We start from the raw sequence: 57,671 nt of genomic DNA on the forward strand, positions 1-57,671 counted from the left end.
CCGATTTGTACGCCTTCGTCCAATCCGTTGCCAACTTTCAGGTTGCCTGCTGCTTGTTGGAGTTTCTGTGAAAACTCCTCGACGATACTTTTCTGAACGTAGATCCGATTGCCGCAGACGCAAGTCTGTCCGGCATTACGGAATTTCGAAGCCATGACGCCTTCAACAGCGAGGTCCATGTCCGCATCTTCCAAAACGATGATAGGTGCATGGCCTCCAAGCTCAAGTGAAAGGTTCAACATAGTTTCTGAAGCCTGTTTCATCAATTCCTTGCCAATTTCTGTAGACCCTGTGAACGTCAGTTTGCGGACATCCGGATGGCTGGTGAACACTTTGCCGATCTTGCCGGCGCTGCCCGTCACTAGATTAATGACACCTTTAGGGAAGCCTGCCTCAATAGCCAGCTCGTACATTTTAACAGCAGTTAATGGTGTCATTTTCGCTGGCTTCGCTACAAAGGTGCATCCAGCAGCTAAAGCAGGTGCCATTTTTCTGGCCATCATCGCTGCAGGGAAATTCCATGGGGTAATGGATACAACAACGCCGACCGGCTGCTTGTTGATTTGAATCCGTTTGCCTTCTTTGCTTGCCGGAATAGTGCGTCCATACATGCGCTTGCCTTCTTCAGCAAACCAGGAAACGAAAGAAGCCGAGTACTCAATTTCACCGATAGCTTCAGCTAAAGGTTTGCCCATTTCCTTCGTTAAAATTTCACCGATTTCTTCTTTATGCTCAAGCAGCAAATCATGCCATTTCATCAGCAGTTCAGCACGATGGTAGGCTGTTGTCTTCGACCATTCCGGAAAAGCCGCTGCTGCAGCTTCAATTGCAGCTGTGGCTTCTTCTTCGCCTCCGTTGGGTACTGAGCCAACAATCTCGCCAGTTGCCGGATTCATGACCTCTATTTTTCCATCTCCTGTTTCAGTCCATTCACCATTGATATAATGTCTGCCATTCATTTGTTCGAATCCTCCTTTTGAATTTTGCCTATCCTAATAAATACCTCTAAACGCGAGGAGGTAAACGTTTGGAGTGAAGCAGCAAGAATGCCGTTCGCAAAATATACACATTTATAAAACTGGAAAGGGATATGCAATATATAGCTATTGGAATCGGTTACATTAAAAATGAATGGCCACTCAATTTAATATTATTTCAAAATAGTCGTTTTATTCTATTTATTCCCTGCTGTTTGTGTGCTACTATTGCATCATTATAAAAGTTATCTTTAGAAAGCTTTGAGTTCAATAGCTTATTAAGAGAAAGAGGAGGAAATGGATATGGCCCAGATGCTCGCATTACCGATTTTGATTTTTGTTTTATTTATTGGCGAAGTAATCTCAACTCGCACAAAAGCGTGGATCCCTTCAATATTTGTCAGTGGGGTATTGTTTCTGCTGGGATATTGGACGTTCTTTCCTCCTGAAATTGTTGCCATTGCAGGGATACCGCCTGCAGTAGCTGTCATGCTGATTTATTTATTGATCACCAATATGGGGACTTTACTGTCTCTGGAAGAATTAAAAAACCAATGGAAAACCATCCTGATCGCTATAGCCGGAATTTTAGGGATTATTGCGGCATTGTTCAGTATCGGAATTCTGCTGTTCGATTTTGAAACAGTGGTGGTGGCGATTCCGCCATTGGTGGGTGGACTGGTTTCCGCGTTGATCATGTCAGAAGGTGCAGCAGCTGCCGGACTTCCGACCCTGGCTGTATTCGCCATCGTCATTTATGTTGTCCAAGGATTTGCTGGCTATCCACTGACTTCGATCATGTTGAAAAAAGAAGGCCAAAACTTGTTGAACAAATACAGAAATAATGAATTGACCGCAAAGCAGCTGCCTGGTGAACAAACAGGGGCATCGGGCAAAGCGGTCAAGGAACCGCGTATGTTTGCCAATATGCCGGATAAATACAATACGGATTTCTTTAAATTTTTCAGGTTGGCATTGGTTGGTTACCTGGCGTATCTGACTTCAACTCTTGCAGCTCCAATCGTGGAAATAAGCCCGTTCGTCCTGTGTCTGCTGTTCGGAGTTATCGGACGCAGCATCGGTTTCCTTGAGCGCCACCCACTGCAAAAAGCAAATGGCTTCGGATTCGCTATCATGGGCTTATTGCTTTATATTTTCGACGGATTGAAAAATGCTACACCGAGCATGATGCTTGAAATCCTGTATCCGCTTATCGGTTGTATCGTTATCGGTGTAATTGGGATGTACATCTTTTCATTCATCATCGGGAAACTTCTTAAAGTCAGCAAGGAAATGGCATTTGCGGTTTCATTGACAGCCCTTTATGGATTCCCGGCGGATTATATCATCACGGTGGAAGTCATCAATTCACTGACGAAAGACGAAGAAGAACGGGAAGTATTGACCAGCCATATGCTGCCGCCGATGCTTGTGGCAGGATTCATCACCGTTACAATCGTTTCTGTAATATTGGCCGGTATATTTGTCGGCTTCCTATAAGAACTGGAGGAAATTCATCATGATCAATCAAACCATCAAAAATGCCATAAAAGAAAACAGCAACGAAATGATTCAAATACGGCGCAAGCTTCACAGCGAACCTGAACTGTCGTGGGAAGAGTACCAAACTTCCCAATTTGTCTTTGACTATCTAACGGAGCTCGGGATTGAAGCGCGAAAAACTGAGCCAACCGGTGTTGTTGGGGAGCTGAAAGGCGGAAAAGCAGGCAAAACTGTTGCCCTGCGTGCCGATATGGACGCTTTGTCTGTGGAAGAATTGAATGCGGATTTGTCTTATAAATCAAAAGAACTCGGGAAGATGCATGCATGTGGCCATGATGCCCATACTTCGATGCTGCTGGCTGCTGCAAAAGCATTGGCCAGCGTGAAAGATGACATTCCAGGGAATGTGCGGTTTATTTTCCAACCGGCAGAAGAAGTGGCGACCGGTGCAAAAGCAATGGTTGAGCAAGGTGCAGTAGCGGGTGTCGATGATGTGTTCGGCATTCATATTTGGTCCCAAAGCCCAACAAAGACTGTCGCTTGCAATCCTGGAGCCTCATTTGCATCGGCTGATATTTTCAAAGTTCATTTGAAAGGGCAAGGAGGACACGGAGCAATCCCGGAAGCCTGTATTGATGCGGCTGTCATCGCTTCTTCTTTTGTCATGAATTTGCAGTCCATAGTATCGAGGACCATTGATCCTCAACAGGCAGCAGTCGTAACTGTCGGGAAGATGGTTGTTGGAACGCGTTTCAACATCATTGCTGAAAATGCAGAAATCGAAGGAACAGTGAGGTGCTTCGATCCTGCGACACGGGACCACATCGAACAACAGCTTCAAGTCTACGCTGAAAACACAGCGGCTATCTACGGAGGAACTGCTGAAGTCGAGTATATCAGAGGAACACAAGCCGTCATCAATGGCAAAGAAAGTGCCGATTTGGTCCAGCAAGTGGCACGGGAAGCATTCGGTGAAGAGTCCATCTATGATGAAAAACCGACGATGGGCGGAGAAGATTTTTCATTCTATTTAGATGAAGTACCAGGCAGCTTCGCATTAGTAGGAAGCGGTAATCCAGAAAAAGATACCGAATGGGCTCACCATCACGGCAAGTTCAATATCGATGAAGAGGCAATGGCAACAGGCGCTGAGCTCTATGCACAATATGCCTGGGCGTTCTTAACTAAATGATCCAACGGATTTCACCAATCAAAAACAAGGAGGAAGTTATGGCAGCAAATAATGACAATCCTTTATATGAAGATCTGCTGAAAGACTACGATGATCGCCTTGACCATTCAGGCATCCGTGGCGAACGGATTGCGAGGCGGTTGTTTGAATTATCTCAGATTGGATTTGTGCAAGTGGGTGGCGTAAAGCGGCCCGGTTACTCGAATGAAGAAAAAGAAGCAAAAGAACTCGTCAAAAAGTGGCTGTCTGAAGCAGGACTAGCGATTCGAGAAGACGGTGCCGGCAATCTCATGGCACGGCTGGAAGGAAAAACGGAAGGGGCGGCAATTGCTTCAGGTTCCCATCTGGACAGCGTACCTAGCGGCGGGAATTTTGATGGGCCACTTGGCGTCCTGTCTGCATTGGAAGTGGCGGAGTCCTGGAAAGAAAGTGGCTATGTCCCCGATAAGCCATATGAAGTGATTATTTTTTCCGATGAAGAAGGATCCCGTTTCAACAGCGGATTAACAGGAAGCCGGGCAATGACGGGAGCCATCTCAAGACAGGAAATGGAACAGCTTCGGGATTACAATGGAGAAACTCTTGAACAAGTGCTGAAACAGTATGGCAGTACACTTGATGCTTATGAAGAAGCTAAAAGAGATCTATCAGACTTGGAATTGTTTGTAGAAGTGCATATAGAGCAAGGCAAGAAGCTTGAAAAAGCCGCACAGCCGGTAGGTATCGTCAATGGCATAGCTGGTCCTGCCTGGCTCGAAATGGAGTTTATCGGAGAAGCGGGCCATGCTGGAAACACTCCGATGATTGGCAGGAGAGATTCTCTCGTAACGGCGGCTGAATTTCTGCAGTCCATTCCGGATTTTCCGAAAACAGTTAGTGATACAGCAGTGGCCACAGTCGGAAAATTAGAGGTCTTTCCAAATGGGGCGAATGTTATCCCGGAAAAAGTGAAGTTGCTTGTCGACATTCGGGATATCATCGAAGAAACTAGAGACCGACTGATTGATTTGCTGATTGAACAGGCAGAAAAGGTTGCTGCAAAGAACGATATTCTGCTGAATATTAAGCTGAATACAAAAATCCAACCGGTACCGATTGCTGAAGACTTGCAGAAACAGCTGGCAGCCTCTTTAGAAAAATACGGAATTACGCCACAGTATATCCCCAGTGGAGCAGGACACGATGCCATGAATCTTGGACGTTACTTGCCGGTGGCAATGTTGTTTGTCAGAAGCAAAGATGGCATCAGCCATAATCCAAAAGAATGGTCATCCTTAAATGACTGCGTAATGGGAATTCATGTATTGAAAGACTTTATTGAAAACAAAATGAAACAATAATAGAGAAAAACCGTTCTAAGGAACGGTTTTTTTTATTTTTATTTATCCACATAATGGAAAATTAAAATTTTTTTTGGAATTATCAGTATTTATTAAAAATGTGTGTATAATTTTAACAAGACAGGGTATAGAAATAATAAGGACATGCCAAGTGGCTGATACTTTTTGGAGGTGGTTAGATGAAAGTAATGGAAAATCAGTATTCCAGTAGAACCAAGCTTTTTTCAGAAGACAAGCTTCTCAATGAATGCCGGTCGTATTTTTCATCAGAAACTGAAAAAACGGCAGAAATTGGAGAGAAATTTATTCACTACTTTCTGAAGAATGCTTCACCTGAAGGAGTTCTCTTTAAAACAATCAAAGACATTACAACAGACATTAATATTTCCCACCAAACATTGACTAAAGTTCTAAAAACACTTGAGTCAAAAGAAATTATATACCGAAGAAACGGCATCATCGGTCTATGGAAAGAATAATGAAAGCATCTCTCTGTTGAAGGAGAGGTGCTTTTTTTTTTTGCTGAATTCGGTTAGCTATAGTGGAACCGTTTTAACAGGGAAAAATAAAGTGAAGACAGGCTCCAACTTCACAGCTTTTTTTACCTTGATTGATAATAAGCATATGAAAAACCGGTGGTGGTTAATTATACCTAATATATAGGAATTAAATTTAAAATAAAATATTATGAAAGACTAAATACTTATATTATCCTTGAGAATTTAAAAAAATATCCTTATAGGTATAGATTGAGTCAATAAAATATGATATAAATGAACTATAATAATCTGAATTTTTAGAAATAAATTCAAATTAATTGTCTTCTTATATCAAAGAAAGGGGACTGCAAGGAGTTGTTTTAAGAGGTTGATTCATTTTATGGAGAAATTGAAAAATCATACTCAGATCCTATCCATTTTTGTCGCTCTCTTTCTGTTGCCGGTTTGGCTCTTTCTATCTTTTATTATGGATCCGAAGTACCAAGCATCAAGTCAATTGCTTATAGAAGAAAAAGGGAGAGCTTTACAAGAGGTGGCATCACATAGTAATCGCCTGGATCCTCAAGCCATCGAAGCATTTGCTGCTTTTGTTAAAAGCCCGGAAGTGTTGGAGGAACTAAGAGCGGATCTGAAATTGGAAATATCCCTTTCTGACCTTCAAAAGCAGATTACAGTAAATCATTCGAGTGATTCTCCGGTCCTTACAATCACTGCCTTTTCTGATAGCGGTCAGCAATCTGTAGAAATTGCAAATAGCTTATCTTCTATATTCCAAGATAACGTGAGCAAAAATTTGGACACCGCTGCTATTCGGATTATTTTACAGGCTGTGGAAGCCCGAAAAGCAAATATCGTAACCGAGAATTGGGTTCTGGGCTTAGTAGCAGCGACAATACTGGGTTTTATCTTTAAGTTGCTTGCCGGATACATAAGCATATCAGCGAAAGCATGGGCTGAAATAAGAAAAGATGCAAGAAAAAAAGAGAATCAATTGCAGACAGTGTTCAAGTGATTTTCTAGGTGAAGCAGGGGTGGAATTTATGTTTGAGCTAATATCGATACAACAGCACAGTCGCTGGCAAAAGATTCTCGACAGTCTGCAAATAACGGATATTTATTATACCAGCCAATATTTTTTTAGTGCATTGAAATTGGATCCAGGAGAAGCTTTGCTTTTTTATTATAAAGATGAAGAAGGAGAAGTAGCTTACCCTTACATTAAAAGGCATATAACCAATAGTCGCGGCAATACGTATTTTGACATCACAACCCCTTTTGGATATGGAGGGCCAGTGGTTAAAGCCGAAAATGACTATGCAAAGTTGATTGCGAATTTCAGGGGAACTTTTACGGAGTACTGCCATAAGGAAAAGATCGTTGCCGAGTACATCCGTTTTCATCCTTTGAAAGGAAATGCTCTTTTTTTCAAAGAACACTTGAAGTTATCTGCGCTGTACGAAACCTTTACAATCAGGCTGAGAGATTACTTCGCTTCTGGAGCAGCTACTCAGCTTTCCGACGGCAGTTTTGGGAAGAATTCTGACTTGGTAATCAAAAAGTTGGGAACTGTACGCCATATGTTCGAGTTTTTGGTATTGTATTATTCGGCTGCCAGAAGAAGAGAAGAGTCAGACAACTATTATTTTTTCACCAATGATTACTTTGAAACGCTTATCAGTTCTATGGGGCCGAACCTTCATTTATTCGGTGCCTATCACGACAATAAACTGGTTTCTGCCTGTTATGTCCTATCTATGGGGGATACAATCTACTTCCACTTGGAAGGCAGTTTGTCGAATGCAGATAACGAAATAACGATGCAGCAGCTGCTGCTGAAAGTTGCTGAATGGGGAGAAGAGAATTATTACGCTTATTTCCATTTGGGCGGAGACTTCCAAGGGGACGTATACAGTGGAAAGCCGATGAAAAAAGAAATGGCAAATTGCGAACCAGAGGTTTTCTACATTGGCCAGAAAGTATATGACCAGGAAGTTTATAACCAATTGGTGGCATTGGAAGATCATGATATCGTTCGCCGATACAGAAACGTCTAAACGACAGACGGAATAAAACGCATAAAGATCAACATTATACCGGGGAGGCATAATAATGAGATACATGCAATATAAGGGCGTCGTAGAAAGAGAATATAAGAAGTCGTTAAGAAAGATTATGTATGAAATATGTGTGGTGGAGGGGTTAAATGCTTCTCTTGGCGCAAAAAAATTAGGTGTTGCAAAGGAGATTTTTATCTTTTGGAGACATTTTTATCGTCTGGATAAGAATCAGCAAGTGTTTGATCAGGCAGTCAGTGACTTGGACCAGATGAAATTCCTGTATCTGAATGAAGCGAAAGAAATAGATGCGTCACGGCCACTGCAGCATGAGGCGGAAGAGTCGCTTCAGGGGCTTGAAGAATTGATTGATCGGATGGTAGAGTATTATAAATGTCTACATGCTGAGAGCGGGGGGCTGGCGACGGAAACAGGAAAACTTCCGTTGTACGAGTTTGCTAAGGAACTTCTGACAGATTATCGAAATGGAGATTTGCTGAAGGAAGTAAAGGCTCAATCAGACAAGGCATCTTCATAAAACAAACTGGAATGGATGGACGAAATGCATACTTTCACAGAAAAAGCTGTAGCTGTCATCAAAGAGATTCCTCCGGGAAAAATCATGACCTATGGACAAGTTGCTGCTGTTGCTGGAAGCCCGCGTGCTGCTCGGCAAGTAACGCGTATTCTCCATAGCATGAGTGCCAAGCATAACTTGCCTTGGCATAGAATTGTTAATGCACAGGGACGAATCATGTTGCGCGATGAAGAGTCGCGGTTTTTTCAACGGAAATCGCTGCAGGAAGAAGGGGTAGAAGTGGACCAGGATGATTGCATCGATTTAAGCCGTTACCGCTTTACTCCTTTCGCGGATGATAAAGAGTAGTGTCTGATCAGGCCCTGAAAAGGGTTTTTTTATTGAGCTGGATTAGGGTTTATACAAAGTATGCATAAGACAAAATATCCTTGGGTATAAAATAGCGAGTTCTTGCTAGAAAGCTAAATGTTTATCATTTTAATGAATAAGGGTATATAAAATAATGGACAATTTGAATAAGTGGAAAAGAGGAAGTTAAATGTCAAATGAAAACAAACCGGTTATCGGGATAACAGCACGAGTTGAAGAAGATCAAACCTACTCATTGGATCCAGTCTATGGAAGAGCGATTTTGCAGGCTGGGGGTTTGCCGCTGATAGTACCTATTGTGGATAAAGAAGACATCCCTTTGTTATGCGAGCGCTTGGACGGCTTGATTGTCACTGGAGGTGGGGATATCAATCCTACTTTGTACGGGGAAGAACCACATTTACGCTTGGGCGCCGTATACCCTGGCAGTGATGAGTATGAAAAAGAACTGATTTTGAAGTTTCTTGAACTCGATAAACCGTTTATCGGAATGTGCCGTGGGTTGCAGATGTTAAATATTTCATTAGGCGGCACAAATTATCAGGATTTAGAGGCTCAATTTGAAGGCAATTTGCATCAGCACAAACAAATGGCTATGCGGACACATCGTACCCATTCGGTAACTTTGGAAGACGAAAGCCTACTGTATGAGATTATGAAAGAGAAAAAATTCAATGTGAACTCTTTCCACCATCAAGGCGTCAAAGACGTTTCGGATCAATTGACGGTAGCCGCTTATGCTGCTGATGGTCTGGTGGAAGCATTGGAAAGCAAGCACCATCAATTCGCTATGGGCATCCAATGGCATCCAGAAGAATTCGCTCTTCAAGGCGATGATGCTTCCATGAACATATTTAAGCGTTTTGTTGACGAATGCCTGGTAGACAAAAAGCAAAATCAATAAATACAGAAAAAAGATTCAGGGATCTCTTATCCCTGAATCTTTTTTATTGCCTTCAGGAGTAAATAGAGCGGTTGCTTTTCCGTTGTCCTGAAATAGTGTGTCTGCCGGCGAGGTTAATGCGATATAAGCCTGTATATAATCTCCGGCAGAACCTGCAAAGTTTACGATCATTAAAATATAAACACTTAGAAACAAGGGGTTCGGAACGAGGGCCAATAGGGAAATCAATGCTGCTCCCCATATCGTTACAGGTGCCAAAGCGATGATGATAAAACTTCTTCGATTAAAATAAGCTTCACTGCCAACTGAAAGGAACGGAAACCGAATTCGATAGGCAGGGCGGCTGCGGGAAAAGATCTTTATGAAGACTGCGTGCATGGTTTCATGAAGAGCCATATAAACTAAAACCAAAACAACGGTAATAAAAAAAGACAAGAAAGGATTCAAAGTGCTAGATAAAGGCAAGCCTGTCCATAAAGCTAAGCCAATCAAAATGCCAGTGATCAAGACAAAGCAGGACTGGATCAAAACATTAAGATGCTTATCCTGAGCTAAATCGATTGTGCGCTCTATATTATAATGAGGTGGCAAACTAAGAGTATTTTCATTCATCTTCTTCCCCATGCATATTCCTCCTTGTAGATAGAAGTAGGAACGAACTTTAAAAGTAAAAAGACTGTCGCCAAGTGAATAAGCGACAGTCTGGGTAGGAGTAGAAAGAATACTAAGCCTGTTGATTTTTAACGGACCAGGGTTCAGGAACACGGGCTTGAGCAGCAACTTCTTTGCCGACGGACCAAGGTTCAGGAACGCGGGCTTGAGCAGCAACTTCTTTGCCGATAGACCAAGGTTCAGGGACGCGGGCCTGAGCAGCAACTTCTTTGCCGATAGACCAAGGTTCAGGGACGCGGGCCTGAGCAGCAACCTCTTTGCCGACAGACCAAGGTTCAGGGACGCGGGCTTGAGCAGCAACCTCTTTGCCGACGGACCAAGGTTCAGGGACGCGGGCTTGAGCAGCAACTTCAGTGCCGACGGACCAAGGTTCAGGCACACGAGCCTGAGCAGCAAAGTCAGTACTTGAGGCATTATCTAAAGAGAAAATATTTAACGCGAGAATTGAGAAAAATAATATTGTAACTCCTTTTTTCATTATGTCCACTCCCTAAAATAAGATAGTTGTACTTTTGTATGCTTTTCTTGCTTTATTCATAATTTCAGCTGCTTCTTTATATCTTTTTTGTTCATAAAAAACTTCACCCAAATGTCCGTAAAAGTATCCTATTTCAAAGAAATTCTCATTGCTTTCTAAACTTGGAACAAGTTGATTCAAAACATAGTTTTCAAAGCCTTCATGATTTCTATTCACTAAGTGATCGAGGCAAAGAAATTCAATGTAAGCTTCTTTAAAGGCTCGGTTTGTAGGGGAGTGGATACTTATTTTTTTGTTTTCTACTATATCAAAGCCTTTTTTTAACCAACTCTTAGCAATTTCATGATTACCAAGCTCATAATTACATTTAATTAAAACACAATAACTAATTAAAATATCGGCGGGGTATTCAGGATGAATATAGTCTAGAGAGCGTTCAGTATGTTTGATGGCTGGTTCATAATTTTGAAATAGAAAGTAAGCATATCCTATATTGTACTCAGTGGTAAAACGCAGAATATCAATTTCTAGCTTATTGCCAATAGTTAGTGCGTTCTTATAATGTTCCATTGACATTCTGAAGTTGCCAAAGTGCTGATGAGAGATGGCTATATTCAAATGGCATTCAACGATGCGTTTTGGAATGAATTCCTGTTGGTAAATCTTCAAGGCCATCTCCGTGTACTTATAAGCCATTTCGGTTTCTCTGCATTTGGTACTGGAAATCCCGATTGAATAATACAAATCACCGATCTCAGAAGCAGAAATCGTGTTGGGAGCAATTTTTTCAGCGACGAGATAAGTCTTCAAGGCTTTTTCAAAATCATTCAAGATGTAATTATAGTTTCCGTTGTACTTATGGAATAAATAAAACTGTTCTTGATTCATAAATTCCCTGAATCGATCGATTTCCTTGATTTTTTCTTCGGCGCTATCCAAATCCCCTGTAATGATGAAGTATCTAATTTGTTGAATGCTGTATTCCAGTTCCACATCTTCATCAGCATGCAATAAAGGATGATCTTGAATATCAGCATACTGTTCCATGATCTTTGCCTTGTTCTGCGGATGCAATAATGAGTTTTTAAAATTTTTTACAAGTACTTTTCCAATGGGATTGTCTTTAGGTGCCAAAGGGATGGCTAATTTTTTGCATAAAGCTTCAAGTTCCTTCAATGCTGGATCTTTGAGGCCGGTTTCAATTTTTTTCAGTTCTCTGGGAGTCAGTATGCCAGAGGCTAATTCTTCTAAACTAATTTTCTTTTTTAAACGATGGTATTTCAAACGCATTCCCGTGTCCATTACTGCTCTCCTTTCCTTTTGCAAGGGCAGTACTTCTGTCATCCATGTAGGAGAGTTGTTTTCCGCCTTTTTCGGATCGTCCGAGAAGTAAGAAGAAAATAGATCGCCAAGTACGATAATTGCCGCCTCCACATCCCATAGTTGCTTTGTTTTTACATCTTTTATACATGATATCATCAATTTTCGAAATAAACTGCTTTTTTATTTTAGATTTCGATAAAAAGAGAAAAAAGGGAATAAAAGCCTACTCCGGTAATTGTTGAGTAACTGAATGCTCATAAAAGTTATTTTTATGGGTATATTTATCCAATATTTATTAAAGCGCTAATAAATCTTATTTGAACTTTTCATTTTTGAAAAAACAGTTACATACGCAAAGTACGCTGATTTCCTGTGTTTTATACCCGATAATAGTATATTCATGAGGGATTTTTTTATTCTGCCACTAAAGAATGTTATGGATGTTTCCATCGAGGGTAAAGAAAGAATAGGAAATTTTATAATGTTATGGAGGTTTTTATATGGATACGGATAAAAAAGTATTGGCAGTGGTATTTTCGGAAAGTGATCTGCAAAGAAAAGTGGAAGATTTAAAGAATGCGGGGTATGAGGAACGCGATCTTCATATCATCGCCAAAGACGTAAAGCATTTTGATAACTACGCTTTCGATAAAAAAGAAGTTGATTCATTTGCTGATAAGTTTAAAGGATTTATTTCAGGTGAGAGTGGTGTCCGTGAAGGAGTGAAATCATTGGGCCTTTCGGATTCGGAAACAGAACGCTATACGGCTGATCTCGCAAAAGGTGGAATCTTAATATACAAAGATGAAGAAAATAAAACCATTATAGACGTGATTTCAAATAAAAATGTAGCTGCGGGACAGGAAAATCCGAATGATCTGCAAAGACAGCAGTATATCAAGTCGGTTGACAATAACTTTGATGAACAGGAAGATCGTTTTGCCCGTGGAGAAACATTCATGCAGGATCCGATCTTAGTGAAAGATGAAAAACATAATTCATTCACTACCCAAGAAAATCCGGACGTCGAGAAAGCTAGAGGCGGCTCCAGTGAAGCTGAAAAGCATAGCCAAAGCGATCGGAAGTACAAATAAGGGGACTGTCCCATAAAATAAAACAGCCGGAGAGAAAGAAAGCCTTTTTCTCCCGCTGTTTTTTGATAGGGGAATACGTTTTCTGAGAACAGCTGGCTGATGGGAATGGAGGCGGCGACTCCAGCGGCAGATGCCGTGCCCACGGAACGCGTCCACCGCAATGGACATCTGCCGGGTCTTTCGGGAACAACAAAAGGGCTGTCACCAAAAGTCATTTTTCATGACCTTTTGGGACGCCCCCTTTTTACAGGCATCAATATTGCCTGAACTCCCGGTTCCAGGTTTTAGGTATCCATCTGAATGGGTAAACAAAAGTAACACAGTACACAGGAGGTTTTATAATGAGATCGGGAAATCGTGAGTTTGAAATCGTCTACAGCAAAGCAGAAATGGAAACAGCCATACAGGCATTAAAAGCGAAAGGCTATCATGAAGGAGATATTCATTTGTTGGCGAATGATAGAGGAGTTGTTGAATCGGCCGAAAAAGAAGGCGTTCAGGCAGACCAAGCGAACTCCATCTCTAATCGCTTTAAATCTTTTCTTAGTGGAAAAGATATCGTCAGAAAAGAGCTTGACCGGTTTAACTTGAACAAGGACCGGGCAGACGACTACGAACGTGAAATCGAAAAAGGCGCCGTCCTTCTTTATACAGATGGGCAAGCGATATCCGGTGAAGATGAACATTTCTCATCATTAGATGATTCCAACGATCCGATGGATATGGAAGGCAGCAGCGGACAAAGATCTGGCGACAAAGTTATTCCTCGCTACGATGACAAACCCCATAACCCTGATGAAATCTATGCGCGCGAAGTTTCCAGAGAAGACCAGCATGCCCGCGCAGGGAAGAGTGATCGATTGCAGGACTCTCGCCTAAAAGGGGATGAAATCCATCCAACTGCTGGATTGAACAAAGATGAAGGTTCTGCTCGTGAGAAGGAATTGGACCATGAGCCCGGTTTACAGACTAAAGAAGGAGAAGACAATCTATTGCGTGAAGACGGTGTCAACCGCCGTCAAGATGAACCTTCTCCTGGAGTGGATCCGAATTTAGGACCTGCACCTTTTGGGCGTGATTCGGAAGAAGAGCATCTGCTGAATGACGAGCGCAGAGATGATTTGGATAAATCAAGAAACAAGCGCGAACACTACAATGAACACGAAGAAAAAAGCAAAAACAATGATACTCCGCCATCGCCAAGATTATTTTAAAGAAAAAAGGAGCCTCCCGATGCATCGGGAAGGCTCCTTTAATTCGTACGATGGGATAAGCGCGCAATGATGACACCGATCAAAACCCCGACAATAGCTGGGATTATCCAGCCGATGCCTTGCTCAAAAAACAACAGGTGGCTTAACAAAGCATCTATTGGTTCAAACATAATTCCAGTGGAACGAAGGGCATCGAAAATACTGACAATTGCGGTCGCTCCAAGTGCCAATATATACACATAAGGCTTCCGATAGAACATGCGATCAAAGAACGACAAAATGACTAAGACAATAGCTATCGGATAAATCGCTAATAACACCGGAAGCGAGATAGCGATTAATTGCGTTAAGCCCACATTGGCGATAATGGCGGAGAACCCTGCAAAAAATAATACATAAACGATATAAGAAATCTTCGGAAATATCTTATAAAAAAATTGTGCTGTTGCAGAAACCAGGCCGATTGAAGTCGTCAAACAGGCGAAGGTGATCGCGGCAGACAAAATGATTCCACCGATATCTCCGTACAAAACACGTGAAGCCATGGCGATAACGATGCCGCCATTGTCCTGTAGGCCAATGGAATCAACACTCGTCGCGCCAATATAACTTAACGATATGTAAACGGCAGACATGCCGATGGCTGCTATAAAACCGGCATACGCAGTCGATTTCAATATTGTTCGGGTATCCGTAACCCCTTTATGTTGTATAGATTGAATGATGACAATTCCAAAAACAAGCGCAGCAATGGCATCCATTGTCAGATAGCCTTGCAGAAAGCTTTCGAAAAACGCTTCCGTATCATAATTTCCAATCGGAGAATTGATGGAGCCCATTGGAGTCAAAAAGCTTTTTACAGCCAACAGTCCAATGACCAAGATCAGCAAAGGAGTTAAAATTTTGCCGATTCTGTCCACCAACTTTGTTGGATTCATTGCAAACAGCACCGTAATGATAAAGAAGACAAGAGTGAAGATAAATAAAGACCAGAATGATTCTGCAAAATCAGTTGGAAGAAAAGGGGCGGTCCCGATTTCAAAAGCTACTGTAGCTGTACGAGGGATTCCAAAGAAAGGCCCGATTGCCAGGTAAACAATCAAGGTGAAGACGATACCGAAAACTGGATTGACACGTCCCGCTATAGATTGAAGGTCTCCTCCGGCTTTGGCAATCGCTAAAATTCCAAGTAGAGGCAGACCTACCCCTGTCAACAAGAAACCAGTTACAGCGATCGCCAACTCATCCCCGGCAAGCTGTCCTAGATAAGGAGGGAATATAATATTTCCTGCTCCGAGGAACAAGGCGAAAAGCATAAGTCCCAATGTAAAAATCTCTGTATTTGTAAGCGCCTTCTTTTCCATAAAAAACTCCTTAATAAATAACATGGATGCACGAATTTTCATTATAACCGAATTCTTGCACTTTTGAAAACATTAATCTTGCCATAAGAAAAACCCGGTTAGAAAACCGGGTTTCGGATTACTTATTATCTTTTTTGAAATCGCCGATCTTATCTTGGACGTTTCCTTTGGCTTTATCGATTTTACCTTCAGCCTGTTTGTTGGGATCGTTTGTAGCATTTCCGATTTGATCCTTCACTTCGCCTTTGCCTTTGTTTACTGCACCTTTTAATTTATCAGAGAATCCGTTGTTGTCGCTCATCAATAACTCCTCCTTCAAATTTATAACTACTTATATAATATCCTTCTGAAGAAGAATCTAAACATTATCGGGTAGATTCGGATTTGGCAGAAAGATTCCATAAAGTTTTTGAGGCGGTTTCTTTAACCGTAATGCATAAATCTTCCTCGCTAAGCCTCGTTAATGTTTGAAGAGGCGTATGGTCGTTTTGTGCGACGCCGAACCTTACTTCAGCATGCTGGTCCATCGATAGGTCTACAAGCAATCCTTCACAATTAATGATGCTAGCCAGCTCTGCGCGGGACTGGTAGTCCATTTTCAAAACAGCGGCTTCATCCCAAGGCGTCCACACTGTCTTCAGTGAATAAAATTGTATTGCATCATCCATCTAGTTTGCACCCCTAAAAAATATTTGAAAATTCATGCTATTTTATTCAATATATCATATTATGATTGATATAGTAAGCAAAATTACTTATAAAGGAGCATTCATATGAAAATATTAGTTATTGGAGGCACATCTTTTGTAGGGCGTCATATAGTAGAGGCACTGTTGGAAAAAGAACATGAGGTAGTTTTGTTCAATCGGGGCAAAAGCAATCCGCACCTTTTTCCGCAACTGCAGAAAATACTGGGGGACCGAAGGAAAGATGCAGAAAAACTGGCAATAGAAAAATGGGATGCCGTTATTGATTCGTCAGCTTACACGCCAGCTGATTTAAAACCAGTTCTTAAGAATCTTAAAACAAACCATTATATCTTTATCTCGACCATTTCCGTATACGATGATTTTAAAAATGGCCCTGTCCGAGAAAGTGGATCCCTCTTTAAAACGGAGGTGACAGAAGATGAGGTTACTGGAAGTACATATGGGCCGTTAAAAGTGATGTGTGAAAATTATATAGAAAAGAATTTATCGGACAAGGCGTTGATTCTTCGACCGGGCATTGTGGTAGGTCCGTATGACCCAACAGACCGTTTTACATATTGGGTGATGAAATTAAACGGCAAAGGCCCTGTCCTCGTTCCCGGCAGTAAAGAAAGAAAAATTCAGTGGGTTGACGCGAGAGACTTAGCTGAGTTCACAGTACTTCAAATGGAAAATAAAACGACGGGTGTCTATAATGTGGCGGCTGATGCTGTGTCTATGGAAGAACTTGTCCAAACTTTAAATGGTGGCGAAGCGGATTGTGTTTGGGCGGATGATCATTTTTTGTTGGAACAAGGGTTGAAAGCATTCGAATTGCCGTTTTGGATTCCATTTTCTACAGAATTTCCGGAAGGTTTCCTGCTGGTGGACAATGAAAAAGCGAAAAGTGCAGGGCTGGGCATGCGTTCTGTGAAGCAGTCTGCCCAAGATACTTTGGAGTGGGCTCAGAAAGAGGGCTTGTCACGATTAAAAACAGGGATTAGTGAAAATAGGGAACGTGAATTATTGAATAAAATAATGAAGTGATTTGAAAAAGAATCCCTTCTTCCAAAACGGTTGTACACATCGTTTAACCAAATTATGTACAGCTGAAACTTTGTGAAAGAGGGAGCGTCCTATACTATGCAGTGGGAATGAAGAGACAGGTTTTTCTTTATTTCTGTTCCAGTCATGCTATAATGACAATGGATATGTATGTATAGAAGATGTTTTAAGGAGGAAAGATATGCTATACCTTACCATGGTCTTGGCATTTATCGCTTCGATTTTGCTGACTCCGATTGTTAAACGCATTGCTTTTCGCGTAGGAGCAGTTGACCGACCAAATTACCGAAAAGTTCATGCGAGAATTATGCCGCGTTTAGGCGGGTTGGCCATTTTTGGTTCATTTTTGATAGCATATTTTATATTAAAACCTCAAGATCCGATTTCCAATGCAATTGAAGCATCGTTTATTCCGATTGAAACAGCTATAATCATAGGCGCTTTATTGATTATCATCACCGGTGTACTGGATGATATGTATGAAATCAGCGCAAAAGCGAAACTACTGGGTCAATTGGTAGCTGCAGGAATTGTCGTAGTCGGCGGGGGACTTGAAATTTCTTTCATCAACCTGCCATTCGGTGGTGTTTTGGATTTTGGTTATTTGAGTATTCCATTGACGATTCTGTGGATAGTCGGAATCACCAACGCCATCAATTTAATTGATGGACTTGATGGATTGGCAGCTGGCGTTTCGACAGTCGCTCTATTGACACTGGCAGCAATGGCTTTCATTATGGGCGATGTTTATGTTATGTCGATGGCTGCACTTTTGGCAGCGAGCACATCAGGATTTCTGGTCTATAATTTCCACCCTGCAAAAATTTTCATGGGTGATACCGGAGCATTGTTCCTAGGTTTCATGATTTCAGTCTTGGCCTTGATGGGATTCAAGAATGTCACAGTTGTGGCATTGATCATTCCGATCATCATGCTCGGCGTACCGATTTCAGATACGTTTTTTGCCATCGTTCGGAGAGTGCGTGAAAAGAAATCGATCTCAGAAGCAGACAAGTCCCATTTGCATCATTGTTTACTGAACATCGGCTTTTCACATAGCCAAACCGTGCTGATCATTTATGGAATTGCTGCTTTGTTTGGGCTTGCAGCGCTATTGTTTTCTCAGGCGACGTTATGGGGAGGAATCCTGTTGATCAGCGTCATGCTGGTGGCAATTGAATTGTTCGTTGAGGTTGTTGGGTTGGCAGGGAAGAATTACCGGCCATTATTGAATCTTGTTAAATTTATAGGCAAATAAAAAAAGATTGAACTTGAAGCGCATTGCTTTGATTTCAATCTTTTTTTCTTTTGGGTAAAAGATACGGGGAATGCTTTAGAAAGCTCTAGAGACGATTGAACGAAAAAAAACACCACAGTTTTCACTGTGATGTGTCGTCTTCTGCTAGGTCTCTTGCTACGTTTTGTTCTATCTCATTGGTGGTTAAGTTGGACGTATCCGGTTTTAAACCGAGGTGGCTTTGCAGAACATCTTGTATTTCCATCAGGGATTCTTCTTTCAATTTCCAATAGTAAATCCCGGTGGACATATCATCATAACCGTCAAGCGTAATGGTTTCCACGTCTGGTTTACCGTTTTTAGCGTATTCAAACAATGCACGCATATCCTCGAATCTCATGTTCGTTTTCATGTTGTCTCCAACTGCTTCGAAAACATCACCGTATTTGGTGATTGAACCGACTGATAAGGCGCGGTTCATAATGGATTCAAGAATCTTTTGCTGGCGTTTGCCCCGTTCAATGTCATTATCGTAATGGCGTGTTCTCGCAAGTGCCAGCGCTTCGCTGCCGTTCAGGAACTGGATGCCTTCTTTTAGTTCAATGGCATCCTGCGAATCATTTTCATCTTGTTCCGTGATGTCATAAGGCACTTCTACTTTAATGCCGCCGAGGGCATCGATCACATCGATGAAGGCGTCAAAGTTCATCCGCAGGTAATAATTTACCGGTACTTCCAAAAGTCCTTCTACACTTTCGATGGTTGAACTCGGCCCATTCAAAGCATAAGCATGAGTGATTTTATCTTCTTTTCCGCTATCCGGAATATAGGTATACGTATCACGAGGGATACTGACCAGTTTAATGGACTTGTCTTGGTTGTTCAATGTTGCCAGGACGAGTGCATCTGAACGGATATTGTCGTCACTTTGACTGCGTTCTTGGCTGTCATCCACGCCAATGAACAGGATGGAGATGTTGTCCGTAAGCGGTTCAACCGGTTCATCTACGTTTCCTGTAGACTCATAAGCGCTGTTGACGGCCAATTCCGCTTGTTTGACCAGGTAAATCCCGTAAGCTGAAACGCAGATCAACAATGAAACAACTAAAGTGAGAATCACTTTTATAATTGTTCGTTTCCTGTCCGACTTGGTTTTCCGATAATGTTTTCGGTTCATATTTATTTGCTCCTCTATAGGTAATGGGCCAACCGAGTTATCTGTTCGGATAAATCCATTTTCTTAATTAGCGACAGGCTTTTTGCTCTTGAAAAAAATATTTGTATGTGCCGACAATCTGTTTTTTCTGTGCTGTTGACATTATACAGTGATTTTTAACAGCCGTAAATGAAAAGAATCATGACTTTGAAAATTCGAGGAATTCACTGCTCGTGATGCTGACGTCTGCTTGTCCATTCGTCATTTCATTTATCCAATCGATGAATTCCTGCTCTTTTTCAACAGGAACGTAAATATAGATGTCTACACCTTCCATATATTCTAAGCGGTCAAGCGGATACGGGGACTGACGAATTTCATTTTCAAGTTTACCGAGCCATGTATAGTCTATAGAAGCTTTCATCAAATGATGAAGTTTTCTTTCTACAACGCCTGCAGCAGCAATAGCTGCGGAAGCCGATTTGCCATATGCCCGAATTAAACCGCCACTGCCCAGTTTTATGCCGCCATAATATCGGGTGACCACCAGTACAGTATCTTTCAAGCCTTGTTTTTTTAAGACTTCAAGCATGGGGAACCCGGCAGTGCCACTTGGTTCTCCATCGTCATTTGCTTTTTGGATAGAATCGTGTTCTCCGATAAGGTAAGCTGAGCAATTGTGGGTGGCTGTCCGGTGCAAGAGTTTGATCGAATCAATGAAGTCAAGCGCCTGCTGTTCTGTTTCAGCGCGTGCTGCATGTCCAATGAACCTGGATTTTTGGATAAGTATTTCTGCATTGGCAGAATCGCCTACAGTTGTGTAATTTTCTCGCAATTTAGCGCCTCCTGTTGTAAAATGAAATCAGATAATTTGTAACGTATATTTAATATGGTCTTGCTTATAAAGTGATATACTTAATACAGCCGACAAGGTATAAAGAATTAAGTTTTTTACCTGATACAGTCAGTATAGCTAAGGCGGTTTTAGAATGGCAAAGAAAATCGGTGCAAAAACACCTGATTCTATTTTTAATGAAATGCTTGCTGGAATAGAACAGGCCAAACAAGATATTTTCGTCATTAGTGAAGAAAGTCGCCAAAGTTATGAAAAGATGAAAGACGAATTGGAAGATGTCCGCATCAATATTGCTCGAGTGATTGAAGATGGAGATCTTTTGGAAGAAAAGACACGTGCAGCTCGACGGCGGTTGGCTGAGGTTTCGCAATTTTTCAACTCTTTTACAGAGAGTCAGGTTCGCCAAGTATACGAGCAGGCAAACAATCTTCAAGTACAATTATCACTCAACCGGAACGAAGAAAAAAAGTATCGGCAAAAGCGTGATAAATTGCAGCGCAGACTTCAAGTTTTACTGCAGACAATAGAGCGGGCGGAAAGCTTGGTCAATCAAATCAATGTCGCCGGCAGCTATTTGACTTCAGATTTCGAGAATGCTGATGAAGCCGTCGGCAAGAATAAGTCAAGTCAAGATTATAGCCTCCGCATCATTGAAGCGCAAGAGGAAGAAAGAAAACGTCTCTCAAGGGAAATCCATGATGGACCTGCCCAAATGATGGCTAACGTGTTGCTTCGTTCCGATTTAATCGAGAAGACATATCGTGAAAAAGGCCCTGAACCCGCTTTTCAAGAGATTACGTCATTAAAGGATATGGTCAGGCAGGCGCTTACGGAGGTCAGGAGAATCATATACGATTTACGGCCTATGGCATTGGATGATTTAGGACTTGTGCCCACGCTGAAGAAATACATGGATACCATCGAAGAGTACAACAAAGGCATCAGGATGGATTTCCAATCGATTGGAAAAGAAGTGCGGTTGCCGAACAAATACGAAACCGCTATTTTCCGTCTGGTGCAAGAAGGTATTTCAAATGCGATACGCCATGGGAAATCTTCTGAAATTACAGTTGAAATGGACTGGTTGAAAGACCAGGTGAAAATTACAGTAACAGATAACGGAACTGGTTTTGACCAAGGAATTGTCAAACACCAATCATTCGGATTAGCAGGTATGAGAGAAAGAATTGAATTGGTCGAAGGAGAGTTTTTCATTAATTCTTCGCCAGGGAACGGTACAGTCTTAATGTTTCATATACCTTTTGAAAAGGGTATATAAGATAGGGTATTCGAGGAGGACGACATAATGACAAAAATAATTATTATTGACGATCACCAACTTTTCCGTGAAGGTGTAAAGAGAATTTTAGATTTTGAAAGTTCATTTGAAGTCGTTGCTGAAGGCGGAGACGGCAACGAAGTCATCAAATTATATGAAGAAAATCAACCAGATGTGGTATTGATGGATATCAATATGCCACAAAAAAATGGTGTAGAAGCTACTGGGGAATTGATTGAAAAGTTCCCGGATGCAAAAGTCATTATGCTGTCCATTCACGATGATGAATCTTATGTGACCCATGCTTTGAAAACTGGTGCTTTAGGTTATATGCTTAAAGAAATGGATGCAGATGCGATTATTCAAGCAATTAAAGTTGTAGCGAAAGGCGGTTCTTATTTACATCCAAAAGTTACACGCAACTTAGTGATGGAATTCCGCCGTCTAAGCGAACGTGAAAATAAAGGTTCTTTCCATCAAACGGAAATCCGTCGTCCTTATCATTTATTGACGAAACGCGAAAGTGAAGTTCTTCAATTATTGACGGATGGCCAAAGCAATCGCGTCATCGGGGAAACTCTGTTCATCTCTGAGAAAACAGTCAAAAACCACGTGTCGAGCATTTTACAGAAAATGCAGGTCAATGATCGGACGCAAGCAGTTGTAACGGCTATTAAAAACGGTTGGGTGGAAGTAAGATAACTGCCAAATAGTGAAGACGGTGTACCTGCCTTTTGGCAGGTACACCGTCTTTTTTATTAGCAAACTTAACTGTGCATTGAACATCATTATTTGCAGATGCCAGCTTCTTTCTTTAAAGCCGGTCGTAGCAATATTGGTAGATGGCCGCTGTTGCCAGGCAGTCGCCTAATGCATCGTGGGCGTCATGCTCGAGCTTTAGAAAAGCGGTCAAGGTGGTTAGTTTGTGGTTGGGTGTCTGAGTGATCGCTTTTCTCGCCAATTTGACTGTATCAATAACCGTGTATTCAGGAATGGGCGTGATTTCTTCCAAAGCGTAAAGGAAGCCCATATCAAAAGGTGCATTATGTGCAATAAGTGGCAAACCGCCGATAAAAGCGATCAGTTCATGTGCAATTTCTTCGATGGTGGGGGCATTTTCTACATCTTTATTGGTGATGCCGGTAATTCGGGTGATGGTGCTCGAAATGAAGCATTCAGGATTGACCATAAGATACATTGTTTCCTTGCGTTCATGGTTAATGTATTTGACAGCACCGATTTGGATGATTTTATCACTTCCTGCACGTAAGCCGGTGGTTTCGAAATCGAGGACGACATAGTCTTCGACTTTTTGCATGCTCGACTTGTACTTCTTAGGACGGACAGGCTGTTTGCGGCTCCACTGAGGCCGTGTTTCCTTCATTTTCTGTTCAAGTATCTGCCGTGCATCTCTTTTTTCCATACGATGCCTCCTTTTTTACTTTCTAGTGTACCGCAAAACTGAAAAAAATTCCGTTTTGGCAGATGACACAGTTTCTTCATTGTATTCGCCATCTGCCTATGGCAAAATGAAGCGCAGGAGGAATGCATGATGAAAAAAATGATTATTGCGGTTGGGCTGATTTTGACGCTAGCTGCCTGTTCGAATTCAGAAGAACCTTCAGTCAATGGAAATACGGTCGAAGACGGCAATGCCTCTAATGAAAATAATGCTGTTGACCATGGCATTAAAGAAAATAAGGATGAAAAAGTCGGCTTTACAGTAGATGATGAAGGAAATGTCATTGAAGCAGATGTGCCTGAAGAAAAGGCAAGTGAACTTCTTGCTGCCTATGATGAATATATTGCTGCTTTCAATTCTGAAGATATTGATCGGTATATGGAAACCATTGCACAAGAACCGGACGGTTTCGATCGCGAAGAAGACAAAGCAGCATTGGCTCAGGCTTTTGAAGCTTTTGACAGCAAATATGAAACCAATGACGAAACAATTGTCAAATATGAAGAAAGCCGTGCGGAAGTTTTTGCAACCCTGAATGTTAAGATGAAAGATGCAAAGTCATCTGACGCCATCGAGCAGTCAGGACGCCAAGTGGTCGTATTCAAAAAAGAGAATGATGAATGGAAAGTAACTAGCGTTCACTTTATCGGTAATCAATAAAAGATATCCCGCTATGTGCGGGATTTTTTTTATTGTGACTTTTCACTTTATGTCTTTTCTATGTCTTTTTTTGGTAAACTAGCAAGGGGGGCTTGATCGAGTAATGAAAACAGCAATTGTAACAGATAGCACATCTTATTTGCCTATAAAAACACGTGAAGCATTAAAGATCCATACAGTTTCACTGGAAGTGACGTTTGGGAACCAGTCATTTAAAGAAATAGATTTAACAGAAGAAGTATTTTATCAGAAAGCTAAAGAAGAATTCCCGAAAACTTCACAGCCGCCTCTGGGAGAATTCGTTGCGCTGTATGAAGATCTTTCAGCCGACCACGCTGAAGTTGTATCCATCCATTTGTCGAGCGGCATCAGTGGCACCTACGCAGGTTCCAAACAGGCTGCTGAAATGGTTGATGGCGTCAAAGTTTATTCTTTTGATACAGAACTTACTTGTGGCCTACAGGGGTTTTATGCAATTAAGGCCGCAAAAATGGCTGAAGATGGAGCAGATGCCCAAACGATTTTAACCGAATTAAACGAAATGAAAAAAACCTTGCGTGCTTACTTCATGGTGGAAGACCTGAAACACCTGCAGCGTGGCGGACGATTGTCGACTGCACAGGCGCTGGTTGGCGGTATGCTGCAAATCAAACCGATTTTGCATTTCCAGGAAAAAGTTATTGTCCCGTTTGAAAAAATACGAACACGCAAAAAAGCGATGAACCGGATTGTTGATTTATTGAAAGCAGACGTCAACGAAGGTTTGGAATTCCAGGCAACGATTATCCATGCGAACCGGCCGGAAGAAGCTGAACAATGGAAAGAAGAATTGGAGATTGCCTGTCCTGAAGTGGATTTTGAAATTTCCTATTTTGGGCCAGTCATCGGAACACATTTAGGAGAAGGAGCAATGGGTCTTGGTTGGGTGAAGAAATAAACCTGCTGAGGCTTTTTCTCTATCGAAAGGTGGTAGTCCATGAAAAATATAGAAGAGTTTCTGACTGGACGGGTGTGGCTTAGAAATTTCACGCCCTTTCCAAAAGAGCAGATTGATCAGGCTATTTTAAACGGGAAAATCAGCATCAGCCGAGGCATTACGGATGAGCTTCAGTGTGCCCGTTGCCTCGAAAAGTCACCACAAAAAATTATTTCTTTTTTCTGCAGTGCATGTGTCGGCATCTGTTATTATTGCAGACATTGCATTAGAATGGGACGCGTCAGTTCCTGTACAGAATTGATCACCTGGTCATCTCCTTCAACGATTACTCCTCAGAGCCATTCTTTTCACTGGAATGGCAGCCTCACACCTTTGCAGGAAAGAGCTTCCCAAGAAGTTCAAAAAAGCCTCTTTCAACAAAATGACCATCTTGTATACGCCGTCTGTGGAGCAGGAAAAACGGAGTTGCTGTTTCCGCCGATTTTCGCTGCGTTGCAAAAAGGGCAACGAGTTTGTGTCGCTGCACCCAGAACGGATGTCGTTTTGGAACTTTCACCGCGCTTGCGTGCCGTCTTTCCGGATACAATCATCCACAGCTTGTACGGGAATTCTCCGGAAGAATCGGGTTTTGCGTCGCTGGTCATTGCAACGACCCATCAATTATACCGATTTCAAAATGCCTTCGATGTCATGATCGTCGATGAAGCGGATGCATTTCCCTATTCTTATGACCTTGCTTTAAAAAATGCAGTCATAAAAGCGCGGAAGAAAGACGCACCTATTGTTTATGTATCTGCTACTCCTTCGGATCAATTGCAGAAGCAAGTGCCGGAGATATCTCAAATTTTTCAGCGCTTTCATGGGCATCCTTTGCCGGTTCCTGAATTTCGGTCATTATGGGGATACGACAAAGCTTTTGCAAAAGGGAAGATTCCCAAAAAGCTGATTGCCTGGGTAGATGAAAAAATAGAAAAAGAAGAGCCGTTTCTTGTGTTTTTTCCGACAATCGAAATGATTGAGCAGGCCATCCCTTTATTGCAAGAGCGCCATCCGGAAATTGCGGCGGTGCATTCAAAAGATCCGGATAGAAAAGAAAAAGTGATGAAGTTGCGCCAAAGGCAAATCCCAGGAGTTCTGACATCGACCATCCTTGAGCGCGGAATCACGATTCCTAATGTGCAAGTGGCAGTAGTGGGCGCTGATCAGCCTGTTTTCAATGCGGCTGCTTTGATTCAGATTGCCGGACGGGCTGGAAGATCAGCGGATTATCCCGATGGAGAAGTTGTGTTTTTCCATAATGGCATCGTTCGCCAAATGGATAAAGCCAAGCAGTTAATCATTTCCTATAATGGAGGGAGCCGCCGATGAACTGTTATTTATGCGAGCGGGATATGCCTCTCCAAGCAAATTGGCGAAGCCTTTTTTTAAACGATCTGGAAGAAGTAATCTGCAGCCGGTGCCGCAGCAGTTTCGAACGGCTGGAAAAAGGCTGCCGTATTTGCGGGGGGTTAGGAACAGACATCTGCTCCGACTGCAGCAAATGGGAAACGACAGCCTACGCCGGAGTGATTGACTCCGGCAAAAGTTTATTCCGCTACAACCTTGCAATGAAAGAATACTTGCATCAATATAAGTTTTTAAAAGATATCGTGTTGGCAGAAGTGTTCGCACCAGTCCTGCGGGAAGAGCTGCGCAGCCAAAAAGCAGTGATCGTTCCAATTCCAATGAATGAAAACAGATTGAAAGAGCGTACGTTTCCACAAGTCGATCGGCTGTTGGATGCGGCCTCTCTGCCTTATGTCCACTATCTCGAGAAAAACGAAGTAAGACTGGCAGGGAAATCAAAAGCTGATCGAATTGCTTCGGAAGATGTCTTTTGGTGGAATGGAAAACCGGTCCCTGAAAAAGTGCTACTGTTCGATGATCTGTACACCACAGGAAGCACAATGAGAATGGCTGCGAAAGCCTTAAAAGCGGAAGGCGTCAAAGAAATTACCATTCTGGCGCTCATCCGTGCCTAAGAGGTAAAGTTTTAATACAGGATAACGAGGAGGAACATGGATGTTTTATAAAAGGTCAGAAAGTTTTCGTTACACCTTCGGCACACCGCCGGAAATCCATATGCACGTATTGGGGGCAGCAGAAAGTCCACCCAAGACAACTAAAATATATGGCCTAATGCTTGATGTTTCCCCAAAAGGAGCCAAATTGTTTTCCGAAAGGGAATTGCAGCCGGGAGAAGAAAATGTCAGACTGGAATTTGTCTTAAACCACGAAACTATCCGGTCAGGCGCAACGATTGTCTGGAAACAGCAATACGAGGAAGGCTGGATCTACGGTGCAGATTTCGAACGCAATTCAATCAAGGAAATGCTTATTTTAAATGAAATCAGAGAACTGAAAGAAATAGAAATGAAATAAAACCGGCCTTGGCCGGTTCAGACTGTAGACAAAGTCTTTACAAAATGAATAGCGGTGCATACCCCCAACCGGTCCGGCCACTTCGCGTTCCGTGGGCTCAGCTTCAGCCTCCTCGTCACTGCGTTCCTGCGGGGTCTTCAGCTTTCGCTGTCCCACAGGAGTCTCCGTGGCCAGCCCGGTCGGGGGCGTGTAGCTCTAATCAAAGAAAAGGGCTTGCTAGTCAGAATCCCGAAGACATCGTCCAAACAAACTTGGTAAATCCATCAAAGGATCCGTAGCGCAAGGCGGCGAAGGGCAAAGATATGCTCCTGCATCGCTGCGCTAGCTTCGTCGCAAACGAGTCAGGCACAGCCCGACTCGCTTCCTGCGGGACAGTGAAGTGCCGAAATCCACTTGGGCGTCAGTCCGAGTTAGTTCGGCGCGAGCCCGCAGGAAAGCGTCCGCCTGGAGCGCAGGATCTGGTGTAAATAAGATAAAATGAATAATTATTCTTTAAAGGATATAACTATTCTTTTGTCTACAAGCTGAACCGGCCTTGGCCGGTTTTTTAGTGCTCGTATATCATTTTTCTTGTCATGCCGCCGTCGATATTCAGGCATTCGCCCGTGATGAATGAGTTTTGTGGATTGCTCAGAAACAGGCAAGCCCGTGCGATGTCGTCGGGATTTCCGACGCGTCCGCTCCAATGCTGCTTGTGGTCCACATCGCGCAATTCGGCAGTGTCCCCAGTATGGATCCAGCCTGGAGCGATTGAGTTGACGCGGATTCCTTGTTCGCTGAAAGTGGCGGCGAGTGAATGGGTCAATGCGAAAATGCCGCCTTTTGATGCCGAATAGGTTTCTGTATTGGGTTCCGACATGAAAGCCCGTGTCGAGGCCATGTTAATGATGGAACGGATATCGTCTTTCATATAGCGAGCTGCTTCACGGCTGCAGATGAAGACACTTTTTAAGTTAGTGTCCAGAACCTGATCCCATTCCTGTTCATCCACTTCCCAGATGGATTTGAACGTTGAAATCCCGGCATTGTTGATCAATGCATGGACAGCACCGTAATCCTCATGGATTTTTTTGAATACAGCCATTACTTCCGTGAAATCTCCCACATCGCATTTTCGGTATTCCACGTTCTCCAATTCGACCGGTTGGATATCCAACCCGATAACACGCGCATTTTCAGCTGCGAAATGTGTGGCAATGCTGCGGCCAATTCCTTGCGATGCTCCTGTAACGACAATGGTTTTATTAGTGAACATGAACTTCATCTCCTTGTCATAATGTTTACCTGTAATCCATGTTCTTAAAACTTTTTTGGTTTTAAGAAGGAAAGACTAGGGAAGATGTAGAATTGTACAAGTAGCACAATAGAAGGAGGAGTTAACATGTTGCAATTTAACATCAGAGGCGAAAATATTGAGGTAACTCCCGCAATACGCGACCACATCGAAAAGAAAGTGGAAAAAATTGAACGCTATTTTACCGACGGAGCAAATGCTACCGCGATGGTCAACTTAAAATCCTACAATCATAGCCAAACAAAAGTGGAAGTCACAATACCAATGAAAAATTTAACATTACGTGCTGAAGAACGGCATGATGATATGTATGCTGCAATTGATTTGATCGTCAGCAAACTAGAGCGCCAAATCCGTAAGTACAAAACTAAAGTCAACCGCAAATTCCGTGAGCGGGATGGCATTGGGCTTGCTTTTGCAACAGCAGAAAATGATACACGTGCACAGAATGAAATTGAGGAAGAAGAAGAAGATTTGACAATCGTTCGCACTAAACAGTTCGACTTGAAACCGATGGATGAAGAAGAAGCGGTTTTACAGATGAACATGCTTGGGCATAACTTCTTCGTCTTCACAGATGCAGAATCCAATGAAACGAATATTGTCTATAAACGTAAAGACGGAAGCTATGGACTGATCGAGACTTCCGCACAATAAAGGCATCTCCAATAGGATGTTAAAGCCTCTCCTTGCGAGAGGCTTTTTTAGTTGCTTTTTTCGATAGGAAACATTTTTCATACTAGGCTTTAGAGACAATAGATGGCGGATTCAGGCGCTTTAACGACAAAGAAAGAGAATCCATAATTTGCACGCATTTCAGCGCAGTGTTAAAATGAATAGTGAGATTTTTTTTGAAACAACCGATGATGATTTGGGTAAATATGTTCTTATAGGTTTTACTTAAAAGAACACTATAAAAGCTAAAGCGATCATCCGGCATGACAGGTGCCGGCGGACACTTACGCAGGGAGCGGTATAATTATGCTAGGAGTATTGAATAAGGTATTTGATCCGAATAAACGGGATTTGAAGCGATTAGAAAAAACGGCAGATCGGGTAGAAGCGTTGGCTTCTGAGTTTGCAGCTTTGTCCGATGATGCATTAAAGGCGAAAACCGAAGAATTTATCGCACGCCATGCAAAAGGCGAATCATTGGATGACTTGCTGCCTGAAGCATTCGCGACTATTCGTGAAGCGTCGAAACGTGTACTTGGCCTGTACCCATTCCGCGTACAGATCATGGGGGCTGTTTCTCTTCATGAAGGGAATATTTCTGAGATGAAGACAGGTGAAGGTAAAACTTTGACCTCTACTTTAGCCGTCTACTTGAACGCTATCAGCAAAAAAGGTGTGCATGTCGTGACGGTCAACGAATATTTGGCTAGCCGAGATGCTATGGAGATGGGCCAACTTTACGAATGGCTTGGACTATCTGTTGGATTGAACTTGAACAATTTGACCAAAGACGAAAAACGGGCGGCGTATCAGGCTGACGTAACATATAGCACCAACAACGAATTGGGCTTTGATTACCTGCGGGATAATATGGTCCTTTACAAAGAAGATATGGTTCAGCGGCCATTGAATTACGCTGTAATTGATGAAGTCGATTCAATTTTGATCGATGAAGCGCGGACTCCGCTGATCATTTCCGGACAGGCAGCCAAAGCGGCGCAATTGTATCAGCAGTCTAATGCGTTTGCACGCCTTCTGACAAAAGACCAGGATTATACTTACGATGAAACGACCAAAGGTGTGGTGTTGACGGAAGAAGGCATCGAAAAGGTTGAGAAAGCCTTTGGAATCGATAATCTTTTTGATATCAAACACGTGCGGCTGAACCACACGATCAACCAATCATTAAAGGCATATGTCACCATGCACAAAGACGTTGATTACGTGGTACAGGAAGGCGAAGTCGTCATTGTCGACCAATTTACGGGCCGTCTAATGAAAGGGCGCCGTTATTCGGATGGGCTTCACCAGGCAATTGAGGCGAAAGAAGGCCTGGAAATCCAAAACGAATCTATGACGATGGCTACCATTACATTCCAGAACTATTTCCGTATGTATGATAAGTTGTCCGGTATGACAGGGACAGCGAAGACGGAGGAAGAAGAGTTCCGCAATATCTACAATATGTACGTTGTGGTCATTCCGACGAATAAACCGATCATCCGTGAAGACCGTGTAGATTTGATTTATTCTACAACTGCCGGTAAATACAAAGCGGTAGGCGACGATATCGCTGAACGAAACGCAAAAGGACAACCTGTATTGGTGGGTACTGTAGCGATCGAGACTTCTGAAATCATTTCAGAGTACTTGACGAAAAAAGGCATCAAGCATTCGGTATTGAATGCCAAAAACCACGCCCATGAAGCAGAAATCATTTTGAACGCTGGCCAAAAAGGTTCTGTTACGATTGCCACCAACATGGCTGGACGCGGTACAGATATCAAGCTTGGCGAAGGTGTCATCGAGGCAGGCGGACTTGCTGTTATCGGGACAGAGCGCCATGAATCACGCCGTATCGATAATCAGCTGCGCGGACGTTCAGGACGCCAAGGCGATCCGGGTGTCACTCAATTCTACCTGTCTCTTGAAGATGACTTGATGCGCCGCTTTGGATCAGATGCAATGCGCAACATGATGGGCAAATTAGGCATGGACGATTCACAGCCATTGCAATCGAAAATGGTGACACGTTCTGTGGAATCAGCGCAAAAACGGGTTGAAGGCAATAACTTTGATGCACGGAAACGCTTGCTCCAATACGATGATGTGCTTCGCCAACAACGCGAAATCATCTACAAAGAGCGTATGGAAGTTTTGGACACTGACAATATGCGTACATTGGTTGAAAATATGATCAATAGCTCTATTGAACGCATGGTTTACACGCATACTGTTGAGGAAAAACAGGAAGACTGGCACCTGAAGACACTTTCTGAAACAATAGCTGCGAACCTGCTTCCCGAAGATACAGTCACTGAAGCTGATCTTCAAGGAAAAACCCAGGAAGAATTGATCGACTTCATCAAAGCAGCTGTCGCTGTGCGTTACGATGAAAAAGAAGTTGAGATGACGCCTGAACGGATGCGTGAATTCGAGAAAGTTGTCTTGCTTCGTTCGATTGATACGAAATGGATTGACCACATTGATGCAATGGATCAGTTGCGCCAGGGAATTCATTTGCGTGCTTATGGACAAAATGATCCGCTTCGCGAATACCAAAGCGAAGGATTCGCCATGTTCGAGGCAATGGTCGAAGCCATTGAAGAAGATGTCGCGAAGTATTCCATGAAAGCTGAAATCCGCAATAATCTTGAACGTGAAGAAGTTGCAAAAGGGCAGGCCGTCAACCCGAAAGAAGACGGACCGGCACCGAAAAAGAAAAAAGCTCCTGTCCGCAAAGACATGGAAGTTGGGCGCAATGAACTTTGCCCATGCGGCAGCGGCAAGAAATTTAAGAATTGCCATGGCACAGCTTCATAAGAGTGTGTGAAAATACCGAAGAGCGTATGCTCTTCGGTGTTATTTTGAGGAGGAACATATAATGATGGAATTAGCAGACATCCGTAACGAGCTCGACAAATCAGCCAGTAAATTGGCGGACTTTAGGGGGTCTCTTTGACTTAGAAAACAAAGAAGCCCGCATACAGGAATTGGATGAAATGATGCTCGATCCGGATTTTTGGAACAACCAAGAATCGGCACAGACAGTCATATCGGAGTTGAATGGGTTGAAGGAAATCGTTAATGCTTATTACGGTTTTGTAGAAACCCAGGAAAACATGGAAATGTCTTTAGAGCTATTAAGAGAAGAAGACGATGAAGAGTTGCATGAAGATGTTAACACTGAAATGAAGGAATTCATTTCTAAGCTGGCAGATTACGAATTGACGATGCTGCTCAGCGAACCGTATGACAAAAACAATGCCATATTAGAATTGCATCCAGGGGCAGGCGGAACTGAGTCTCAGGATTGGTGTTCAATGCTTTTGCGTATGTACACACGCTGGGCTGAAAAACGCGGATTCAAAGTAGAGACACTGGACTACTTGGCTGGAGATGAAGCAGGTGTTAAATCAGTGACTTTAGGGATTCGTGGACACAATGCCTATGGCTACTTGAAAGCTGAAAAAGGGGTTCATCGCCTGGTTCGGATATCGCCGTTTGATTCATCAGGCCGCCGTCATACTTCTTTTGTTTCTTGCGAAGTCATGCCGGAATTTACAGGTGAAATTGAAATCGATATTCGTACAGAAGACTTGAAAATTGATACGTATCGGGCAAGCGGCGCCGGTGGACAGCATATCAATACAACGGATTCCGCTGTCCGTATCACTCACCTTCCGACGGGGGCTGTTGTGACGTGCCAACAGGAACGTTCACAGATCAAAAACCGGGAAAAAGCCATGCAAATGTTGAAAGCGAAATTGTATGCGTTGAAAATCGAAGAAGAAGAAGCGCGTCTTCTTGAAATTCGTGGAGAACAAAAAGAAATCGGATGGGGAAGCCAAATCCGTTCTTATGTGTTCCATCCCTATTCAATGGTTAAAGACCACCGGACAAACTATGAAACAGGCAATTTAGGAGCTGTCATGGACGGCGATATTGATGGATTCATCAATTCCTTATTGCGTTCTAAAATGGAATAGAATTATGTAGTGGATTGTGAAAAATTGCTGCAGTTCTAGACGAACGCCGCGAAAGCCAATGAGCTTTCGCGGCGTTTTGTCTTTGGGTGTCTGGCGAATGCCCTGCTTTACTTGAATGAAGTTCACAAAGTTCCATGCGTTTGGTATACTCTGACAGGGTTTAACCGAACATAACAGAGAAGAGGAAGAAACAGATGGCTAAAAAAAATAGACGTATCCGTAAAGATCCACATCCACTGCTGACGGTTTTCATAGATTATGCCAGTGTCATAATCGGCTCAGCGATTGTGGCCATTTCCTTTAACGTGTTTTTGCTGCCTAACGAAGTAGCTTCGGGCGGAGTAAGTGGCATCAGTACTTTATTGAAAGGGTTATTTGAATGGAAACCAGCATTTGTGCAATGGGCATTCAATATCCCTTTGTTTATTGCAGGCTTGATTTTATTAGGGAAAAATTTTGGCGTTAAAACGGCTGTAGGGACCGTATTCCTTCCGTTTGTCGTCTTTCTGACGGAATCATGGGAACCATGGACGCGTGATCCTTTGCTTGGGGCTTTGTTCGGAGGGATCATGGTTGGTCTTGGATTAGGAATCGTATTCCGGGGGAAAGCATCTACAGGCGGGACGGATCTGGCCGCTCAGATCATTACCAAATTTACTGGGCTGACGCTCGGGACAAGTGTTGCCATGATTGATGGATTTATCGTATTGGCTGCGGCATTGGTATTTGATATCGAGAAAGGCCTTTATGCATTGATCGGCCTTTACGTGACGACCAAAACCATCGACCTTGTCCAGGTAGGGTTTGGCCAATCCAAATTGGTTTATATTATTACTACAAAACAAATGGAGATCCGTGATGCCATTTATGAAGAAGTGGACCGGGGGGTTACAGAATTGGCTGCAACCGGAGGTTATTCGGGAACAGAAAAACCTTTATTGATGGTGGTTATTCCTCAAACAGAATTTACGAAACTGAAACAATTGGTGAAATTTATCGATCCTTCCGCATTTGTTATTGTCTCGGATGCCTCAGAAGTTTTAGGTGAAGGTTTTAAACGGGCGTAACTTTGGTATACTCTAATAGGAAGAGATAATACATCTGAGGAGGTCACCAAATGAAAAAACAGTTGATGGCTATATTATTCGGATCAGCACTTATCCTTGGTGCGTGCGGCGGCGGAGATACGACTGAACCGGAAGAGGCACCTGCTGACAGTGGCGGTGAAGAAGCAGCAGCGGTGGATGCGGAACAAGTGGTTCAGCAAAATTGCATTTCCTGCCATGGTGAAAACCTGGAAGGTGCAGGGAATTTCCCGGCTTTGAACAATGTTGGTTCGCGTTTATCGCAAGATGAAATTCGCTCAGTAATCGAAAATGGTAAAGGTGCAATGCCAGCAAACATCATTGAAGGTGAAGAAGCCGATGCTGTTGCAGAGTACTTAGCAAGCATGAAATAAATCTGCTAATTAGCAGATTTATTTTTTTTGCCAAAAAATAGGTCCAAATAGCATATTTATGTCTAGAAAAAGGAAAAAAATAGTTTTTAAAAGGTCTATAATTACGACAAGAAGTATTTTTTCATATAGTTCTGATTATTCAGATTGAATTTTAAATGATACAGAAATGTAATAAAAATATATGTTTAAGGTGTTATAATGAGTTTGCTGCAAAATTCTATGGAAATAATTTTGGCATTTAGCCAATTAATAATAGGTGGGTAATAAAATGATTCAAATGAAAAATGTCTACAAGAAATATCCGAATGGCATTGTCGCTTTGAACGGTCTGAACGTTGAAATCGAACAAGGAGAATTCGTATATATTGTAGGTCCGAGTGGAGCAGGGAAATCAACATTCATCAAAATGATGTATCGCGAAGAACGTCCATCTTCAGGCCAGATGTTTGTGGATGATATCGATATAGCAACATTGAAGAACAGAAAAGTTCCGATGCTGCGCCGTCAGATCGGAGTCGTGTTCCAGGATTTCAAATTACTGACGAAGTTGAATGTTTATGAAAATGTAGCATTTGCCTTGGAAGTAATTGAAGAAAAACCACAAGCAATCAAAAAGCGTGTCATGGAAGTATTGGATCTGGTTGGCTTGAAGCACAAAGCCAAAATGTTTCCGACTGAATTATCCGGTGGCGAACAGCAACGTGTTTCAATTGCGCGTTCGATCGTCAACATGCCGAAAGTAATGATAGCGGATGAACCGACTGGAAACCTGGATCCGGAGACAGCATGGGACATCATGAATTTGTTCGAGCGGATCAACAAAGCAGGAACAACGGTAATTATGGCAACGCATAATCAACAAATCGTCAATACGCTCAGACATCGCGTTATTGCAATAGAAGGCGGATTAATTGTCCGTGATGTAGCTGGAGGTGATTACGGCTATGAAGGGTAGAACATTGGTACGCCATTTCAAAGAAAGTTTCAAAAGCATCGGAAGAAACAGCTGGATGACATTTGCATCTGTAAGTGCTGTAACAGTAACGTTATTGTTGGTCGGGGTATTTGTTCTTATCATGATGAACTTGAACAAAGTGGCCGATGATCTTGAAAACGATGTTGAAATTAAAGTATTCGTTTCCTTGGACGCTTCGGAAGAGACGGTCCAGAATCTGGAATCGAAAATAACTGAAATGCCTGGTGTTGAATCGACCAACTTCTCGACAAAAGAAGAAGAGTTGACTGACTTGGTTCTTGATTTTGGGGACGAGTTAAGCTTATTCGAACAAAGCAATCCATTGTTCGATGTTTTTTATGTAAAAGCACTTGACCCGCAGCAAACTGAAAAAGTGGCCACAGATATAGCGGCTTTTGAACATATAGAAGATGTGAAGTACGGAGAAGGCAAAATAGAAAAACTCTTTAATTTCTTGAATGCCGGAAGAAATGTCGGGTTGATTTTAATCCTTGCATTGCTGTTTACAGCCATGTTCTTGATTTCCAATACGATTCGAATCACAATTGTTGCGAGACGACGTGAAATTGAAATCATGAAATTGGTGGGTGCAACAAACTGGTTTGTCCGAATTCCATTTATTTTGGAGGGTATGTGGCTTGGCCTGTTAGGTTCCATCATTCCAATTGGTCTTGTAGCATTGCTTTACAGCAAAATCACCGAATTTGCACAGCCCCGCTTGAGTGGCGAACTGTTCCAGCTATTGGAGTTTACACCATTCATTTACCAGGTAAGCGCCTTGATCTTGCTAATGGGTGTATTTATCGGGATTTGGGGAAGCTTCATGTCCATCAGAAAATTCTTGCGTGTGTAACATAGATTTAGAAACGGCCTGCATGTAGGCCGTTTACATAGAAAAAACGGAAATAGATAGAAAAAGAGCGTAAAGCCGAAAGGGGATCACGAACTTGAATTCGAAGTCGAAATGGATGTTGACTGGTGTTTCATCGGTATTAGCACTTACCTTGTTGATTCCAACAGCAAATGCAGATACATTGAGTGAATTACAGCAAGAACAACAAAAAGTAGAACAAAAACAAAATGAATTAAATTCTGGAATCAGTGAAAAATCCAACGAAATGAATCAAAACCAATCTACACTGGAGAGCATCATGGCTAAAATCCAGGAGTTGGAGAACCAAATGCAAGAAACCCAGTCAAAAATTAATGGAGTTCAAGGCGAAATTGATCAAACAATCGTTGAGATTGAAGAGCTGCAGAAATCAATTGAAGAACTGGAACGAAAAATTGCTGAACGTACAGAGCTTCTTCAGGAACGTGCACGTGCTATCCAATTGAGCGGCGGCTCTGTGGATTACATAGATGTATTACTGGGTGCCAATAGTTTTGTTGATTTTATTGACCGTTTTTCAGCAGTCAATACATTGATTGATGCAGATCGCGAAATCATGACAGAACAGGCGGAAGATAAAAAGCTATTGGGCGAACAAAAGGCTTTAGTTGAAACAAAACTTGCAGAGCAGGAAGAACGCCGTGCAGAACTTGTTAATTTAAAGGAATCACTGGAAGGCCAAAAAGCGCAGCAAGCAGGCCTCGTGAAAGATTTGAAAGCTGAGCAGGAACGCTTGGCAAAAGAGAAAACTTCACTCGTGCAACAACGCGATGAAGCAATTGATATAAGTGCTGATCTTGAAACAAAAATCGTTAATGAACAAGCGCGTCTGGCAGAATTGGCGAGAAAAGCTGAAGAAGAACGCCAACGTAAGCTAGCGGCAGAACGTGCAGCAGCAGAAAAAGCAGCAGCAGAAAAAGCAGCAGCAGAAAAAGCGGCGGCAGAACGCGCTGCAGCAGAACGTGCAGCAGCTGAAAGAGCGGCAGCAGAAAAAGCAGCCAGCAAATCTCAAGCAGCCAAAGCACCGGCAGCAGCAAGTGCACCGGCTTCAACGCCGGCTCCAGCTTACAGTGCTCCTGAACCAGCAGTGTCAGTAAGCGCAAGCTCAGGATTTATTCGTCCAGCAGCTGGACGCTTCACTTCTAAATTCGGCTGGCGTGATATCGGTTCTGGTCCGGAATTCCACCAGGGCGTAGATATTGCCAACAGCAAAGGCACTACAATTGTAGCTGCAGCGAACGGATTCGTTTCTTATGCAGGATCGATGGGCGGCTACGGCAATGTAGTTATCATTACTCACTCGATCAACGGACAAACGCATGCGACTGTTTATGCACACTTGAATTCGATTAGCGTGTCAGTCGGACAGCAAGTTTCACAGGGACAAAAAGTTGGCGGAATGGGGAACACTGGACGTTCATTCGGTGATCACCTGCATTTCGAAATCCATGTTGGACCTTGGAATGGCGGACGGACAAACGCAGTGAATCCAGCAAGCTATATTTCTTTATAAGTACAAACAGCCGGCCTCGTGATGCCGGCTGTTTTTCTATTCTGCGATTCTGTCACATTTCGCAATAAACATAGTGGAACAAGTCACCTGATTTATCGTATGATAAAGAGAAACTTCAATTTATGTGGGTTTCTTCATCCCCCATTGATTGTTAGTTGATCCAATCGGACTTTTACGGCCAGTGGGATCACCTGCTTGTTAAAGCGGGATGAAAGTTGAATGGAGTGAATAACAGATGCCTAAAAAGATAATTGGCTTATTAGTGTTGGCTGTTATGATAGCCATTGTTGTAATAGGGGCTGTGAAGAATAACATGGCGGATTCTGATGCATTGGATGGCATGGCACTCGGCAGCGATGTGGATTTTTTGCCGACAGATGAAGGCCTCGCCAAAGGAGAAAAAGCACCGGATTTTCTGCTGACTACATTGGATGGCGAGGAAGTCAAACTTTCGGATTATCAGGGAAAGAAAGTGCTGCTGAATTTCTGGGCTACCTGGTGTCCCCCTTGCAGAGCCGAAATGCCGCATATGCAAACCTATTATGATGAACAGGCAAAAGACGAAAATGTCGTGATTCTGGCAGTCAATTTAACGACTGAAGACAAGGGACTCGGGAAGATCGAAGATTTCGTTGAAGAATTTGGATTGGAGTTCCCGATTCCGATGGATGAAAACGGGGATGTGGGAGCTTTATATCAGGCGGTATCAATTCCGACTTCGTATGCCATCGATACAGAAGGACGTATTCAAAATAAAGTGGTGGGCCCGATGGATGAAACGATGATGGAGCAATTGATTGAAGAATTGGAATAGGAGATGGACTCATGACCTCACTTGAAACGAAATCCGTACACACTGCAACAATGAAAGAACGTACCATCCAATCAAAAGTTATGCCGCTATACCAGACTTCCGCTTTTTCGTTTTCCTCTTTGGAAGAGCTTGAAGGTTATTATGAAGGCAATGGCACCTATCTGTACTCGCGTACAGCCAATCCGAATACCGATGCACTCGGCCAGACTGTAGCGGATCTGGAAGGGGCTCCAAAAGGCGTTTCGGCATCTTCTGGGACTTCGGCTATACTGGCGGGGATCTTGTCGGTGGTGAAAACCGGAGACCATATCCTGGCAGCTCAGGATGTATACGGGGGAACTTTTCATCTATTGAAAGAAGAACTGGTGTTGATGGGAATTCAGGTTCATTTTGCCGATTTTTCGAACATCAGCGAAATCGAACAGATTTTAATCGATTTTCCTGAAGTCAAGCTGATTTTCAGTGAATCGATCACCAATCCATTTTTGCGCCTGGAAGATATCGAAGCGCTAAACCAACTGAAACGGCATTATGGTGTCCGGCTAATGATTGACAACACCTTCGCTACGCCTTATACAATGACGCCTTATGCCCTTGGTGCTGATTTGGTCGCTCACAGTGCGACAAAGTATCTCGGAGGCCACAGTGATGTCACAGCGGGCGTTTTGGTAGGGGATGCAGATCTGATTGGCATCGCTGAAAAACGTGTGGTGAATTTAGGTTTGAACTTAAGCCCTTTTGAAGCCTGGTTGACAATCCGGGGAATCAAAACGCTGGCGTTGCGAATGAAGACGCAAACCGAAAATGCCATAGCAATTGCAGCTTTTCTGGAAGACAAGGCACGTGTCTGGCATCCAGGAGTAGGCGCCATCGTATCCTTCGAATTGCCTGAAACTGTCGATGTGTCGAAATTCTTTTCTTCACTCGGCTGGATAAAAATCGTGCCGACTTTGGCAGGCGTAGAAACGACAGTGTCATATCCTTACGGAACATCGCACCGCGCGTTGTCTGCAGAAGAAAAAGAGAAAATTGGCGTGACTCGCCAAGTGATTCGGCTGTCTGCTGGAATTGAAGGCACCGACGATATATTGGAACAATTGGGTGCGGCTTTTGTTTAACTGAAAAAGAAGTGCAGAAAGCCGGTTTTCTTTGGTACAATAATAACTAAAGTCAATTGCCGGTGATAGGATGGTGTAAGAACAGTGATAATGGATTTAATAGTAGCTATTGGCAGATTTTTTGTGAATCCGGTTTTTTACATAGCATTGCTTGCTGCAGTGTTATTGGGATATTACAGAGTTAAAAAAGAAAGAAAAATTTTCAGGATCCGTATCGTATATGGCCTGACAGAATTTAAACGGCTCATTAAAGATGGTTGGCTGTACGCTTTAGTCTTTTCTGTACTGTTTGCAGGAATAGGGCTGGTTGTACCGATGGATTGGCTGATTGCCTTGAGCATCGTCTCCATTGTGTTGATGGCTACGACTTTTTATCAGGCAGGCTCATTCATTTATTTGGCTGCAGCAGCTGTAGGTTTAAGTTGGTTGTTCAGCGCGAATGAGTGGACTTTGAATTTCGGATTTTTCAAATTTGAAGGAGTGGCTTTTTCCTACGAATGGCTCATCCCGGTTGTCTTGATTGCAGGTGCATTAGTATTTGCAGAAGGCAAAATGATCGGCAAAGCGGCAGCGGACGCTGCTTCTCCACGTTTGCACAAATCTGGGCGTGGCCTCAAGGCTGCTGCTTACATTTCTAAACGTTTGTGGCTGCTGCCGATCTTATTGGTGGTGCCAGGTTCGTTGATTGAATCGTATGCACCTTATTGGCCTCAATTGCCGATCGGGGAATCCAGCTTTTCGCTGATTTTGTTCCCGTTCATCTTTGGATTCCAAGGGCGGTCACAGCGCACCTTGCCGGTGTATCTATATCCGCAGGTCGCTAAAGCGGTGTCCACTTTGGGGATCGGCATTGTAGTGGTCGGATTAGCTGCCTTGTTGTGGCAGCCGCTGGCAGTTGTCGCATTGGCAGCTGGAGTAATCGGCCGCATCGCCATTGCTGTCCGTTTTGCAATGAAAGAACGCAGCGGCAATTACGCTGTAACTCCCCAATCCCAAGGCGTCATGATCGTCGATGTTTTGCCGGATTCTCCCGCTGACAAAATGGGCTTGCTGCGCGGCGAAGTGATCCGCAAAGTAAACGGCATCGCTATTGCGAATGAATCAGAGCTTTATGAAGCAATTCAAGTCAACGCGGCGCATTGCCGTCTGGAAGTGCTGGACCATAACCTGGAAGTCCGTTTGCGCCAGCATGTTATTTTCCGGCACGACCATCATCGCCTGGGGTTATTAGTGGTCAATTAAGGAGCTAATCTAATGGAATCAATGGTAACGAAATTTTTCTTGTCTCTGCTGGTGCCTGGGCTGCTCGTCATTTTGTTTACGAGAGTCACGTTCAACCACATTGTTGCATTGATTTTGACTGTGGCGCTTATGGCGGCAGCTGTTTATGCGGGTTATACCCATACATGGCTGTTGTTCATTGCCAATGCGGCTTCTTTAACCGCAGGATTCTGGTATTCCACAAATATGTTCAACCGCAGAAAAAAAGCCGAAGCTCATGAAAATGAGTAACGGCTTTTTTGTTATATAGATTTAAATGATTAAACTTAAAACTGCCAGTACGGCAATCGAACCGAGGACCACAATCATGACGTTAGCTCCGGTGAAAGCGATGCCGAATGCGGCGATAGCGCCGATTACGCCATACCAAATATTTTCCTGAATAAAAAAGATCGCCGGGAAAATCAAAGCACCTAAAACAGCATAAGGGATATTGCGCAAGACATTCTGAAGGGTTTGAGGCAGTTCCTTGCCTTCCAAAAAAGTAAGTGGAATGGCGCGTGGGATATAGGTCACCACTGCCATGCCAAGTATCATCCACCAGTACCATGAGCCCATTAGTGTGCCACTCCTTTCCGGGAAATCCATTCAATGAAAATGGCGGACGCCAAAGTCGAGACCATGATAGCCCAACCGGTAGACAGCCATTCTGTAAAATAAAATAAGGAATTGACTGCCCCGGCAATAAGGGCAAGGCTGACCACTTTTCGATTGCCGCGCATTGAAGGCACTAAAAGGCCGACAAACATGGCGTACAGCGCAATCGACATGGAAGCTTGGAGAAATTGAGGCAGGTTGGCTCCGATCAAATGGCCGATTGCTGTGAAAATGACCCAGCTTCCGTAAGCGATGACAATGACACCTACAGCAAAAGCCGTGCTTAATTTATTGCCTTTTTGTGTAGCCAGTACTGAAAAGGATTCGTCTGTAATTCCAAAAGCATAAAGCGCTTTTTTCCAGCGGTCATCCGGCTGCATCTTTTCATTGAGTGCAGCCGTCATAAGAAAGTGGCGTATGTTGACGATGAACGTATTTAAGACGATGACTGCTGGTGCTACTCCCGCAGTGATGAGTGACAGGGATATGTATTGTGCAGCACCTGCATAAACGAAAATGCTCATCGCTACAGCTTCAATCAGTGATAGTCCAGTGGTTTTTGCCAATAAACCAAAGGTTAATGCTATCGGAAAATAACCGACGGCTATGCTCGTTCCAGCCTTCAGCCCGGACGAGAACTCACGACCATTCATTTTTCTCGCTCCTTGTGGTTAAGTATTTCCTTTTCCAAACCTCTTGAAAGAGTGTAAAGTAATTATAATAGCATATCATATAATCTTTAAAATTTTGCAGACCATTTCTAAAAAATAGGTAGTTTAAAGGACTGAGCTTATGTCGGATTTTTTTTCCATGGAGAATATTGTTGAATTAACACAATCCTACCGGGCTTTCGGTCCAATCATTGGTTTTTTATTGCCGTTCTTTGAAGCCTTTCTGCCCTTTTTGCCATTGTTCGTTTTCGTCTTTGCGAATGCTACGGCTTATGGACTGTGGGTCGGCTTTTTGCTGTCCTGGAGCGGCTCTGTAGTAGGAGCATATGCAGTATTTTTAGTAATCCGCAAGTATGGCCGTGCCCGGTTTATGAATTTTATGACAAGGCATGAAAAAGTGCAGAAATTGATCCACTGGGTGGAGCGAAATGGGTTCGGCCCGCTGTTCCTGCTGTTGTGCCTGCCTTTTACACCTTCAGCATTGGTCAATCTCGTAGCGGGTTTGTCCAATATCCGCAAGCATTATTATTTATTGACGGTCATGGCAGGCAAGTTCGTCATGGTCTTTACGATTTCATATGTCGGTTATGACCTGCGGGCTTTGTTTACACAACCCATTCGAACGGCCATTGTCATCTTGGTGATCGTCCTCCTTTACATCATCGGAAAAATTCTTGAGAAAAGGCTGCACAAAAAAGTCGAAGCGGATTTCCGTTTGGCAAGCGAAGAACGTAAAAAGCGCCAACCATAAAAGCTTTTCTATAATTGGCAATCAAATTCAGTTAGTCGTATAATTAGAACAAACGTTCTTAATTGAGGAGTGATCATGTGTCTTTACGCATTGTATACGGCCGAGCAGGAGCGGGGAAAACTCGTTATCTACAGGAAGAAATTGTGGAAGAACTGCAGCGCCAAGCCGATGGAGAACCGATTTTTCTCATCGTGCCTGACCAGATGTCGTTTTCTACCGAGTATCGCCTTTCTGCCGCCTATGGCATGAATGGCATGATCCGTGCCCAGGCAGTCACTTTTAAACGGCTGGCCTGGCGCGTGCTGCAGGAAGTCGGCGGCATCAGCAGAAAAGAAGTTGATACCTTTGGTTACCGGATGCTGATCCGAAGCTTGCTGGAAGAACATCGGGACGACTTTCAATTATTCCGTAGAGCGGCTGGAAAACGGGGCTTTACGGATCAAATCGAGCAGTTGGTGAAAGAATTCGCCCGCTATTGTGTGGACTGTGGAGAATTGAGTTCCATTCGTTCATCCCTAACAGAAGCAGGGGCGCCCAGAACCTTGCTCGACAAGGCCGAAGACCTGGAGCTGATTTTAACTGAAATCGAAAGCCGCCTGGGCAAAGTCTTTGTGGATTCTGAAGGGCACCTGGCTTTGCTGAGCGAAAAAATCCCTTATTCCGAGCTGATTAAATCAGCGACCGTCTATATCGATGGATTTGTCACATTCACTGCAAGAGAATATGAAATTCTGTTTGAATTGATGAGGCATGCCAAATCGGTGACGATTGCCTTGCCGATGGATGACCGGACAGATCCCAACGACGAGCAGGCCCTTTTCTATCAGTCTGCCAACACGGCACGCCGGCTCAGTGAACAAGCTGCAAAAGACGGCATCGAAATTGACCAGCCGGTGCATTTGGATGCTCCGCGCAGATTTACGCATCCGGAACTGGAGCATATCGAACGCCATTTTGATGATTACCCGATTCAGACAATGCAAGGGCAAGGCCATGTGTCTTTGGTGGAGTCCTCAAACAGAAGAGCAGAAATTCATGCCGTGGCACGGAATATCAGAGACCAAGCCAGAAAAGGGATGCGCTATAACGAAATCGCCATTCTGTACCGCCAGCCGGAAATCTATGATGAATTGATCAATACGATTTTTCCGCAATATGATATTCCCTATTTCATCAGCCAGAAAAAGTCGATGCTGCATCATCCCTTGATTGAGTTCAGCCGCTCGGTCCTTGAATCGGCTGTCTCCAATTACTCCTATGAGTCGGTTTTCCGTGCGGTCAAAACGGATTTATTCTTTCCGCGTGGTCCTGCAACGAAATGGCGGGAGCGAAGCGATCTGCTGGAGAACTTCGTTATCGCCAACGGCATTTACGGGGATCGCTGGTTTGAAGAAAAGCGTTGGTTCTTTAAAAAATACAGAGGACTGGAATTTCATACGTCCATCCAAACAGACGAAGAATTGGCAGCTCAAATGGAACTGCATGCAGTCCGTGACTTGATTCGGGATCCGTTGGCACAATTAAAAGAGCAGCTGAAAGAAGGCAAAACTGGCAGAGACATGGCGGAAGCATTATTTCTTTTCATAGAAAAGATGGACGTTTATGCGAAAATCCAGGACTTGAAAGAACGCGAAGAAAATGAGCATCGCTTATTGGCTGCGACAGAACATGAACAGGCCTGGAATCAATGGGTGGGGGTTCTTGATCAGTTTGTGCTGATGTTCGGAGACAAAGAAATCGATTTGGCGACAGCTGTCAAAATTCTGGATGAAGGATTTGAAACGCTGGAGTTTTCCCGTATCCCGCCATCTTTGGATCAAGTGACAGTGTCCAAAATCGATTTGGCGCGCCTGATGGATATCAAGTCGGTATTCGTCATCGGAGCCAATGACGGCGTATTGCCGAAACGCATCGAACAGGAAGGGATTTTGACCGATACGGACCGTGAATGGTTTGCCCAGATCGGTTTCGAGCTGGCACCTACTTCGAAAATGCGTCTGATGGATGAAACGTATATGGTCTACCGGGCATTCACGTCAGCTTCGGATGTATTGACAGTTTCCTATCCGATTGCAGATGAAGAAGGAAAAGCGCTGTTGCCATCGCTTTATATCCAGAAACTGAAGGATATGCTGTCGATCGACACGGTGCCTGCGGTCATCGATCCGGAAGAACTGTTGGACGTGTCCCCAATGGCTTATATTTCGCATCCGCGTGCAAGCCTGGCTTATTTGACTTCGCAGATCCGCAGCGGTGACTTAACTGCCGAATGGCGCGCTGTTTTGAACTATTACGAAGACGATCCGTTTTGGTCTTCGGTCATCAAACGCATTTTAGCACCGATCAAACCGAATATTGCAGATCCGCTGCGGCAAGATATTGCTGAACCGTTGTACGGCACGCCGATTTCTTCCAGTGTTTCACGTGTGGAAACCTATTATAGCTGTCCGTTTGCGCATTATGTTGCTTACGGCCTGCGTCTGGAAGAGCGCAGCCAGTACAAATTGGCAGCGCCGGCGATGGGGGACCTTTTCCATGCAGCGATCAAGTGGATATCTGATGAAGTCATGAGGCTCGGCGTATCTTGGTCATCACTGACTCGGAAACAATGCCAGGACTTGGCAAAAGAAGCGATTGAACAGCTTTCGCCTTATTTCGTCAACCACATCCTGATCAGTTCCCACCGCTATCGGTATATCCAATATAAATTGGAAGGAATTATCCGCCAGACAGCGTTCATGCTCAGCAAGCATGCCAAAGTTTCAGGATTCGTGCCGGTTGCCCTGGAAGTTGGGTTCGGTCCGAAAGAAACGATTCCGCCGCTGGATATTCCGTTGAAAAATGGCCGGAAAATGAATGTGCGCGGCCGTATCGATCGGATTGATTCGACTGAAATTCATGGCAAACCTTATTTGCGCGTGGTTGATTACAAATCATCGAAGCAAGGACTTGACCTCGGAAATGTCTATCATGGCTTGTCCCTTCAGACGTTTACCTATCTGGATGTGGCATTGACACATTCAGACCGTTGGCTAGGGGAAGAGGCAGAACCTGCCGGAGTGCTTTATTTCCATATGCACAACCCCATGTTGAAGTTGACGAAGCTGATGACAGAGGAGGAGCTGGAAGAAGAGATGGCTAAGTCCTTTAAGATGAATGGGTTGGTCGTCGAAGATCCGGAAGTGATCCAGGCAATGGATGAAGCGATTGACGGTTATTCGAATGTCATACCGGTAAGGCTCAATAAGAGCGGCACTGTGTCTGCTTCCCAATCGAAAACCGTAATGAAAGAAGACATGCAGGCAATTCGCCGTTATGTCCGCGGCAAGCACCAGAGCGCGGGCAATGGCATATTGGATGGAAATACAAGCATTACACCATATAAAGTGAAGGAAGATACACCTTGCCAATTCTGTTCTTACCGTTCCGTCTGCCAATTCGATCCGGCGGACCCGGCGCAAACTTACCGGAAACTGCCGGCATTGTCTCCGGACAAGGCAGTAGAATTGATCAGAAAGGAGACCGCTGAAGATGATACCGAAGAAACCGACTGATGCCACATGGACCGATGAACAATGGCAGGCGATATGGGCCAAGGGCCAGGATATGCTTGTTTCAGCTGCAGCTGGATCGGGTAAAACAGCCGTCCTGATCAATCGGATGATTGAAAAAGTGTTGGCTGAAGAAGAACCGATATCAGTGGATGAATTGCTTGTCGTAACTTTCACTAACGCATCAGCTGCGGAAATGCGCCATCGTATGTCCAAAGCCTTGGAAAAAGCGGTGGCTGAAAACCCGGAATCGGCCCATTTGAGAAAGCAATTGCGCCTGATCAATAAAGCGCAGATTTCGACTCTGCACTCTTTTTGCCTGCAGGTGGTGAAACAGTATGCCTATCTGCTGGAAATCGATCCCGGCTTCCGGATTGCAGGAGATACTGAAGCTGCCCTGTTGCGGGACGATGTCCTTGAGTCGGTTCTGGAGGAATCCTACGAAGGAGAAGGGGCTGACGCGGTTTACCGGCTGGCAGACAGCTTTACTTCGGATCGCAGTGACCAGGCGATGGAAGTCCTGTTGAGCAAGCTTTACGACTATTCCCGGGTGCATCCTGATCCGGAAGAGTGGCTTCAGCAGGTTCCGGCTTTATATGCGGTTCCGGAAACTGCCACTATCGATGAACTGCCTTTTATCGGCGACTTAAAGCTGACCATACGTCATGCACTAGAGGAAGCGCTGCAGTTGACGCAACAAGGTCAGCAATTGGCATTGCAGCCGGATGGACCTGCTTTGTTGGAAGAAACATTCAAAACGGATGCAGAAGTAATCAAAGCGGCAATTGCCGCTTTGGAGATATCCTGGGACAGCCTATATAATTTTTCAAAGTCGTTTAAATTTGAGAAAGCAGCAAGCATCAAAAAGGATTCCTGCGACCCTGCAGTTGCTGAAGAAGCGAAAGGCATGCGCAACGATGTGAAGAAAATCGTTACGGGGCTGTTTGATTCGTATTTTACACGGACGCCTAAGCGCCTGCTTGACGAGATGCGTGAAATGGCACCGATGATGGCTACATTGGTGGAACTGACACAGCTTTTCGCCGATCGCTATAAAGCATTGAAAATCGACCGGGCATTGGTTGACTTCTCGGATTTGGAACATTATGCGCTGGAAATCCTGTCAGATGAGGGGAGACCGTCTGCAATTGCGAAAGAGTACCAAAATCGCTTTAAAGAGGTGCTTGTCGATGAATACCAGGACACCAATATGCTTCAGGAAACCATTTTGAACTTAGTGAAGTCCGGAAATGAACTGGATGGAAACCTCTTCATGGTAGGCGACGTCAAACAATCGATTTACCGGTTCCGCCTTGCAGAACCCATGCTTTTTTTAGGGAAGTATTCCAGGTTCAGCCATGATGCGGAAGGCACGGGACTGCGCATCGACTTGAATGCGAATTTCAGAAGCCGCAAAGAGATACTGGATGGCACCAATTACATCTTCTCGCAGATCATGGGACAACGTGTAGGGGAAATTGACTACGATGAAGCAGCAGCTTTAAAAGCAAAAGCACCTTATCCGGAGCAGCAGGTTCCGATTGAATTGGCGTTGATTCATGAACCTGAAACCGAAGAGGAAGCGCCGGATGAAGACTTGGCGAAATCCCAATGGGAAGCACGTTTCATTGCAAAGAAAATCAAAAAGATGATGGATCAGGAAATGCTCGTCCATGACCCGTGGACACAGCAGCAGCGGAAATTGGAGTATCGGGACATCGTCGTCCTCATGCGTTCTATGACGTGGTCGGGAGATTTTGTGGATGAGTTCAAAATGGCTGGCATTCCTTTGTATGCCGAACTGAACGGCGGTTATTTTGATGCGTTGGAAGTGATGATCATGCTCAATACATTGCGCGTCATCGACAATCCGTATCAAGATATTCCGTTGGCATCCGTTTTGCGGGCACCGTTTATCGGCTTAAAAGAAAATGAATTGGCCGAAATCCGTTTGGCTGCGCCAAACGCCTCGTTTTATGAAGCAGTAAAAACCTTTATGCGCGCAGGGACCGGAATCGACCGGGCTGCGGCTGATAAACTGCAGCGCTTTGTTCTTCAACTGGAAGGATGGCGCAACCAGGCACGCAGGGGTTCGCTTGCGGAGTTGATCTGGCAGGTTTACCTGGATACGAATTATTATGAAATGGCAGGGGCCATGACCAACGGCAAGCAGCGGCAGGCAAACTTGCGTGCGCTGCATGACCGGGCACTGGAATATGAAAAAACTTCTTTCCGCGGGTTATTCCGCTTCTTGCGCTTCATTGATCGGATGCGCGAGCGGGGCGATGATCTGGGAACCGCCAAATCACTCAGTGAAAAAGAAAATGTTGTTCGGCTCATGACGGTCCATAAATCAAAAGGACTTGAGTTTCCGGTGGTCTTTTTTGCCGGTACTGGACGGTCGTTCAATGAAATGGATTTTAGAAAATCGTATCTGTTCGATCAGGATTATGGATTGGCCGTCAAAGCGGTCAATCCCGACACGAGAATCGAATACACTTCCTTGCCGTTCCTGGCAGTCAAGGAAATGAAGCAGCTGCAGATGAAAGCAGAAGAGATGCGGGTGTTATACGTAGCGATGACACGAGCCAAAGAACGACTGTTTCTGACGGCTTCTGTCAAAGAAATCGACAAGCTCTTTGAAAAATGGAAAGTCGGCGGCAATGATGTCCGTCTGCCGGATTTCATGCGTTCACGTGCCAAAGGCTATTTGGACTGGATTGGTCCGGCCGTGGCCAGACATCCCGATGCTGCAGAGCTATTGAGTATCAATGGCAATGTGCTGCCGCATTCTTCCCGCTTCCACATCGAAATCATCGAGTCCCAGTCATTGCTTCCAGGAGAAATCAATTTGGAAGAATTGCTGAAAGGCGATGACGTAAATGAAGATTATCAGCAGCTTGTCAACGAACGTTTCGATTTTCGTTATCCGCATCAACGGGCGGTTGAAAAGCGTTCCAAACAATCAGTCACTGAAATGAAACGGCTGCAGATGCTTCAGCGTCTGGATGAACCTGAGTCCTTTATCCAAACCGCAAAACCTGAACGAACGATGCTCTTGCACCGTCCGGATTTTATGATGGACAAACGCTTATCGGCTGCTGATATCGGTACTGCCGTCCATGCAGTCATGCAGCACATTCCATTGGACCGCACAATGGATTCTGCGGAAATCAAGGGGTTCATCGACAATTTGGTCGGCATGGAAATATTGTCGCCCGATGAAGGAAAAGCCGTAAAGGTTGAAGAAATCGAACGGTTTTATGCCAGCGACACTGCTGAACGTCTCCGTTCGGCGAAACATGTTAAACGGGAAGTCCCTTTTACGTATGCCAAAGCGGACGCTGATGGAGACCACCAAATTATACAAGGGATTGTCGATTGCCTTTTCGAGGAACAGGATGGCTGGGTTTTGCTTGATTACAAAACAGACAGGCTAGCACATTTAAATGATGTTAAAATGGAAATGGCTGAGCGATATGGCGTCCAGCTGACTGTCTATCAGGAAGCGGTAGAAGCGATTCTCCGCATCCCGGTCAAAGAAAGGTTGCTGTATTTGTTTGCAGCGAGCCAAGAAGTGAATATTTAGGGGGATTATTTTGGACTTACAGCCCGTTTCAATAAATGAACGAGTAAAAGCGATTGACTTGATGAGAGGCTTCGCGCTTTTGGGAATTTTAATCATCAACATGTTGGCCTTCCATTCACCTTTGTCGTATATTGATCCGTACAAATGGTTTAATGGGAGTTTGAACGAAGGAATATACATGGTTATTGATATATTTATTCAAGCCAGTTTTTATCCTCTGTTTGCGATGCTATTCGGTTATGGCCTTGCGATGCAATTCATGCGTGCAGAAGCGCGGAACCGGCCATTCATGCCACTTGCGGTCAAACGGTTATTGATTCTTCTGCTGATCGGCATCATTCATGCGTTTTTGATTTGGTACGGCGATATACTGATCACCTATGCCATCATGGGTCTTCTGCTGATCAGTATGATCCGCCTGCCATCCGCCTGGCTGATGGCCTTTGCAGCGGTCATCTATACGGTACCGCACCTGTTGCTGCTCGGCATCATGTTTTTGGCAGTGGCAGTGGATCCGAACACGTATGTCGGATATATGGAAATTGAAAGTTCCATCCAATCCTATCAGTCTGGCAGTTTTGCAGAAATCTTCAGCCAGCGCCTGGCGGATTGGACTTACAGCAATAACCTGGTCAACTACATTGTCCTGATTGCCACGATTCTGCCATTTTTGATGGTCGGAGCAGCTGCAGCAAAATGGCGGCTGATTGAGCGGACACAGGAAAAACGCAAATTATGGTTGGTGTTGGCTATTGTGCCGCTGACAGTCGGCTTATTATTAAAGTCTGCACCTTTCCTTTTCGAATCGAATTATGCCTTTGTCTATCTGCAGGATATTTTCGGCGGGCCGCTTGTAGCCATCGGTTATGCAGCGCTGATCGCTTTGCTTGCACAAAATGCCTTCCTGCAAAAATTGCTTTCTCCGTTGGCGAAAGTCGGACGCATGTCGCTGACAACTTACATTACACAATCTGTCCTGGCAACATTGATTTTCTATTCCTATGGATTCGGTCTTTATGGACAAGTGGATTTGCTGACAGGAACCTTGATCGCTCTTGGAATATTCATCGGGCAAGTGATTTTTGCGGAGCTCTGGTTCGAAAAATTCCAGCGAGGACCACTTGAAATTATCTGGAGAAATTGGACATATGGAAATAAATTCGAAAAAACTAACAATTCAAAACTCTGAATGTGTATAATGGATTCAATCAAAGAAAAGGAGTGTTTGACGAATGAAGCTGTTATCATTTCGCTATGCAGGGGAAGAAAGATTCGGACCGAAAGTTAAAAAGGAAGAAGCTGTTTGGGACCTGATTGCCATTCAACAGCAATTGGAGGTTCTGCCTGCGTTTCCTGCCTCACTGATTGAAGGAATTCCGCAAGGCATGGAATTTGTGGAAGCAATTCGAAAACTGACCGAAGCCGCAGTCCAATCTGACCGCTCTGAAGAATTCAAACACTCTTTTTCAGAAATTGAATGGTTGCCGCCAATTTCGAAAACACCAAAAAATATCCTTTGCGTCGGCAAAAACTATGCCGATCATGCAAAAGAAATGGGAGCGGAAGCGCCTGTGGATTTAGTGGTTTTCACTAAAGCGCCTGCAACCATCTCAGCGGATGGGGCAACTGTCTCTGTGCATAGTGATTTAACCGATTCCTATGATTATGAAGGGGAACTGGCTGTCGTCATCGGCAAAGCCGGGCATAAGATACCGAAGCAAATGGCTTATGACTACGTATTTGGCTACACAATCGCCAATGACTTGACCGCGCGGGATCTGCAGGATAAGCACCAGCAGTATTTTCTTGGGAAAAGTTTGCCGGATTCCTGTCCGCTTGGGCCATATATTGTCACTAAGGATGAAATTCCGCAAGCGCAGAATTTATCAATTGTAACAAAAGTAAATGATGAAGTGCGCCAAAACGGCAATACGGAAAAAATGATCCGCCGCGTGGATGAGTTGGTAGCTGAAATTTCGAAGTACGTGGCATTGGAACCGGGCGATGTATTATTGACGGGTACGCCCGCCGGAGTCGGCAAAGGCTTTAATCCGCCGAAGTTCCTAAAAGCGGGGGATACCATCAAGGTGTCGATCGAATCAATCGGTACCCTCGTCACACATTTGTCATAAGATCAGAGCTCTTTTCATCGTCCGCTTTGTGATAAACTGAAGAGGACATTATTGGAAGAGGTGAGCTTTTGAGTATTTTTACAGACACTACACATTTACACATCACGACATGGGTCATTGCAATCGTTTTATTCCTGATTGCCGCATTCATGCAGCGTGACAGCAAAGGCCGCAAGATTTTACACATGGTATTGAGATTGTTTTATATCTTGATCATCATCACCGGACTTACTTTATTCATTGAATGGTCTTCTTCTGATCCGATGGTATACGGCATCAAGTTCCTATTGGGCATTTTGACAATCGGAATGATGGAGATGGTATTGGTCCGTTCGAAGAAACAAAAACCGGTTACGATGTTCTGGGCATTATTTGCATTATTCCTATTTGCAACTATGTTTATCGGCTTCATGTTGCCGGTCGGTATGGATTTCTTTTAATGAAAGTAAGGCAGGTGCATCCAGCACCTGCCTTTTTCTTTTGTTTCAGCTGCAAGTGTCCAGCTTTTCTGCTCATATCTTCCATTCCTTCAGTTGGGCGCTTCCGCTTTTCTAAAGCGATTTTCACAGTTTAGACGAAACTCGGACAAGTCACTGAGGAAACCTTAACTTAACATGGCGGCAGTAGCTGGAGTTTGATAAAATAAACCGGGTGGAACATAAGTACGACCTCATTGAAGGAGGATTTTAGAGTGAAGAAAAAATGGATTTCAGGCATTTTAACAAGTGTGCTGCTGCTGACTTTGGTTAGTCCGGTATCTGCTCAAGATGAGCTGGAGCTTAAAGACGAGTTCATATACGATACACTGGTCGACCGGTATTTCAACAAAAAGATCGACAACGACTATGAAGTGAATGCAGTTGACCCTGCTGCTTTTAACGGAGGCGATTTCGATGGCATGGCCAGTGAAATCCTGTTTGTTAAAGAAATGGGCTTTACTGCTCTTTCAATAGGACCTGTATTCTCTACAGCTACATATGATGGGAAAAGCGTATTGGATTATACTGAATTTGAACGCCATTTCGGTACCGATGAAGAATTTAAAGAGCTGGTTACCGAAGTCCACGACCAGGAAATGAAAGTGATTGTGGATATTCCAACGCAACAAGTCAATGAAAACCATGTATGGGCAATTGAAAATCCAGAGTGGTTTACAGAAAATGAAGATGGCAGCCTGGCACTGGATACAGCGAATTCAGAAGTGCAAGAAGCCTTGATCTCAGTATTCGAGGAATTCACGGAAACCTACGAAGTTGATGGGTATCGTCTTCAGAATGCCGATCAATTGGACCCTGCATTTATTCTCGATTTTTCTGAAGCTATGAAAGGCGCGGGGAGCAGCTATTTGCTGAGCGATCGTGAAATGGAAGAAACTCCTGGGTTTGACGCAGTGGTCTTGCCGGGAGTGGAAGAAACCCTGCGCGCCGCGTATAAGAATTTTGATCAGGACATGACCGGGATTTCCACTATCATGGAACAAAGCGAAGGCAAGCTGATTCAAGTCGATTCCCTATTGGGGTCGCGCTTTACGGCCGATATTGTCGATGTGAACGGCTTTCCGCCCACACGCTGGACTTTATTGCTGACTCAATTATTGACGATGCCTGGAATTCCAGTCATTCAATACGGCTCTGAAGCTGCTATGAATGGCGTTGAAGCAACGGAATCGCATCAAATTTTGGACATGGCAGTAGATAAAGAACTGGTTGACCATATTACTGACCTAACGTCCTTGCGCAATGCCTCTGCCGCTTTGCGGACAGGAGACTTGGAAGTGCTCCATGACGAGGATGGGTGGCTGGTATACAAACGTTCAAATGATGAAGAGACATGGATTGTCGCCATCAACAATTCCTCTTCGACTCAGAACTTCAATTTGTCGACTGACGTAATTGGAGAAGGCAAGGAGCTTCGTGGTTTGTTTGAAAGTGACATCATTCGCCAAGGAGAAAATGGCGAGTACCGTATGACACAAGATCGTGAAATTGCGGAAGTTTTCCACGTTACTGAAGAAACCAGCCTCAATACGGCCTATATTGCAACACTTGCTATCATGTATGTCGTGTTCATGCTGTTCCTTTGGTTCGTCTGGCGCAAAGGCAAACAGCGCAAAGCAGATGCTGCAAAACAAAAAGAAAATGAAAAAGCGGTACAGTAGTTTCAAAAACTAAAACAGGACGGAAAAGCGATATGCTTTTCCGTCCTGTTTTTGATTCTGCTTTTATTTAGTGATGGCTTTATAGCCAATCATATTGATCGGGTCTTTCGGAGACGAGTAGGGAGGCGCGTAGCAAAGCTCAAGTGCCTGCAGATCATCAACCGTTAAACCGGCATAGATGGCTGTAACAATCACGTCAATGCGTTTGTCGACTCCTTTGCCGCCGATGCATTGCGCGCCTAAAATCTTACGAGTTTCCGGATTGTAATGGACCTTTAACGTGATTTGAGCGTGGTCCGGATAATAGCCGGCGTTCGAGTTGCTGGTATGAGTGACTGTAGCGGACTGGAGATTCTTATCCTTTATGGACTGTTCGTTCAATCCGGTCATAGCTGCAGTCAGTGAAAAAACTTTCAAAACAGAAGTCCCGAGCAACCCTTTTTTTGCGAGTTTGTTCCCTGTCAGGTGCTGGGCTACAATAAACGCCTGGCGATGGGCAGGGGACGCAAGAGGAACCCTTTTAGGATCTCCGGTGACCATGTCGGAATTCTCTGAAGCATCTCCGATTGCATAAATCGAAGGGTCATTGGTTTGCATAAACTCATTGGTTTGGATGCCGCCGGTTTCGCCGATATTCAACCCTGCTTTTTCAGCAAGCTCAGTATTGGGCTTCAATCCGATGCTCATGATAATGAAATCAGCCTGCAGGTCAATTCCGTTCCCCAATTTAATCGTTTTGCCTTCGGTTTTCTCAATCGTAGTTCCTGTCAAAAGCTTCACGCCTTGAAGCGCTAATTCTTTTTCGATGAGCAAGGAGATGTCCGTGTCTAAAATGGACATGATGGTTGGGGACTTATGGACGAGTGTGACATCCAACCCAAGATGCTTCAAGTTTTCAGCCATTTCAAGGCCGATAAAACCTCCCCCTGAGACGATGGCATTTTTAGGCTGCTGTGTCTTGATAAATTGGTCAATGCGCTGCATGTCCTCATAATTGCGCAAAGTGAAAACTTTCGAAGACTCGATGCCTTCCACATCAGGCATCACAGCAGAACCGCCAGGAGACAAGATTAACGTGTCATAGGACTCTTGGAATTGCTCACCTGTTACTAAGTTTTGAACGTGTACCTTTTTGCCCTCACGATCGATTTCCAACACTTCATGCTGCAACTTAACATTGACATCGCGTTTCTTTTTGAATTTTTCCGGATCTGTCATGATGATGGAGCGTTCATCTTCGATGACACCACCAATGACGTAGGGAGTGCCGCAGGCAGCGTAGGACATCGTCGAATCACGGTCGAATACTACGATGTGTGCATCCGGATCATAAAAACGAATTTGGCCGGCTACTGTTGCTCCACCGCCGACTGCACCGACAATGACTATTTTTTTCATAAGAAAGTCAGCCCTTTCCTTATTCAATTTTGTTGAAGAAGAATAAAGCCAATGTGCCGGGGCCCGTATGTGCAGCAATAACCGAACCGATCATATGGATTTCGACTTTTTGGGGATGGAAGTTTTCTTCAATTTCTTCTTTTAAAGTATTGGCGAATTCTTCATCATCTCCATGGCTGATGGCAATTGTTTGCTGGTCTAATTGGCTTCCGCGTTCTTTCATCAATTCAATCATTCGCTTGATGACTTTTTTGCGTCCGCGCAATTTTTCAATCGGCACCAATTTGCCGTCTTCTACGTGGAGCAATGGTTTGATGTTCAATAACCCGCCTACAAAAGCGCTGCCTTTAGAGATGCGTCCGCCTTTGGCCATATAATCCAAATCCTCGACAGTAAATAGGCTTTCCAGGTGGTCGGCCATAAAACGGGTTTTTTCTATAATTTTGTTTAACGGTTGGCCGTCATCCCGCATTTTTGCAGCTTCTTTCACCAGAAGCCCGTAGCCGAGGGATGCTGCTTTAGAATCAAGAATGGTGAGCTTCATTTCCGGGTATTCCTCGCGTACTTGATCTGAGACCATTACGGCTGTACTGTAAGTGCCTGATAGTTCAGACGAAAAGGCGATGTAATAACCTTCATCACCATCTTTTGCTAACTTCTCAAAAGCGGACAGCATTTCTTCAGGTGATACTTGTGATGTTTTGGGATGATTGCCTGAACGGATATCATCAAATACTTTAATGGATTGAATGCCTCTTACATCTTCATAATCCTGATTTCCGATATGGACACGAAGCGGAAATAAAACGACGTTTTCATTTTCAAAAAAATCTTTCGGCAAATCAGATGCGCTGTCAGCAAATAGTCTCATGTAAATCCCCCTTTTCTTTTACAATTTCAATCGATCGATCAGCAATTCAGCGATGCCGTCTTCATTATTGGTTAAAGTTATTTCGTTAGCTATGTTCTTCAACGGATCAATGGCGTTGCCCATTGCAACTCCGACGCCTGCAAAATCTATCATTTCCAGGTCATTGTCTTCGTCGCCGAATGCAATGATGTTTTCCCGTGAAATCCCGAGCGATTTAGAGACGCGGTCAAGTCCGACAGCTTTGCTCATTCCGCTTTTGACAATTTCAATGACGTGCCAAGGAGCTCCCCAGCGACGATGATCGATGACTTCCGCATGGACAGAAGAGAGATGATCATGAATTTCCTGTACGCGTTCAAAAGGTGCATGAATCAGAATAGAAGTTGGATCTGTTTTTAAGTAATTTCGCAAGTCACCCGTGGTGATGGTCGGATCACCGAACCGGAAGATATCCATTAGTTTTTCATCGTGGTGATGGACATAGACATCATCCAATACTTCAGCGACGATATTGTGGAATTCATAGTTGTGCATGGATTCGACCACTTCATGGACAACGTCGAGCCCGATCGGGTTATGGTGCATGCCCCAATACTGATTGGCTGGATGATGCACAAAAGCTCCATTGAAGTTGACGATTGGTGTCGTCAACCCCAAT

56 protein-coding genes (2 of these 56 running past the window's edge) are annotated in these 57,671 nt (G+C 43.9%); 40 read left to right on the plus strand and 16 right to left on the minus strand.

Features of this window, described 5'->3' with window-relative positions; translation table 11 throughout:
* Nucleotides 1-959 carry the 5' portion of an NAD-dependent succinate-semialdehyde dehydrogenase gene (locus QMA04_RS05135; protein ID WP_290184343.1) on the minus strand. The gene continues 466 nt to the left of window position 1, outside the view, so only the first 959 of its 1,425 coding nucleotides appear in the window; its start codon is at nt 957-959; its stop codon lies beyond the left edge, outside the window.
* Nucleotides 960-1,280: 321 nt separating this feature from the next.
* Between QMA04_RS05135 and QMA04_RS05140 the strand changes: the two genes are divergently transcribed.
* From QMA04_RS05140 to QMA04_RS05180, 9 genes are all read left to right on the plus strand, one after another.
* Nucleotides 1,281-2,477, plus strand: a complete 1,197-nt coding sequence (locus QMA04_RS05140) for a hypothetical protein (protein WP_290184344.1) — start codon at nt 1,281-1,283, stop codon at nt 2,475-2,477.
* Between the two features lie 19 nt (nt 2,478-2,496).
* Nucleotides 2,497-3,672, plus strand: a complete 1,176-nt coding sequence (locus QMA04_RS05145; RefSeq protein WP_290184345.1) for an amidohydrolase — start codon at nt 2,497-2,499, stop codon at nt 3,670-3,672.
* Between the two features lie 38 nt (nt 3,673-3,710).
* Nucleotides 3,711-5,012, plus strand: a complete 1,302-nt coding sequence (locus QMA04_RS05150) for a M20 family metallo-hydrolase (protein WP_290184346.1) — start codon at nt 3,711-3,713, stop codon at nt 5,010-5,012.
* Nucleotides 5,013-5,191: 179 nt separating this feature from the next.
* Nucleotides 5,192-5,491 carry a replication/maintenance protein RepL gene (locus QMA04_RS05155; protein WP_191713812.1) on the plus strand — a complete coding sequence of 100 codons (300 nt, stop codon included), beginning with the start codon at nt 5,192-5,194 and terminating at the stop codon, nt 5,489-5,491.
* 400 nt (nt 5,492-5,891) lie between these two features.
* Nucleotides 5,892-6,524, plus strand: a complete 633-nt coding sequence (locus tag QMA04_RS05160) for a YveK family protein (protein ID WP_290184347.1) — start codon at nt 5,892-5,894, stop codon at nt 6,522-6,524.
* 28 nt (nt 6,525-6,552) lie between these two features.
* The gene (locus QMA04_RS05165; RefSeq protein WP_290184348.1) at nt 6,553-7,566 is read left to right on the plus strand and encodes a GNAT family N-acetyltransferase; all 1,014 of its coding nucleotides are present in this window, start codon (nt 6,553-6,555) and stop codon (nt 7,564-7,566) included.
* A gap of 55 nt (nt 7,567-7,621) precedes the next feature.
* The gene (locus QMA04_RS05170) at nt 7,622-8,104 is read left to right on the plus strand and encodes a hypothetical protein (RefSeq protein WP_290184349.1); all 483 of its coding nucleotides are present in this window, start codon (nt 7,622-7,624) and stop codon (nt 8,102-8,104) included.
* Nucleotides 8,105-8,128: 24 nt separating this feature from the next.
* Nucleotides 8,129-8,452 carry an MGMT family protein gene (locus QMA04_RS05175; RefSeq protein WP_191713816.1) on the plus strand — a complete coding sequence of 108 codons (324 nt, stop codon included), beginning with the start codon at nt 8,129-8,131 and terminating at the stop codon, nt 8,450-8,452.
* 190 nt (nt 8,453-8,642) lie between these two features.
* The gene (locus tag QMA04_RS05180; protein WP_191713817.1) at nt 8,643-9,377 is read left to right on the plus strand and encodes a gamma-glutamyl-gamma-aminobutyrate hydrolase family protein; all 735 of its coding nucleotides are present in this window, start codon (nt 8,643-8,645) and stop codon (nt 9,375-9,377) included.
* Nucleotides 9,378-9,392: 15 nt separating this feature from the next.
* Here the strand turns inward: QMA04_RS05180 and QMA04_RS05185 are convergent, their stop codons facing one another.
* From QMA04_RS05185 to QMA04_RS05195, 3 genes are all read right to left on the minus strand, one after another.
* Nucleotides 9,393-10,001, minus strand: coding sequence for a DUF3267 domain-containing protein (locus QMA04_RS05185; protein WP_290184350.1), 609 nt, complete (start codon nt 9,999-10,001; stop codon nt 9,393-9,395).
* Nucleotides 10,002-10,101: 100 nt separating this feature from the next.
* Nucleotides 10,102-10,527: a hypothetical protein gene (locus QMA04_RS05190; RefSeq protein WP_191713819.1), complete on the minus strand. Its 426-nt coding sequence runs from the start codon at nt 10,525-10,527 to the stop codon at nt 10,102-10,104.
* A 12-nt stretch (nt 10,528-10,539) separates the two neighbouring features.
* Nucleotides 10,540-11,961, minus strand: coding sequence for a helix-turn-helix domain-containing protein (locus QMA04_RS05195; RefSeq protein ID WP_290184352.1), 1,422 nt, complete (start codon nt 11,959-11,961; stop codon nt 10,540-10,542).
* A 389-nt stretch (nt 11,962-12,350) separates the two neighbouring features.
* Here QMA04_RS05195 and QMA04_RS05200 point away from each other — a divergent pair, with 389 nt between their 5' ends.
* The 3 genes from QMA04_RS05200 (at nt 12,351) to QMA04_RS05210 (ending at nt 14,158) form a co-directional block, all read left to right on the plus strand.
* Entirely contained in the window at nt 12,351-12,944 is a 594-nt protein-coding gene (locus tag QMA04_RS05200; protein WP_290184354.1) for a YflT domain-containing protein, read from the plus strand.
* Nucleotides 12,945-13,049: 105 nt separating this feature from the next.
* Complete coding sequence (locus QMA04_RS05205) at nt 13,050-13,211, plus strand: hypothetical protein (protein ID WP_290184356.1); 162 nt, start codon at nt 13,050-13,052, stop codon at nt 13,209-13,211.
* 74 nt (nt 13,212-13,285) lie between these two features.
* A complete protein-coding gene (locus QMA04_RS05210; RefSeq protein WP_290184358.1) occupies nt 13,286-14,158 on the plus strand; it encodes a general stress protein in 873 nt (290 codons plus the stop codon).
* A 38-nt stretch (nt 14,159-14,196) separates the two neighbouring features.
* Here QMA04_RS05210 and brnQ read toward each other — a convergent pair whose 3' ends face one another.
* The 3 genes from brnQ to QMA04_RS05225 form a co-directional block, all read right to left on the minus strand.
* Nucleotides 14,197-15,522, minus strand: coding sequence for a branched-chain amino acid transport system II carrier protein (gene brnQ / locus QMA04_RS05215; protein ID WP_290184359.1), 1,326 nt, complete (start codon nt 15,520-15,522; stop codon nt 14,197-14,199).
* A gap of 118 nt (nt 15,523-15,640) precedes the next feature.
* Nucleotides 15,641-15,823, minus strand: a complete 183-nt coding sequence (locus tag QMA04_RS05220) for a CsbD family protein (RefSeq protein WP_191713824.1) — start codon at nt 15,821-15,823, stop codon at nt 15,641-15,643.
* Between the two features lie 64 nt (nt 15,824-15,887).
* Complete coding sequence (locus tag QMA04_RS05225) at nt 15,888-16,190, minus strand: hypothetical protein (RefSeq protein WP_290184362.1); 303 nt, start codon at nt 16,188-16,190, stop codon at nt 15,888-15,890.
* Nucleotides 16,191-16,295: 105 nt separating this feature from the next.
* Between QMA04_RS05225 and QMA04_RS05230 the strand changes: the two genes are divergently transcribed.
* Together QMA04_RS05230 and QMA04_RS05235 are read left to right on the plus strand one after the other, a co-directional pair.
* The gene (locus QMA04_RS05230) at nt 16,296-17,258 is read left to right on the plus strand and encodes an NAD-dependent epimerase/dehydratase family protein (RefSeq protein WP_290184364.1); all 963 of its coding nucleotides are present in this window, start codon (nt 16,296-16,298) and stop codon (nt 17,256-17,258) included.
* Between the two features lie 199 nt (nt 17,259-17,457).
* Nucleotides 17,458-18,534 (plus strand): glycosyltransferase family 4 protein, encoded by a 1,077-nt coding sequence (locus QMA04_RS05235; protein WP_191713827.1) that lies wholly within the window; start codon nt 17,458-17,460, stop codon nt 18,532-18,534.
* Nucleotides 18,535-18,655: 121 nt separating this feature from the next.
* Here the strand turns inward: QMA04_RS05235 and QMA04_RS05240 are convergent, their stop codons facing one another.
* Both QMA04_RS05240 and QMA04_RS05245 read right to left on the minus strand, forming a co-directional pair.
* Complete coding sequence (locus tag QMA04_RS05240) at nt 18,656-19,690, minus strand: LCP family protein (protein WP_290184366.1); 1,035 nt, start codon at nt 19,688-19,690, stop codon at nt 18,656-18,658.
* A 178-nt stretch (nt 19,691-19,868) separates the two neighbouring features.
* Entirely contained in the window at nt 19,869-20,504 is a 636-nt protein-coding gene (locus tag QMA04_RS05245; RefSeq protein WP_290184368.1) for a YigZ family protein, read from the minus strand.
* Between the two features lie 154 nt (nt 20,505-20,658).
* Here QMA04_RS05245 and QMA04_RS05250 point away from each other — a divergent pair, with 154 nt between their 5' ends.
* Both QMA04_RS05250 and QMA04_RS05255 read left to right on the plus strand, forming a co-directional pair.
* On the plus strand, nt 20,659-21,804 hold the full coding sequence (locus QMA04_RS05250; protein WP_203339286.1) for a sensor histidine kinase: 1,146 nt from the start codon (nt 20,659-20,661) through the stop codon (nt 21,802-21,804).
* A gap of 27 nt (nt 21,805-21,831) precedes the next feature.
* Nucleotides 21,832-22,506 carry a response regulator gene (locus QMA04_RS05255; protein ID WP_191713831.1) on the plus strand — a complete coding sequence of 225 codons (675 nt, stop codon included), beginning with the start codon at nt 21,832-21,834 and terminating at the stop codon, nt 22,504-22,506.
* Nucleotides 22,507-22,618: 112 nt separating this feature from the next.
* Here QMA04_RS05255 and QMA04_RS05260 read toward each other — a convergent pair whose 3' ends face one another.
* Nucleotides 22,619-23,227: a 3'-5' exonuclease gene (locus tag QMA04_RS05260; RefSeq protein WP_290184379.1), complete on the minus strand. Its 609-nt coding sequence runs from the start codon at nt 23,225-23,227 to the stop codon at nt 22,619-22,621.
* Nucleotides 23,228-23,356: 129 nt separating this feature from the next.
* Here QMA04_RS05260 and QMA04_RS05265 point away from each other — a divergent pair, with 129 nt between their 5' ends.
* The 5 genes from QMA04_RS05265 to QMA04_RS05285 all read left to right on the plus strand — a co-directional run bounded on the left by QMA04_RS05265 (nt 23,357) and on the right by QMA04_RS05285 (nt 27,284).
* Entirely contained in the window at nt 23,357-23,926 is a 570-nt protein-coding gene (locus QMA04_RS05265) for a DUF4440 domain-containing protein (RefSeq protein WP_191714481.1), read from the plus strand.
* 103 nt (nt 23,927-24,029) lie between these two features.
* Nucleotides 24,030-24,863, plus strand: coding sequence for a DegV family protein (locus tag QMA04_RS05270; protein ID WP_203339288.1), 834 nt, complete (start codon nt 24,030-24,032; stop codon nt 24,861-24,863).
* A 39-nt stretch (nt 24,864-24,902) separates the two neighbouring features.
* The gene (locus QMA04_RS05275; protein WP_290184383.1) at nt 24,903-26,231 is read left to right on the plus strand and encodes an ATP-dependent helicase ComFA; all 1,329 of its coding nucleotides are present in this window, start codon (nt 24,903-24,905) and stop codon (nt 26,229-26,231) included.
* Entirely contained in the window at nt 26,228-26,884 is a 657-nt protein-coding gene (locus QMA04_RS05280) for a ComF family protein (RefSeq protein WP_290184384.1), read from the plus strand. The genes QMA04_RS05275 and QMA04_RS05280 overlap by 4 nt, the downstream gene beginning before the upstream one ends.
* Before the next feature lie 40 nt (nt 26,885-26,924).
* Nucleotides 26,925-27,284, plus strand: a complete 360-nt coding sequence (locus QMA04_RS05285) for a PilZ domain-containing protein (protein WP_203339290.1) — start codon at nt 26,925-26,927, stop codon at nt 27,282-27,284.
* A 547-nt stretch (nt 27,285-27,831) separates the two neighbouring features.
* Here QMA04_RS05285 and QMA04_RS05290 read toward each other — a convergent pair.
* The gene (locus QMA04_RS05290; protein ID WP_290184387.1) at nt 27,832-28,539 is read right to left on the minus strand and encodes an SDR family NAD(P)-dependent oxidoreductase; all 708 of its coding nucleotides are present in this window, start codon (nt 28,537-28,539) and stop codon (nt 27,832-27,834) included.
* A 126-nt stretch (nt 28,540-28,665) separates the two neighbouring features.
* Here QMA04_RS05290 and hpf point away from each other — a divergent pair, with 126 nt between their 5' ends.
* The 12 genes from hpf (at nt 28,666) to QMA04_RS05350 (ending at nt 41,526) form a co-directional block, all read left to right on the plus strand.
* Nucleotides 28,666-29,235, plus strand: a complete 570-nt coding sequence (gene hpf / locus QMA04_RS05295; protein WP_284700299.1) for a ribosome hibernation-promoting factor, HPF/YfiA family — start codon at nt 28,666-28,668, stop codon at nt 29,233-29,235.
* Between the two features lie 324 nt (nt 29,236-29,559).
* Entirely contained in the window at nt 29,560-32,076 is a 2,517-nt protein-coding gene (gene secA / locus QMA04_RS05300) for a preprotein translocase subunit SecA (protein WP_191713837.1), read from the plus strand.
* Between the two features lie 64 nt (nt 32,077-32,140).
* Nucleotides 32,141-33,242, plus strand: a protein-coding gene (prfB, locus tag QMA04_RS05305) for a peptide chain release factor 2 (RefSeq protein WP_290184690.1) whose coding sequence is annotated in 2 segments (ribosomal slippage) — nt 32,141-32,212 and nt 32,214-33,242 — 1,101 coding nt in all. Because the reading frame shifts where the segments join, the coding sequence is not laid out codon by codon here.
* Between the two features lie 194 nt (nt 33,243-33,436).
* On the plus strand, nt 33,437-34,309 hold the full coding sequence (locus tag QMA04_RS05310) for a YitT family protein (RefSeq protein ID WP_191713838.1): 873 nt from the start codon (nt 33,437-33,439) through the stop codon (nt 34,307-34,309).
* 50 nt (nt 34,310-34,359) lie between these two features.
* Nucleotides 34,360-34,701 (plus strand): cytochrome c551, encoded by a 342-nt coding sequence (gene cccB / locus QMA04_RS05315; RefSeq protein ID WP_191713839.1) that lies wholly within the window; start codon nt 34,360-34,362, stop codon nt 34,699-34,701.
* A 268-nt stretch (nt 34,702-34,969) separates the two neighbouring features.
* A complete protein-coding gene (gene ftsE / locus QMA04_RS05320; protein WP_191713840.1) occupies nt 34,970-35,656 on the plus strand; it encodes a cell division ATP-binding protein FtsE in 687 nt (228 codons plus the stop codon).
* The gene (gene ftsX / locus QMA04_RS05325; RefSeq protein WP_191713841.1) at nt 35,646-36,530 is read left to right on the plus strand and encodes a permease-like cell division protein FtsX; all 885 of its coding nucleotides are present in this window, start codon (nt 35,646-35,648) and stop codon (nt 36,528-36,530) included. The genes ftsE and ftsX overlap by 11 nt, the downstream gene beginning before the upstream one ends.
* A gap of 94 nt (nt 36,531-36,624) precedes the next feature.
* Nucleotides 36,625-38,082, plus strand: a complete 1,458-nt coding sequence (locus tag QMA04_RS05330; RefSeq protein WP_290184394.1) for a murein hydrolase activator EnvC family protein — start codon at nt 36,625-36,627, stop codon at nt 38,080-38,082.
* Nucleotides 38,083-38,317: 235 nt separating this feature from the next.
* Nucleotides 38,318-38,896 carry a peroxiredoxin family protein gene (locus tag QMA04_RS05335; protein WP_191713843.1) on the plus strand — a complete coding sequence of 193 codons (579 nt, stop codon included), beginning with the start codon at nt 38,318-38,320 and terminating at the stop codon, nt 38,894-38,896.
* 11 nt (nt 38,897-38,907) lie between these two features.
* Nucleotides 38,908-40,014 carry a trans-sulfuration enzyme family protein gene (locus QMA04_RS05340; RefSeq protein WP_290184396.1) on the plus strand — a complete coding sequence of 369 codons (1,107 nt, stop codon included), beginning with the start codon at nt 38,908-38,910 and terminating at the stop codon, nt 40,012-40,014.
* Nucleotides 40,015-40,104: 90 nt separating this feature from the next.
* On the plus strand, nt 40,105-41,256 hold the full coding sequence (locus QMA04_RS05345) for a PDZ domain-containing protein (RefSeq protein WP_203339292.1): 1,152 nt from the start codon (nt 40,105-40,107) through the stop codon (nt 41,254-41,256).
* 12 nt (nt 41,257-41,268) lie between these two features.
* Nucleotides 41,269-41,526: a CsbA family protein gene (locus tag QMA04_RS05350; protein ID WP_203339293.1), complete on the plus strand. Its 258-nt coding sequence runs from the start codon at nt 41,269-41,271 to the stop codon at nt 41,524-41,526.
* A 21-nt stretch (nt 41,527-41,547) separates the two neighbouring features.
* Here QMA04_RS05350 and QMA04_RS05355 read toward each other — a convergent pair whose 3' ends face one another.
* Both QMA04_RS05355 and QMA04_RS05360 read right to left on the minus strand, forming a co-directional pair.
* A complete protein-coding gene (locus QMA04_RS05355; protein WP_203339294.1) occupies nt 41,548-41,853 on the minus strand; it encodes an AzlD domain-containing protein in 306 nt (101 codons plus the stop codon).
* Nucleotides 41,853-42,545: an AzlC family ABC transporter permease gene (locus QMA04_RS05360; RefSeq protein ID WP_191713848.1), complete on the minus strand. Its 693-nt coding sequence runs from the start codon at nt 42,543-42,545 to the stop codon at nt 41,853-41,855. The genes QMA04_RS05355 and QMA04_RS05360 overlap by 1 nt, the downstream gene beginning before the upstream one ends.
* Nucleotides 42,546-42,702: 157 nt before the next feature.
* On the opposite strand from QMA04_RS05360, the gene QMA04_RS05365 reads away from it, so the two are divergent.
* The 7 genes from QMA04_RS05365 (at nt 42,703) to QMA04_RS05395 (ending at nt 54,744) form a co-directional block, all read left to right on the plus strand.
* Nucleotides 42,703-43,314 (plus strand): TVP38/TMEM64 family protein, encoded by a 612-nt coding sequence (locus QMA04_RS05365; RefSeq protein WP_238943040.1) that lies wholly within the window; start codon nt 42,703-42,705, stop codon nt 43,312-43,314.
* A 77-nt stretch (nt 43,315-43,391) separates the two neighbouring features.
* Nucleotides 43,392-46,868 carry a helicase-exonuclease AddAB subunit AddB gene (addB, locus tag QMA04_RS05370; RefSeq protein ID WP_191713850.1) on the plus strand — a complete coding sequence of 1,159 codons (3,477 nt, stop codon included), beginning with the start codon at nt 43,392-43,394 and terminating at the stop codon, nt 46,866-46,868.
* A complete protein-coding gene (addA, locus tag QMA04_RS05375; RefSeq protein ID WP_290184404.1) occupies nt 46,846-50,454 on the plus strand; it encodes a helicase-exonuclease AddAB subunit AddA in 3,609 nt (1,202 codons plus the stop codon). Before addB ends, addA begins: the two co-directional genes overlap by 23 nt.
* A 10-nt stretch (nt 50,455-50,464) precedes the next feature.
* A complete protein-coding gene (locus QMA04_RS05380; RefSeq protein WP_290184406.1) occupies nt 50,465-51,643 on the plus strand; it encodes a DUF418 domain-containing protein in 1,179 nt (392 codons plus the stop codon).
* A gap of 43 nt (nt 51,644-51,686) precedes the next feature.
* Entirely contained in the window at nt 51,687-52,586 is a 900-nt protein-coding gene (locus tag QMA04_RS05385) for a fumarylacetoacetate hydrolase family protein (RefSeq protein ID WP_191713853.1), read from the plus strand.
* Nucleotides 52,587-52,654: 68 nt separating this feature from the next.
* The gene (locus QMA04_RS05390) at nt 52,655-53,026 is read left to right on the plus strand and encodes a YisL family protein (RefSeq protein ID WP_191713854.1); all 372 of its coding nucleotides are present in this window, start codon (nt 52,655-52,657) and stop codon (nt 53,024-53,026) included.
* Nucleotides 53,027-53,277: 251 nt separating this feature from the next.
* Nucleotides 53,278-54,744, plus strand: a complete 1,467-nt coding sequence (locus QMA04_RS05395; RefSeq protein ID WP_290184409.1) for an alpha-amylase family glycosyl hydrolase — start codon at nt 53,278-53,280, stop codon at nt 54,742-54,744.
* 63 nt (nt 54,745-54,807) lie between these two features.
* Here QMA04_RS05395 and QMA04_RS05400 read toward each other — a convergent pair whose 3' ends face one another.
* The 3 genes in view from QMA04_RS05400 to QMA04_RS05410 are tightly spaced (at most 19 nt apart) and all read right to left on the minus strand, a layout consistent with a single transcriptional unit that may run on beyond the window.
* Nucleotides 54,808-56,142: a CoA-disulfide reductase gene (locus tag QMA04_RS05400; protein WP_290184411.1), complete on the minus strand. Its 1,335-nt coding sequence runs from the start codon at nt 56,140-56,142 to the stop codon at nt 54,808-54,810.
* A 19-nt stretch (nt 56,143-56,161) separates the two neighbouring features.
* Entirely contained in the window at nt 56,162-57,013 is an 852-nt protein-coding gene (locus tag QMA04_RS05405; RefSeq protein ID WP_203339303.1) for a DegV family protein, read from the minus strand.
* Nucleotides 57,014-57,031: 18 nt separating this feature from the next.
* Nucleotides 57,032-57,671: the 3' portion of a Cof-type HAD-IIB family hydrolase gene (locus QMA04_RS05410; RefSeq protein ID WP_290184414.1), read on the minus strand. 167 nt of this gene lie beyond the right edge of the window; only the last 640 of its 807 coding nucleotides appear in the window; the start codon falls outside the window, past its right edge; it ends in the stop codon at nt 57,032-57,034.

The organism is Planococcus sp. APC 3900 (assembly GCF_030407735.1).
GTDB classification, from domain to species: Bacteria; Bacillota; Bacilli; order Bacillales_A; family Planococcaceae; genus Planococcus; species Planococcus notacanthi.

Bases quoted from the DNA above. Each gene is read 5' to 3' on its own strand.
- QMA04_RS05205 (WP_290184356.1), top strand. From the start codon at position 13,050: ATGGAGGCGGCGACTCCAGCGGCAGATGCCGTGCCCACGGAACGCGTC.
- QMA04_RS05280 (WP_290184384.1), top strand. From the start codon at position 26,228: ATGAACTGTTATTTATGCGAGCGGGATATGCCTCTCCAAGCAAATTGG.
- QMA04_RS05335 (WP_191713843.1), top strand. From the start codon at position 38,318: ATGCCTAAAAAGATAATTGGCTTATTAGTGTTGGCTGTTATGATAGCC.
- QMA04_RS05160 (WP_290184347.1), top strand. From the start codon at position 5,892: ATGGAGAAATTGAAAAATCATACTCAGATCCTATCCATTTTTGTCGCT.
- QMA04_RS05155 (WP_191713812.1), top strand. From the start codon at position 5,192: ATGAAAGTAATGGAAAATCAGTATTCCAGTAGAACCAAGCTTTTTTCA.
- QMA04_RS05275 (WP_290184383.1), top strand. From the start codon at position 24,903: ATGAAAAATATAGAAGAGTTTCTGACTGGACGGGTGTGGCTTAGAAAT.
- QMA04_RS05145 (WP_290184345.1), top strand. From the start codon at position 2,497: ATGATCAATCAAACCATCAAAAATGCCATAAAAGAAAACAGCAACGAA.
- QMA04_RS05270 (WP_203339288.1), top strand. From the start codon at position 24,030: ATGAAAACAGCAATTGTAACAGATAGCACATCTTATTTGCCTATAAAA.
- ftsX (WP_191713841.1), top strand. From the start codon at position 35,646: ATGAAGGGTAGAACATTGGTACGCCATTTCAAAGAAAGTTTCAAAAGC.
- QMA04_RS05290 (WP_290184387.1), bottom strand. From the start codon at position 28,539: ATGTTCACTAATAAAACCATTGTCGTTACAGGAGCATCGCAAGGAATT.
- QMA04_RS05190 (WP_191713819.1), bottom strand. From the start codon at position 10,527: ATGAAAAAAGGAGTTACAATATTATTTTTCTCAATTCTCGCGTTAAAT.
- hpf (WP_284700299.1), top strand. From the start codon at position 28,666: ATGTTGCAATTTAACATCAGAGGCGAAAATATTGAGGTAACTCCCGCA.
- QMA04_RS05165 (WP_290184348.1), top strand. From the start codon at position 6,553: ATGTTTGAGCTAATATCGATACAACAGCACAGTCGCTGGCAAAAGATT.
- brnQ (WP_290184359.1), bottom strand. From the start codon at position 15,522: ATGGAAAAGAAGGCGCTTACAAATACAGAGATTTTTACATTGGGACTT.
- QMA04_RS05230 (WP_290184364.1), top strand. From the start codon at position 16,296: ATGAAAATATTAGTTATTGGAGGCACATCTTTTGTAGGGCGTCATATA.
- QMA04_RS05355 (WP_203339294.1), bottom strand. From the start codon at position 41,853: ATGGGCTCATGGTACTGGTGGATGATACTTGGCATGGCAGTGGTGACC.
- QMA04_RS05185 (WP_290184350.1), bottom strand. From the start codon at position 10,001: ATGGGGAAGAAGATGAATGAAAATACTCTTAGTTTGCCACCTCATTAT.
- secA (WP_191713837.1), top strand. From the start codon at position 29,560: ATGCTAGGAGTATTGAATAAGGTATTTGATCCGAATAAACGGGATTTG.
- QMA04_RS05360 (WP_191713848.1), bottom strand. From the start codon at position 42,545: ATGAATGGTCGTGAGTTCTCGTCCGGGCTGAAGGCTGGAACGAGCATA.
- QMA04_RS05285 (WP_203339290.1), top strand. From the start codon at position 26,925: ATGTTTTATAAAAGGTCAGAAAGTTTTCGTTACACCTTCGGCACACCG.
- QMA04_RS05310 (WP_191713838.1), top strand. From the start codon at position 33,437: ATGGCTAAAAAAAATAGACGTATCCGTAAAGATCCACATCCACTGCTG.
- QMA04_RS05175 (WP_191713816.1), top strand. From the start codon at position 8,129: ATGCATACTTTCACAGAAAAAGCTGTAGCTGTCATCAAAGAGATTCCT.
- QMA04_RS05265 (WP_191714481.1), top strand. From the start codon at position 23,357: ATGAAAAAAATGATTATTGCGGTTGGGCTGATTTTGACGCTAGCTGCC.
- QMA04_RS05220 (WP_191713824.1), bottom strand. From the start codon at position 15,823: ATGAGCGACAACAACGGATTCTCTGATAAATTAAAAGGTGCAGTAAAC.
- QMA04_RS05210 (WP_290184358.1), top strand. From the start codon at position 13,286: ATGAGATCGGGAAATCGTGAGTTTGAAATCGTCTACAGCAAAGCAGAA.
- QMA04_RS05255 (WP_191713831.1), top strand. From the start codon at position 21,832: ATGACAAAAATAATTATTATTGACGATCACCAACTTTTCCGTGAAGGT.
- QMA04_RS05240 (WP_290184366.1), bottom strand. From the start codon at position 19,690: ATGAACCGAAAACATTATCGGAAAACCAAGTCGGACAGGAAACGAACA.
- QMA04_RS05150 (WP_290184346.1), top strand. From the start codon at position 3,711: ATGGCAGCAAATAATGACAATCCTTTATATGAAGATCTGCTGAAAGAC.
- QMA04_RS05365 (WP_238943040.1), top strand. From the start codon at position 42,703: ATGGAGAATATTGTTGAATTAACACAATCCTACCGGGCTTTCGGTCCA.
- QMA04_RS05345 (WP_203339292.1), top strand. From the start codon at position 40,105: ATGGATTTAATAGTAGCTATTGGCAGATTTTTTGTGAATCCGGTTTTT.
- QMA04_RS05140 (WP_290184344.1), top strand. From the start codon at position 1,281: ATGGCCCAGATGCTCGCATTACCGATTTTGATTTTTGTTTTATTTATT.
- QMA04_RS05250 (WP_203339286.1), top strand. From the start codon at position 20,659: ATGGCAAAGAAAATCGGTGCAAAAACACCTGATTCTATTTTTAATGAA.
- cccB (WP_191713839.1), top strand. From the start codon at position 34,360: ATGAAAAAACAGTTGATGGCTATATTATTCGGATCAGCACTTATCCTT.
- QMA04_RS05340 (WP_290184396.1), top strand. From the start codon at position 38,908: ATGACCTCACTTGAAACGAAATCCGTACACACTGCAACAATGAAAGAA.
- addA (WP_290184404.1), top strand. From the start codon at position 46,846: ATGATACCGAAGAAACCGACTGATGCCACATGGACCGATGAACAATGG.
- QMA04_RS05400 (WP_290184411.1), bottom strand. From the start codon at position 56,142: ATGAAAAAAATAGTCATTGTCGGTGCAGTCGGCGGTGGAGCAACAGTA.
- QMA04_RS05200 (WP_290184354.1), top strand. From the start codon at position 12,351: ATGGATACGGATAAAAAAGTATTGGCAGTGGTATTTTCGGAAAGTGAT.
- QMA04_RS05180 (WP_191713817.1), top strand. From the start codon at position 8,643: ATGTCAAATGAAAACAAACCGGTTATCGGGATAACAGCACGAGTTGAA.
- QMA04_RS05225 (WP_290184362.1), bottom strand. From the start codon at position 16,190: ATGGATGATGCAATACAATTTTATTCACTGAAGACAGTGTGGACGCCT.
- ftsE (WP_191713840.1), top strand. From the start codon at position 34,970: ATGATTCAAATGAAAAATGTCTACAAGAAATATCCGAATGGCATTGTC.
- QMA04_RS05385 (WP_191713853.1), top strand. From the start codon at position 51,687: ATGAAGCTGTTATCATTTCGCTATGCAGGGGAAGAAAGATTCGGACCG.
- QMA04_RS05350 (WP_203339293.1), top strand. From the start codon at position 41,269: ATGGAATCAATGGTAACGAAATTTTTCTTGTCTCTGCTGGTGCCTGGG.
- QMA04_RS05405 (WP_203339303.1), bottom strand. From the start codon at position 57,013: ATGAGACTATTTGCTGACAGCGCATCTGATTTGCCGAAAGATTTTTTT.
- QMA04_RS05170 (WP_290184349.1), top strand. From the start codon at position 7,622: ATGAGATACATGCAATATAAGGGCGTCGTAGAAAGAGAATATAAGAAG.
- QMA04_RS05235 (WP_191713827.1), top strand. From the start codon at position 17,458: ATGCTATACCTTACCATGGTCTTGGCATTTATCGCTTCGATTTTGCTG.
- QMA04_RS05260 (WP_290184379.1), bottom strand. From the start codon at position 23,227: ATGGAAAAAAGAGATGCACGGCAGATACTTGAACAGAAAATGAAGGAA.